Consider the following 57,671-nt stretch of genomic DNA (forward strand, 5'->3'; position numbering starts at 1 on the left):
GGCGTGAAGAACGGCCACTTCGACTGACCACCCAAGGAAACGCCACAGCGACGACCCCTTTTCGTCCCGCTGCGGACCGCTCCCCGTTCACAGCATGATCGAGAGCCCGGCGTTCGCCTGATGAAGCAAGAGAGCTCCTGGTAGACGGGTCCATCACCGTCACGACCAGGAGCTCTGGGTGTTGCCCTACCGTGCCACGGTCGTTTCGTCGCCTGTTCACAGGAGGTTTCGTGAAGGTCAGCGTCGTCATTCCCGCCTTCAACGTGCGGAACAAGTTACGCCTGTTGCTGTACACCCTCGCGCACAGCGTGCTCGATCCGGGAGACTCCTTCGAGATCGTCGTCGCCGACGACGGCTCCACCGACGGTACCGGCGAGATGGTCGCCGAGCTGGCGGGCCGTGACAACCTGACCTACCTCTACCTTCCGCGCACCGATCGGTCGAGCCGGGCGGCCGCCCGTAACGCGGGCATCGCCAAGGCCGACGGGGAACTCATCGTCATGGTCGACTCCGACACGGTGGTCGGGCCGACCTATCTCGCCGAACACGTCCGTTATCACCGGCTCAGGAATGATCTCGTGGTGATCGGCCCCCGCCCGGACCTCGGAGACGGAGACTTCGACGAGGAGCGCCTCAGCCGCGAATTCACCTTCGACGCCATGCCCGCCGTCGCCTGGGGCGATCCGCGCGAGCGGGTGCTAGCCGAATTCTCGGGCAACATGAACCGGCTCGCCATCTGCTGGCATTTCCTGTTCACCTGCAACGCCTCGGTACGCGTCGAGCACCTACGCCGGCTCGGTGGTTTCGACGAGGCGTTTCTCGGCTGGGGACTTGAGGACACCGACCTGGGATATCGGCTGCGGCAGGCGGGACTGGCCTTCGCCTTCAACGTCTCGGCCGTGGCCTACCACCAGCGGCGCCGGGAGATAGACGCCGCGATGTACGACGACTGGGTCCACAATCTCTCCTACATGATGGCCAAGCATCAGGCGCCGGAAGTGGCGATCCAGTCGATCGTCGGCCCGGCGATGAACCCCACTGACCGGCGGATCGGCTGGGTTGAGGCGATGCGCTGCTTCGAGTTCGCCGCGCGGGCCCTCGACGGCCGGCTACCGGTGTCCACCACCTACCGGCTCGTGGTGGTCGAGGAGGACACGGTCGACGCCGCGACGGCGGAGTTGGCGGCCCACGGCGCGACGAGCGATCTTCTCGTCATCGACGAGACCCCCGGCGCCGAGCTGTCCGGCCCGGTCCAGTGCGTGGACACCTCCGGCGAACTGCTCTACTTCCACCGGCCGTCGGCGACACAGCGAGCCGAGATCCTCAGCCGCTACCCGGTGGCCGACGGATGAGCTGAACGTATTTCACCCCGTTTCGCGGGCCTGAAGAACGACGACCTCGACTGATTTCACATGCACCTTCACCAAGAAACCCCCCGATCACATGGCGAATTCGGGGGGTTTCTCTGTTTGGCGAGAGAACTCAGTCACTCCGATCGACTGGATCGTCGACGCCCAGCACAATCAGCTCCAGTTTTCGGGCGGACCGTCCTGTAGGTCTTCGACGCTCACTCCCGGCAGGTCGTTGAGCAACCGCCCCCACACCTGCTTTCCTGCGAGCGTCAGTACAGTACGGTCAGTCCGATTACCCCAGTAGGCGGCCTCTGCCACGTCGATCGGCACCACATCGACCCCAAGGTCCGCCCAGGTGCCGGAGATCCCTCGCTGGGCATCACCGTCAAGATCGATTTTGACAGGGTCGTATCCAACGCCGAGTTTCACGACAATCTCATCGAGACCCAGTCGGGGATTACGGGCCAGAAGTTCCGCGTCCAGATATTCTCGCTGGTCCACGGTGAGGTGTGCTCGTGCGGTGATCACTGATATGGCAGGCAGAAGAAGACCGTCAGGGACACGACGTTTGATCGCATGCACCACGCCGACCGCTTGGTCGTGTCCTTGGGCATAAGCGGTGATGAGCGAGGTGTCGAGAATGAACTTGGCGCTCACGCCGTGGCCCGGCCGGCGTACTTGGCGATCAGTTCTTCGGCTCGACGCTCACCGGCGGCGAACCCCTCAGGGTTGGAGGTGCGGATCGCCTCGATGCGACGCGCTTCTCGCTCCTTGGCAGCCCGGTAATCCTGCTGCATCTGTCGGTGAACGGCCTGAGCGATGTACTCGGCAGGCGTGATGTCCTGGCCGGTCTCGGCAATCCACTGCCTGGCCTCGGCAAGCAGATCGGCGGGAAGTTCGTTGCTCATGTCCCGAGCGTAGTGCAGGCACCTCGCACAGGCGGGGAATCAATGGAGAGCTTCGCGGTATGGAACATCGACAACACCCACAGAGGTTCACAATGGCCCCGTCTGGAGGCATGGCCTCGCTGAAGGCTGAGGACTGTGCCACGGATCAGGGCCGGGGCGGGGTGGTGAGTTTCGCGACGTCGGCGGCGTAGACGGTCATCCAGTGCGGATGCAGCCGGTAGTAGACCACCTCGTTGGTCCAGTCGAAGGCGTCGTCGCCGTAGAAGTCCTTGAAGTACGCGAGCAGGTCCGGCCAGTCCGCGGCCGGCTCGCCGTCCTGGGGGTTGAGGATCTCCACGGTGCCGTGGGTGAACACGCCCAGTTCCTCACCGCGCATGTACGCGGCGCTGACGGCGGGCCTGGCGGCGAGGTGGCGGGCCTTGGCGGCGTTGAGCGCCGTGCCGAAGTGCCACTTTCCGTGCAGGAAGTGCCCGTCCACCCCGCTGATCCGCGGCTCACCCTTCGCCGTCACGGTGGACAGCGCGAGGGGGCACATACCGGCGAGGACCTGGGTGAGCTGCTCTGCGCCCAGGGTGCGCTCGCCGCTGATGACCGAGCGGAGGTACGAGTTGGAGCGGAAGAGAGAGGCGTCCAGGAGGGCCTGGAGCTCTTTGAGCTCTTCTGGCGTTTCGCGCATCGAAATCCTTGTCTATCCGTAGGGCCCGGTCCACGCCCACCATCGACGCCGACCGGGGAACCCATGCTCGACCCAAAACCCGACACCTTGTGTCATGTTTCTTCCCTGGTCTTTGAGGCGACGTCGTCGGTCGTGGTCACCTTGAGCGCCTTGAGCGTCTCCGTGAGCTGCTCATCCGTCGCGACGACCGCGCCACCCCCGGCACCCGGCTTCTGTTGTTCGGTGCCGCCGGCTTCATGCCCCAGCTGCGGGAAACCGCGCAGGAACGCGCGGACGTACAACTCGTCGACCTGACCCGCCTCTACGAGGGTTCCTGAGCAGCCGGTGCCCTGTCCCGCGATGCTGAGGGGCAGGGCACCGGATCTCGTGCGTCAGACGGTGAAGTCGCGGAGCAGGCCGGTGTACTTCTTGGAGCGGGGAGGGGCGAACTCGCCTCGGGTGCTCGTCCGCAGGCCGAGGGAGACGAGCGACTCGACGAGCTTGGTCGCCACGGTGACGCCGTCGATCACCGGGACGCCGACCGCGCGGGAGACGTCCGCGCAGAAGGAGGCCATGCCCGCGCAGCCGAGCACGATCGAGTCGCATCCGTCCCGTTCCACGGCCTCCGCGCACAGGGCGGTCACCACTTTGCGCGCGTCCGAGGAGGGGTCGTCCAGTTCGAGTACGGGGATGTCGCAGGCGTGCACCCCCCGGCACGCGCCCGCGAAGCCGTACCGGGTGGCGAGGTCCCACGCCCGGCCCGTGGTCCTGGCGAGGGTCGTCACGACGCTGAAGCTCCGGCCGACCAGGGTGGCGGCGTGCATGGCCGCCTCGGCGATCCCGACCACCGGCCCCGAGGCGAGCTCGCGGGCGGCGTCGAGGCCGGGGTCTCCGAAGCAGGCGATGACGTATCCGTCCGCCCCCGCCGCCTCGCCCGCCGCGATCTCCGCCAGCAGGCCGGGCACGGCGAGGGCCTCGTCGTAGTGACTCTCGATCGACTCCGGGCCCATCGCCGGGTTCACGGCCGTGACGACGGTGGACGGCGCCGCGACCGCCCGGGCGCATCGGCCGATGTTCTCGGTCATGGCCCGGGCGGTGTTGGGGTTGATCACCCGGAGGTCGACGCGGGTCATCAACCGACCAGGGTCGTGCCGTCCGACACCCGGTCGGTGTCACGGTCGAGACCGCCGATCCTCGGCGACATCCGCTCCAGCACGGTGAATGCCACGAACCCGAGCCCGCAGCCGACGAACCAGCTGTAGTCGGCGATCCAGGTCACGTCGATCGTGGTGAGCTCCAGGTCGAGCAGCATCTTCGGCACGAGCACCGACACGATCGCGGGGACCCCGCTGAGCACCGTCGCCCAGACCGCGTTCGGGTTGTAGCCGCCCTGGAAGAAGTAGCGGCCGGTCGCCTCCAGGGTGAACATGTCGTCCACCCAGATCCGCTGGCGGCTCACGATGTAGTAGCCGGAGATCAGGATCCCGAACAGCGGCCCGATCAGGGCGCCGAGGATGCCGAGCGTGTAGTGGATGGCGTCGGGGTTGCTGTACCAGTTCCACGGCGTGAGCAGCACGGAGCCGACCGCCGCGATCATGCCGCCGGTCCGCCAGCTGATCTTCTGCGGGTTCACGTTGGAGAAGTCGAACGCCGGGGAGATGAAGTTCGCGACGATGTTGATGCCGATCGTCGCGATGACGAAGGTGAGCCCGCCCAGCAGGATCGCGAACGGCGTGTCGATGCGCTCGACCGTGTGGATGGGGTCGGTGATGAGCTCGCCGAACACGGGCACGGTCGCCGACGCGGTGATCACCGTGAGCAGCGAGAAGAACAGGAAGTTGATCGGCAGCCCGAGGAAGTTGCCCTTCTTCACCGCCGCGAACGACTTCCCGTACCGGGAGAAGTCACCGAAGTTCAGCATCGGCCCCGAGAAGTACGAGACGACGAGGGCGATCGCGCTGAGCATGACCGGGATGGACGCGCCGAAGTCGAGGTTCTCGCCCTCGGAGAGGTCGAGGCTGATGTTCTCCCAGCCCGCCTGGCTGACCAGGTAGACGGCGAGCACGACCATGACGACGTAGACGGCGGGTCCCGCCCAGTCGATGAACCGCCTGATCGCCTCCATGCCCTTCCAGAACACGGCCGCCTGTGCCACCCAGAGGATGGCGTAGCAGATGTAGCCGAGCGCGGACAGGCCGAGGAAGCCGCCCTCGTTCAGCGACGCCGACGCGGGCCAGAACTTGAGGAAGATGATGATGAGCGACTGGGAGGCGAGGTAGGTCTGCACCCCATACCAGGCGATCGCGATGAGTCCGCGGATGATGGCGGGGATGTTCGCGCCGCGCACCCCGAAGATCGCCCGGTTGATGACCGGGTACGGCACACCGGTGACCTGGCTCGGCTTGGCGACCAGGTTGCAGAACACGTTCACGATGACGATGCCCACGATCAGGGCGAGGAGGACCTGCCAGCTCGCCAGCCCGAGGGCGAACAGGCTGCCCGCGGTGACGTAGCCGCCGACGCTGTGCACGTCGGACATCCAGAAGGCGAAGATGTTGTACGAGGACCATCTCTGCTCGCGGAGCGGGGCGAGGTCCTCGTTCGCGAGCCGGGGGTCGTAGTCGGGTTTGACGAGGCCGTCGCCGACGGGCATGCCCGCGGCCTCGACGACGTCGTGTAGTTTCGGCTGGGACGGTGCGCTGTGTTCGGTCATGTCGGCTTCCGTGGGGGGTACGGTGCGGGAGACCGGTGTGTCCCGCGCGCGGGTGTGCCAGGGCGGAAGGTGCTCGGGATTGACGCAGTTGCCCCCGCAGGGGCTGTGGCGTGGGCTGTTAAGTGGTCACTTAACAGCTGCCGTCAATGTATGCCTTGACACCCGACCCCTAATTTCGGCCGCGTAAAGGCCTTGTGACAATTGGCGTGGAGGCCGTGACAGCCATGACCCCGGAACCCGGCGCGGAGATCGAGGCGATCACGAACGAGCACCTCGGCCGCAGGCTCCGCGAGCTGCGGCTCCGGTCGGGGATGTCGCTGCGTGCCCTGGCGCGCGAGCTCGGCATCTCGCCCAGCGCCGTCTCCCAGATCGAGCTCGGCACGATGCGGCCGTCCGTCAGCAGGCTCATCGCCTTCGTCTCCGCGATCGGCGTGCCCCTCGCGGCCGTGTTCGACACCGCGGAGGCGGCCGACGCCGACCCGGCGGGGCCGAGCGCGCCTCCCGGGTTCGCCATCCGGCGCTCGTGGGAGGTCGCCCCCATCCGGCTCAGCGGCGGCATCACCTTCCGCAGGCTCTCGCCCGCCCCCTCACCCGACGTCGAGTTCTTCGAGTCGACCTATCCGCCGAACTCGATCTCCAACGCGCACGGCCACTTCCTCAAGCACGAGGGCTACGAGGTCGGGACCGTGACCAGGGGCGAGCTCACCATCGACTTCGAGTCCGAGGTCGTCACCCTCGCCGAGGGCGACTCCATCACCTTCCCGTGCAGCCGCCCCCACATCATCGGCAACCGCTCGGAGACCGTCACCGCCGTTGCGACCTGGCTCATCGTCCACCACTGACGGAGACGACGCGACCGTGTGAACGCCCGTGGCCCACCGGACCTTCGGCGAAGGGTCCGGTGGGCCACGGTTCGCGGGCGGCGGCTCGGTTGGGCGTCTCCTCGATCGTCGCGGCCGGATGAGCAGCCGAACGGCTCAGGCGTAGACGGACGCGAGCCACTCACCCCAGGTCCGCTCGGCGTCGGCCTGGTCGACCTCGGTGAAGAGGTGGTGGCCGGTCATGATGACGCCGTCGCCCCCGACGAACCGCAGCAGCGCGTCGTCGGTGCGCACGCCCAGGAAGCTGGGGGCGAGCACCGTGTCGACCACGCCGTCGACGCCCTGGCCCGCGACCGTGAGGTGCACCTTGTCACCCTCCCCGACCTGCTCGGACAGGCCGACGGCGCGGGTGAGACCGGCCCAGGCCAGGTCCTGGTCGGGCTGCTGCGGGGCGAACGCGGTGACCGGCACGGCGGTGCGGCCGCGGAAGTGCTCCAGATACTGGGCGAGGGTCCGCAGGTAGAGCGGGTTGCCCTTGCGGAGCGCGTCGTACTCCGCCTCCCAGTCGCCGGTCAGGACCCCGCTGTGCACGAACCGCAGCACGGTGCCACCGTTGTCACGGCCCTCGACGAGATATTCGAACGCCATGAACCCGCCGTCCTCGTCGGGCTCCGAGGCGTAGGCGAACCGGTGCGGCGGCTCCCAGGCGGTGACCGTGGAGTCACCGTTCACCCCGGGCATCGTCATCGACGCCCTGCCACCTTCGCGGGGCTCGATCTCGTTCTTGCCCATGAACCACGCGTCGACGCCGGGGCCGGTCGCGATCGCCTCCCAGACCTGCTCGGGGGTCGCCTGGAGGTCGACATCGTGGGTGAGGCGGAATTCGTGCGACATATCAGGACTCCTTGATGTCGTTGGTGTCGTTGCCCCGCCTCGCTCCTCGACGAACTTCACGAGGCCGTGGCACTGGAGGGTCTTCAGCTCTGCCGGGACGACCCGGTGACCGCCGCGCGACCGGTCGCCGGGTGCCGCTCGACCAGCGCCTCCGGCGGCCGCACCCGGATCGAATCGAGCGCCGCCTCGGCGACGCCGACCTCTTCGGCCGCCCCGCCTTCGAACATGTTCTCTACAATATCGACCGACGACTCACACCGTCAATACAAAAAAATTTGTCGGTATCGGGCGACCGCCCGAAAATGAAAACGATTCTTTACATGACCTTGAAAGTGACTGTATGTTGTCGAGCAATCACTCTACGAACTCAACGAATGTAGGTGAGCACCATGCCGGAAAACGGCACAGAGCGCCCCCCCGACCCCCGGGTGGCGTTCGTGGACGCGGAGTCGGCCCAGACGGGCGAGACGAGCGAGCGCCCCGGGACGGCCGACCGCGCCGCCGTCGCCGCGAAGACCGATGACCATCTGCCTCCCATCGCCGATCAGCCGATCGACGACAAACCTCTCGCCGCGCGATTCACCGAACCGGAAGAGGAGGAGTAGAGATGCAGCTGCACTTCCGCAACCGCTACACCTCCAAGGTGTGGGTCGCGATCATGTTCTACAGCCCCGTCGGCTGCCGCGACCACGGCCAGTGGGGCACCCGGGGCTGGTGGGCCATCGACCCGGGCGGTGAGGCGTTCGTCCTCAACACCGACAACCGGTACGCCGCCTTCTACGCCGAAGCCGCCAACGGAGCCGTCTGGACCGGTCCCTACGGCCCGATGTACGTCTACCAGAACGCCTTCGACTCCTGCATCAACATCGGCAGCACCGCCGCGAGGCGCGTCGGCACCCGACTCGTCGACATGAACGGTTATGCGCGCTACTACGTGAATCTCACCGCCTGACGCGCTCCCCTCACCTGACGCGCCGCCCGGCCCCGACCGGCCCCGCGCCACAGTGAGAGCGGACGCGGGTGAGCGCCTCCTGAGAGACGGATACCAAAATTCCCTTCTCAGGGTCCGTCCCCCCTACGCACAGGAGGCGCTCGATCCCAGCCGGGCGACCCGCGTCAAGATCAGGGCTCAGGTGTCGAGCATCCCGGCCCCGAGGATTCAGCGATGCGGGGTGAGCAGGAAACGATCCTTCGCATTGAGTTCCACGGCGGCGCGGCTGTAGAGCAGCGGGAAATACTCCCCCCTCTGCCAGGGTTCCGCCAGGTCGCGATAGTGCGGGCTCCGGGGGTCACCCGACTGACCGGGAGCGTTGATCGCCTGCGACCTGTCCCAGTCGCCGACGTCGAGCACCATCTTGAACGTGGGGCCCGACAGGGGAGCGTAACTGCCCGGCAGATAGTTCGACGCCTCCACGGTGTTCCAGGAGCCACCGCGCGGGAATGGGCCCACGTCCTTGCCCGTCGGATGCCCGAACGTGAGCCGCTGGATGTCGCCCCACTTCCAGGTGGCGGGATCGGGTCCGAGCCGACCGACCAGTTCGTCGTAGGCCGCCGCGAGCGAGGTCTTGAGAATGCGGTCCCGCACCGCCGTTCCCCCGGCGCCGAACCACCGGTCAGGGTTGTCCATCGCGTCGAAGAGCAGCAGCGGGTCGTGGATGAAGATCTGCCTCGCCACGTTCTCCGGCAGGACCTCGCGGGCGAACGCCGGTTCCAGGTGGCCGCTGAACCACGTCTCGAACAGGGCGGCCCGCCCCGAGTCCGCGCTCGTGACCGCGTCGTAGGTACGCAGCAGTTCGAGCGCCCGCGCCGTCGACGGCTGGTCGCTCGTGATGCCCGCGAGCAGCCGCACCAGCCTGCGGGCCGGGATGGAGACCTTGTCGCTCTGCAGCGCCGCCGAGTCGGCGGGCGAGGTGCGCGACCGGGAGGAGAGCACCTCGACGATGCGCTCGTGCCGGTACGGGGAGGCCCACGAGTCGAACCCGACCTTCAACGGGTGGTCCTTGGGCATGTTGAACTCGTTGGCGGAGGCGACGATCCCCTTGGCCGGGTTGTAGGAACGCGGCAGGCGGGCGCCGTCGTGGAAACCGGCCCAGTCGTAGCGGCCGTCCCCCGGCACGGGCAGCAGGCCGTCGTACCCGACCCTGTTGGGTGCCAGACCGCCCGGAACCCACCCGATGTTGCCCGAGACGTCGGCGTAGATCTGGTTCTCCGGCGGCCCGCCCCAGGTGCGCATCGCCGTCGTGAACTCGTTCCAGTTACGCGCCCGCATGTACTTCATGCTGCCGAAGTAGGGCGTCGTGCCCGGTTGCAGCCAGGTCGTACGCAGGGCGTAGGCGAGATTCCGCTCCCGATCCACCTTGATCACCGGACCGTGGCGGGTGAACGAGAGCTCGGTGCGCTGTGCCCGCTCACCTGCGACCGGCACGTTCTCCGTGACGGTCCTGAAGCGTTCCCACCCCTTGCCGTACCGGTAGCGTCCCGGGTCACCGGGGTCGAGCCGATAGACGTAGAGATCCTCCTGGTCGACGCCGAAGATGGTGAGCCCGAACGCCACGGTCCCGTTGTGCCCGATGGAGATGCCGGGCAGGGCGGGCTCCCCTGCCCCGATCACGTCGAGGCCGGGTGCCGACAGGTGGGTGATGTAGCGCAGCGCGGGCGCCTTCATCACCCGGTGCGGGTCGCTGGCCAGGATCGGACGACCCGTCGTGCTGCGCGCCGGCGCGACGGCCCAGGCGTTGCTGCCCTCGGAGAGGGCGGGCCCCGGCGGCTCGGGGACCGCGCGGACCTGGCCGTTCTGGAAGACGACGCTCTGGGTGGCGAGCTGGTAGGTGCCGAGCACGTCCGGAGGAATCGCACACGGGTCGAGCCCGTCGGGCACCACGGTCTTCCACTCGGGCTCAAGCCTGCGCATGAGCGGGTCGACACCGATGCCGCCCGCGCAGACCGCGCGGGCGCGGTCGACCTCGGAGGTCAGATTGATCGCCAGGCTGTGGCTGCGGATCCGCACGACGTCCTCGGGAGACCATCGCGCGGGCGCGTACCCCAGCTCGCGAAACTCCTGCGGCATCGCCTCCGGGGTGCGCTTCAGCCAGTCGACGTAGGCGTTGATCCCCTCGGCGAACCGGGTGGCCGCCTTCTTCGCGTCGGGACCGTAGCTCTGCCACTCCTTCTCCATGTCCCCGCGGTAGAGGAACAGCCTGGCCACCTGGTCCTGCCTGAGGTAGGCGGGGCCGAGCACCTCGGACAGAAGCCCGAGGCCGCGACGGCGCCACAGGTCGATCTGGAACAGACGGTCGCGGGCCGCGTTGAACCCCTGCGCGAGATACAGGTCGGCGGTGTTCTCCGCGTAGATGTGCGGCACACCCCACCGGTCCACCAGCATCCGCACCGGCCGCTCCAGCCCGGCGACCGAGAAGACCGAGTCCGCGCCCGTCCCCCCTTTCGCGCCCGCCGGTCCCGCCCGGCCCGCCGGACTCTCCGCCCCCGTCGGCCCCTCCGCGCCCGCCGCCTGCGGTAACAGGCCGGCGCCGAGGGCACCGCAGACGGCCAGCAACGAGGCCGTCCTCCTCCATCGCCGCATGTCGCTCCTCTCGTCGGCCGGCAGCACGAGGCATGCCGGCGATGTGGGGCTCGCCCAGGCCGCACATCGAGCGCGGACGCGCGTTCCCGCGTCCCATCGCCCCCGCGAAGGATCACGACGCCGTCATCACAGCCGCGGCTCCCCAGCCCCCGTCACCGCAACTGTGGCGCGCCCTCAGTGCCCCGTCAGCCCTTGTTCGCCCCCTTAGAGCCCCTTCAAGGGAGCTCTTTCACGAGAAAGCGCCATCCACGAGGAAGCCTCCGCGCAAGAGCGCACCGGATCACGACAAGCGTCATCAGAGCCGCCGTACGTCGACAGCCGAGGACCGTCCGCCACCCGTGGGCCCTGTCGGGACCGCCCGCCTACCCGCGGGCTCCGTCCCCGGCCACTGTGACCGCCTCGGTGAAGTGCCGATACCTGGTCAGCTCCTCTTCCACCGGCTCCAGCACCAGCTCGCGGCCGACCCGGTCGACGCTCGACCGCAGTGCCTTCGCCGCCTTGCGTGCCCTGCGCCGCCCGCCGAACCAGGCGGCCACCCGGGAGAGCAGCGCGATCAGCAGGCCGAGCAGCACGCCCCCGACCAGCAGCGTGGTGGGCCAGGGCAGTTCCCCTGCGGTCGGCAGGTAGAGCTGCGGGAGCCGGAGATAGTCGACGGCGACCAGGGCGAGCAGCCAGATCCCTCCGGCGACCACCGTCGCGAGCGCCAGCCACTGCGCCGCCCCGGCCAGCCGCCACCACAGGGGGCGCTTGGAGACTCCGAGCGAGGTGGTGGCCACCGCCCGGTCCAGGCCGTCCTCCAGCTCGTCCCCATGTGACCTCGCCGCCTGCCGCACGGCGGCGGCCCACGGCGCGGGAAGCCCGGCGGAGGCGGCCCCCGCGGCCTCGCGAATCGCGGTGTCCATCCGGGAACGCTGGACTACGGTCGCGACGGGGATGGACGTCCTCCCGACGACGCCCTGCGGCTCTCCCGGCTCCCCCATACCCCCGGCGGACCTGCTCGCGGTGTCCAGGCGGAGGCGGCGAAGCGGATCGGGCCGCAGGCGGCGGACCCATCGGGTGGGCGGCCATCCGGTGGCGGCGACCGAACGGTGCCGGTGGGACTTGGCCACCGCCTCGACGACGGCCGGCACCCCCGCGGCCTGCGACAGCGCGTCCCTCAACGGCCTCGCCAGGCCGTCAGGCCCGCCCGCGACGCCCGGAGGGGTCTCGCCGGGGGCGACGCCGGACGCCCGGAGGAGCGCGTCGGCCGCCATGCCCGCGTCGGCGGCGAGGCGGGCGGACCAGGACCGCCGGTCGGCGACCCGGGAGGTGAGCAGCGAGCGCAGCTCGGGGATGCCCGCCCCGGTGCGGGTGGACACCCCGACCACCGGGACACCGGTCAGGCCGTCCTCGTCGAGGAGCCGCCGGAGGTCCTTCAGGCAGCGCTCGGCGGCGGCCGGTGAGAGCCGGTCGATCTGGTTCAGGACGACGACCATCACCCCCCGGTGCCTGGCCAGCGGCCGGAGGTAGCGGTCGTGGACGGCCGCGTCGGCGTACTTCTGCGGGTCGAGCACCCACACCAGCAGGTCGACCAGCTCGACGAGCCTGTCGACCTCCAGCCGGTGCGACGGCTCGATCGAGTCGTGGTCGGGCAGGTCGAGCAGGATCAGCCCGGCGGCAGCCTCGTCCATCCTCGCCACCTGCCCCGAGCCGTCCGACGGCCGGTCGGCGGAGGGCGAGGAAGCACCGGATGCGTCGAGGAGCTCGTGGCGGCGGGGGATCTCCAGCCAGTCGAGCAGCGGCCCCGCCCCGGCGCCCTCCCAGAGGGCGGCCTGGGCGGTCGAGGTGGTCGGGCGGGTGACGCCGACCGTGGCGAGCGAGGTGCCGGACAGCAGGTTGAACAGCGAGGACTTGCCGCTGCCGGTGGCACCGGCCAGCGCGACCGCGGTGTGGTCGACCGACAGGCTCGCCCGTACCCCGGCACGGGAGATCACCGAACGGGCCGCGCTCACCGCCTCCGCGTCCAGCCTCCCGTCGGCCAGGTCGGCGGCGCGCGCCAGCGCCGTCAACCGGTCGTCCAACGAGACGGCCTTCTCCCTTCGCAGCAGCTTCACGTCTGGCCCGCCTCTCCCTTACCGGTGGTTCGCGGAACACCGCCGGGCGCGCGAGGGGCCTCGCCGTGCGCACGGGGGACATCGCCGGGCCTGCCGGACGCGTTCGGGGCATCGTCAGGCGCGCGCGGGACGTCGCCGTGGACGCGGGGGACCTCGCCGGGCGCGCGGGGAAGACCGCCGGGCGCGTGCGGGAATGCGTCGGACGGCCTGCGTGATTCCTCCACGGTCCTCGGGACGGAGCCGGCGGGCAGGGCGGCACGGCGGTCCGCGACGGGGAGCTCGCGCAGGTGCTCGCGTACGGCGTCGGAGGCGGCACGCAGGGCGGGGGCGGTGCCTTCGGGAGGCTGGGCGGCGTCCAGCAGGTCGGTGAAGCGGTCGGCGTCCTCGCTGAGGAGGATCGCGACGCGGGCACGCAGGTCGGTGCGGGCCTTGACGGTGAGGTCACGGACGGCCTGGTCGCCGAAGACGGCCTCCAGGACCTTCTGGCTGAGCACGCCGGTGCCTCCGGCGATGCCGACCTCGATGCCGGTCAGGCCGCCGGTCGAGGCGAACACCGCGATCATCAGCAGCAGCCCGGCCCCGTTGAGCCCGAAGGAGGTGATGCGGGCGGTCGTGCGCTTGTCCGCCCCCTCCTCGCGGACCAGGTCGAGCACGTACGACTGCCAGCCCCGCACGGCCTCCTCCGCCTTCGCGGGCAGGTCGGCGGCGGCCCGGCCGAGACGTCCGGCCACGGCGACCCCCTCGCGTTCGAGGAGTGCCCGCCCCGAGGGGTGCGACGACCAGGACTCCAGGAGGCGCTCGGCGGCGCCGTCGGCCGAGGCCCTGATCAGTGCCTCCACGCCGCTCTCCAGCGCGGTCCGCAGCTCGCTCTCCGGCGCGGGCCGCCCGGTGACGAAGGCGACCACCCGGTCTCTGAACCTGCCGACCCGGCTCTCCAGGGAGCGCATCAGGTCGCCGGTACCGACGAAGTCCTGCCAGCGGGCCAGAACCTCGCCGCGCAGCAGCGACCCGTCCCGCATGCCCTCGTCGAAGGAGGCGAGGCCCACCGCGTAGGCGGCGTCCGCCATCGAGCGGAGCTCCTCGGCCTCGGTGTGCTGACGGTCGACCGCGGCCGCGAGCGCGGGCACCCGGGTGGAGAGGCTCTCCAGCGCGCCGGACAGGGTCTGGCGTACGACCTCGGCGCGGGAACGGGAGTCGGCGGCGATGGTGGTGAGCCAGTCGGCGATCGGCTGGACCGCCTGGCGCGGCAGGCGGGCGTTCTCGTCGGGCAGTGTCAGCTCGGGCACCTCGAAAAGGCGCGTTCCGCCCAGGCCGTTCGCCTCGAGCAGCCGGTTCAGGTCCTTGCGCACCACGCCCATCGCCTCGGGGGGAACCCTGGACAGGACGACGGCGAGGGCCGTGCTGCGCTCCCTGGCCGAGCGCAGGAAGCCCCAGGGAACCTCGTCCGCGTACCGGGCGGCGGTCGTGGTGAACAGCCACAGGTCGGCGGCGGCGAGCAGTTGGGCGGCCAGTTCGCGGTTCGCGGCGACGATCGAGTCGATGTCGGGGGCGTCGAGCAGGGCGAGGCCGGGCGGGACGGTGGCGGCGGTGACGATCCGGAGCGTGCCGGGCTCGCCCCTGCCGCTCCCGGTGACGCGCGGCAGGCCGGGCAGGACGTTCTGGGCGGTGAACCACTCGCGGTCGACGGGGCTGGTGACGAGGGTGGGTGCCATCGTCGTGGGCCGCAGCACCCCCGGCTCGGAGACGTCCTCGGCGACCAGGGAGTTCACCAGCGTGGACTTCCCCGCCCCGGTGGATCCGCCGACGACGGCGAGCAGCGGAGCGTCGATCGCGCTCAGCCGGGGGATCAGGTAGTCGTCGAGCTGGCCGGTCAGCTCGCGCAGCGCCCGGCGGTCGGCCTCCACGTCGCCGATCGCGAGGGGGAACAGCTCGCGGTCGAGGTGCCGCCGCAGCTCCCGCAGCGTCTCCAGAAGACCGTCGTTGTCACCCATACGGTCGATCCTGCCCTGCCGAGGCCCCTCTAGACGTGTTTGGCCCCACCGCTGGACCGGGTTACGGGGGCGAACTCGGTAAAGCGGTGGGGCCCAGCCCTCGGATCTCACCCGGGGGTCATGCCGAGCTCGTCTCCCCCGCAGCTGGAGGCGAGCTCGAACCCGTTCGGATGCTTCCGAGGTGATCGGGGGTCGTGCAATGCCTATTTGAACACACAAACCTCAGAAACGGGTCATGTAGAGCTGAATATCAGCTGAAAATTCAATCACTGTGGGGCGGTCGCAGCACATAGCCGACCCCGCGAAGGGTGTGGATGAGCCGGGGCTCGGCCGTGTCGACCTTCCGGCGCAGGTAGGAGACGTAGGACTCGACGACCCCCGCGTCACCGCCGAAGTCGTAGTTCCAGACGTGGTCGAGGATCTGCGCCTTGGACAGCACCCTGCCGGTGTTGACCATGAAGTAGTGCAGGAGCTTGAACTCGGTCGGCGACAGCCGCACCGGGACGCCGGAGCGCCAGACCTGGTGCGCCTCCTCGTCCAGCTCCAGGTCGCCGACCTGGAGGCGTACCGGCAGGTCGAGATCCCCCCTGGTACGGCGGAGCACGGCCCGGATACGGGCCAGGACCTCCTCCAGGCTGAAAGGCTTGGTCACGTAGTCGTCGGCCAGCCGCAGCCCCGCCACCTTGTCGTCGGTGCCGTCCCGCGCGGTCAGGAAGAGCACCGGCATCTGCCCGCTCATCTCCCGCAGCCGTCCCGCCACGGCGAAACCATCCATGTCGGGCAGCATCACATCCAGCACGACCAGGTCGGGACGGATGCGCTCGGCGAAGTGCACGGCCTCCCTGCCGTCCACCGCGGTCACCACCTCGAACCCCGACAGGCGCAGGCTGGCCGAGAGCAACTCCCTGATGTTCGGTTCGTCGTCCACGACCAGCAATCGGGCTTCCACTCTGTCCAGCACACTCCGAGACTCGCCCACCTCTCTGGAACGCAGCTCAGCCGGGGCTGAACGTTTCCTGAGAGACCTCTCAGTACCTTTCCCGGAGAAACGCGGCCGTCACGACCGGGCTCACCTACGCCCGGCGCCCTCGTTGATGTCGGTCGCGGTCACCGAGCCGTCATCGGCCGGCGTCCCCCGCACGACGACCGTGCCTCCGGGCTTGAGGTCGGCGACCTTCCCTTCCTTCGTGACGCGTACGGACGTCTCGTCGGTGGTGTTCACGGTCACGACCGAGCCGTCGACCGTCTGGACGTAGACCTTGCCACCCTCGACCCGCTGCACCGTACCGACGGTCATGCCGCCCCGGCCACCGCCCTGACCCCCTTGGCCGCCCTGCCCCCCTTGGCGCCCCTGGCCCTCTTGGCGCCCCTGGCCGCCACCGAAGCCACCGGGGCCACCGAAGCCACCGGGGCCGCCGGGGCCGCCGGGGCCCGCCTGCCGCATCACCGCCTCGGCGATACCGGACGGGCCGCCCATCGCCTTCTGCGCCTGGATGCCCACGATCACCCCCGCCACGAGCATCACCCCGGCGCCCAGCACGAGGGTGAGCGTCGACAGGCGGCGCCGCGGCCGGGCCGCCAGTTCACCGTCCAGGTCTCCCCGGAACGGGGAACTCTCCAGACCCCTGCCCGCCGGGACCGTCTCGTCGGCGTTGCCGCCCATGTGTCTCTCCTTCCTAAGTCGCGTGAGCCGTGCGGGTCATTCGTGACGCAGGGCCTCGATGGGCCGGAGCTTGGCGGCCCGGTTCGCCGGGTAGCCGCCGAAGAACAGTCCGATGCCCACGGAGACGCCGAGGGCGAGCGCGATCGAGGACGGTACGAGCACCGGTGAGATCCCCGCGATCGTGAAACGGGTGCCGACGAACGCGACCGCGACGCCCGACAGACCGCCCACCAGGCTCAACACCGTCGCCTCCACCAGGAACTGGCCGAGAATGGCGCTCCTGGGCGCGCCGATGGCCTTCCTGATGCCGATCTCCCTCGTCCGTTCCGTCACGGTGACGAGCATGATGTTGGTGATGCCGATGCCGCCCACCAGCAGGGAGATGGCGGCGACCGCGCCGAGCAGGGCGGTGAAGATCCCGATGGTCGAACCGATCGTCTCCTGCAGGGTGGCCTGGTTGAGGATCCGGTAGTCCGCGACGCCCGCCGGGGTGATGCCGTGCCGCTGGTCGAGTACGGCGGTCACCTCGGCCTGCGCGGAGTCGGTCGTGTCGGCACCGGTCGCCTGCACGATGATCGAGCCGAGCGCGCCGAAGCCGGTCAGGCTCTGCTGCATGGCGGGCAGCGGCACGACGGCCACGTCGTCGGCGTCCTGCATGCCCGACGAGCCCGACTCCTTGAGCACCCCGACCACCGTGAACGGCACCCCGGAGACGCCGACCTGCCTGCCGACCGGGTCGGCGGCGCCGAACAACTCCTCGGCCACGGTCCGCCCGATGACCATGATCTTCCTCGCGGCGAGCACGTCGTCGTTGACGAAGTAGGTGCCGCTTTCCACCGGCCTGTTCGTGGCCTCGAAGTAACTGGGGTAGGTGCCCACGAGCTGCGCGATCGTGTGACTCGCGCCCTCGTGGACGGCGGTGGCCGCGTTCGCGGTCACCACGGGCGACACGCTCCGCACCGAGGGAGCCCGCTCGCGGTCGGTGAGCGCCCTCGCGTCCTCCAGGGTGAGCGGCCTGGCCTGGGTACGCGGTCCGTCGTTCTGGCCCCCGGCCACCCGGTTCCCACCGCCTCCCCCTCCCCCGAAGGCACCGCCACCGGCGAAGGACGCCGAGACGGTGAGGGTGTTGGCGCCGAGCCGCTGGATGGACTGCTGGATGCTCTGCGAGGCCCCCTCGCCGAAGGCGACCAGCAGGATCACGGCCGCCACCCCGATGAGGATGCCGAGGGTGGTGAGGAAGCTGCGCAGTTTGTTGGCGGCCAGTCCCCGGAGCGCGAACCTCAGGATTTCGAGCCGGCTCACGCGGTGACCTCCGGCACGCGGGGCGGAGGGCCGTCGACGGGGGCCTGGCGGCGGTCCTCGACGACGCGACCGTCCACCAGGCGGATGACCCGCTTGGCGTGGGCGGCCACGTCGTCCTCGTGGGTGATGATCACGATCGTCCTGCCCGCCACGCTCAGGCGGTCGAAGATGCCCAGTACGTCCCCGGTGGAGGCGGTGTCGAGGTTGCCCGTCGGTTCGTCGGCGAGCAGGAGGGCGGGCGCGGTGACCAGCGCCCTCGCCACGGCCACCCGCTGCTGCTGGCCGCCGGAGAGCTCGTTCGGCTCGTGGCCGACCCGGTCGGACAGGCCCACCTGCTCCAGGGCCGCCAGGGCGCGGGCCCGCCGGTCGGCGGCGCCGACCCCGCCGTACGCCATGGGCAGCTCGACGTTGGCGAGCGCGCTCATCCGGGGGATGAGGTTGAACGACTGGAAGACGAATCCGATCTTCCGGTTGCGGAGTACCGCGAGCCTGCGCTCGTCCAGCGAGCCGACGTCGGTGCCGTCGATGCGGTAGTCACCGGAGGTGGGCACGTCCAGGCAGCCCAGGATGTTCATGAGCGTCGACTTGCCGGAGCCCGAGGCGCCCATGATCGCCACGTAGTCGCCCCGGTCGACGCCGAGCGACACCCCGCGCAACGCCCGGACCTCGGCGTCTCCCCTGCCGTACACCTTGGTGATGTCCGTGAGGGACAGGACGGGAACGGTCATCGGCCGATACCTCCCCCACCGTTACGAACGCCACCGCCGCCACCGCCACCGAAGCCGGGGAAACCGCCGCCCTGCCGGGTCTCCGTGGCCGTCGGGCGGACCACCTGCTCGCCTTCCGCGAGCCCCGATCTGATCTCGGTGAGCGTGTCGCCCTTGATCCCGGTCTCCACCTGCACGGGCACCTGCCGGCCGTCCCGCAGTACGGTCACCGTGCTTCGCCCGCCCGTCGTGGAGATCACCGTGGAGGAGACGGCGAGCACGTCCTCCGCGCGCTCGACGACGATCTCGACCGTGGCCGTCTGGCCGAGCCTCACCTCCTTCGGCACCTCGGTGAAGGAGATCGTCACCGGGTATCTGACCACGTTGTTGCCGATGGTCGCGGTCGGCTGGATCTGGGTGACCTTCCCCGAGGCGGTGACGCCGCTGAGCGCGTCGAACCCGATGGAGGCCGCCTGGCCGACCTTCAGCCTGGTGACGTCGGTCTCGGTGAAGGTGCCGACGAGTTCGAGTCTGCGGGTGTCGGCGAGGTCGATGAACCCGCCCGAGGCGTTCGCCGCCCCGTCCGCGTTCGCGGAGGCCCCGGAACCGGCCGCGGTGGTCGCGGTCGTCCCGGTGGTCCCGGCCCTGGAGGCGCCGCCCGAGGATCCGCCGACCGTGCCGTTGACGGCGGTGACCGTACCGGCGAACGGCGCCTTGATGACGGTGCCGTCCACCGCGCGCTTCGCGGCCCGGTAGGTGTTCCTCGCCGTGACGTACTGGGCGTAGGTTTCGGCGGTCGAGGTGTCGTCGTCCGCGGTGTCGAGGGCGGCGGCGGCCGCGTCCAGGCTCTCCTGCGCCGACTCGTCGTCCAGCCTGGCGAGGATCTGTCCGGCGGTGACCTTGTCCCCGGCCTTGACGTAGATCTTCTCGACGGTGCCGTTCGTCCCGAAGGACAGCGATCGCGCACGGGCACTGGACACGGTCCCCGACGCGGATACGGAGGCGGAGACCGTGGCCCGGGTCACCGGAACGGTCCGCACCGCGACGTCCGCGGACGAGGTCTCACCGCCGAGAGAGGAGTAGGCGATCACCACTCCGCCCAGCAACAGGACCCCCAGGGTCCCGTTCACGATCAGCGCTCCGCGCTTGGTCGACAGCTTCACAGCGCCTGACCCTGGCGCACCAGGCTTGGACCCAGCCCGGCGAAGGCTGAAGGTTTCCTGCGGACTTCGTCGTACCGCCGGTGATGCACAGCAAACCTTCAGGGACCTGTGAGCATGCTGTGAATCAGACGGTCCAGGATGTCGGCCATGAGACCGACCCATCTCCCGAAGCGCCTGCGCGCGGGAGGACTCGCCCTGGCCGCCCTCGTCCTCGTGGGTGCGGGAGCGCTCGTCGCACTGGACGGCGGCTCCGACGAGGCCCCCCGGACAGAGCCGGTGTCCGCCAGGCGCGGGACGGTGACCGCCGCGGTGTCGGCCGCGGGCAACACCGTGGACGACGGCACCCGCGAGCTGGCGTTCGGCGGATCGGGGACGGTCACGAAGGTCTACGTCAAGGCCGGGGACAGGGTCGGCAAAGGGGACGTACTCGCCAGGATCGGTCCCGAACCCGCGCGCGAGCGACACGCCGCCGCGAAGGCGCGGCTCGCGGCGGCCGAGGAGGCACTGGACACGGCGGGAAGCACGCCGGAGAGCACGGGCACGACCGGGACCGGGACCGGGACCGGGCAGCAGAGCGGAGGGCAGGACGGGGAGCGGACCGGAGGCCGGGCAGGGGCCGAGCAGCCGGGTGATCAGACGAGCGATCAGGCAGGGGCCGACCGCTCGGGCGGTCAGACGGGAACCGACCGCTCGGGGGATCGGGCAGGGGCCGACCGCTCGGGGGATCGAACCGGTTCCGACCGGTCGGGGCCCGCCACGCGGACCGGCTGCGAACCCACGGCGACGCGCCCCCCTGGAGCGGGCGCCACCGCCACCCCTTCCGCCCCCGCCGAGGCCCCGGAGCCCGTACGCACGCTCTCGCCACCCCCGGCACCCGCGCCGACCGAATCGGCGCGGACCGTACAGATCGCTCCCGCGGGCGGGATCGTCCCCGCCGGGTACCGCCTCACGACGGCACCCACTCCCACCCCCGTTCCCGTACAGGACTCCATGTCCGTACCGGCGCGATCCTCGGCCGCGACGCCCGCGCCCACCTCGGCACCGACGGCGACGGCGACCGCGCGTCCGGATGACGGCTCTCCCTGGCCCGCCCCGACGGTCACCGTCACCGTGACGGCCGCCCCGACGGTGACCGTGACGGCCACCGCCACGGTCACCGTGACCGCGAGGCCCGAAGGGAACGGACCGCCCACGATCCCCACCGGCCCCTCAGCCGGTCCCGGCGAGCACCCCGGGCCGACGGCGAGCCCCACCCGCCCCACCGGTACGGCCGTACCGACCGCCAGGCCCACCGCCACCACGTGCCCCACCCCGAGGCCGAGCGCGAGCACGGGAACGGGAACCGACCGGGGCACGTCCCCGAACAGGAACACCGGACAGGACACCCGGCAGGGTCCTCAGCAGAGCGGCGGAACCGGGCGGGGGGCGCTCACCGTGGAGCAGGCAGAGGCTCGTGTGAAGGAGGCGCGGGCGGAGCTGACCGACGCCACGAAGGAACTCGCGGGCGTGCGGATCGTCGCCCCCGTCGACGGCACCGTCATGTCCGTCGCCGGAGCGGTCGGTGACCGCGTGGGCACCGGCACCTTCCTCACCCTCGGGAACCTGGACGAACTCCAGGTGGAGGCGCTGTTCACCGAGTCGGACATCGGCAGCCTGAAGCCGGGACAGCAGGCGGCGATCACCCTCGCCACGCGACAGGGCGAGAAGTACACGGGCACCGTGACAGGCATCGCCCCCACCCCGACCACGAGCGACCGGCTGGTGCGGTACGGCGTCACGATCGCGTTCGACGCCCCTCCGCCGAACCTCCTCGTGGGCCAGACCGCCTCGGTCACCGTGACCGTCGCCGAGTCCGCGGAGACGCTCTACGTCCCCGCACAGGCCGTACGGACCAGAGACGGAGTCTCCAGGGTCACTGTGCGGGGCGGCGCCGAGCGGGTCGTGGAGACGGGGGTCCGCAGCGACCGCTACGTCGAGATCACCTCCGGGCTGTCCGAGAACGACCAGGTGATACTGCCCGGCGCGGCCGAGGGGGAGTTCCCCGACAGCGGCTGGCCGGAGGCCGACGTCCCCCGGTAGGGGCTGACCGGAGCCGTCACGCATCGGCAAGGCTCCGGGCACTCCTCGGCCACCGGCCAGATCTCAGGACTGATCAGAGCCGTCAGGCGTCGACAAGGAGGTCATTCGGCGGGGCAGGTCGTGCCCGGCTTGGGAAGCCTCAGATCGGTCAGGTACGTGGTGGCGTGTCGGATCGGGCACTTCTTGCCCATCAGGTACAGGGCATGGCCGGGTCCCTCGTAGGCGACGGTGACCGATCCCGGGATCATCCTGGTGAAGCTCTCCGTCCACACGTGGTCGCCCCACGTGCTGCCGACCCCCAGGAACGGCGGCAGTCCGCGAGTCGGCAGCGGGCGGGGCGGGTTGGCGATCCGGAGCGGCCAGCCGGCGCACCCCAGGGCGTCGAACGAGGCTCCCCCGCCGAAGTTCGGCGAGATCTTCCGCGTCTGTCGGCGGAACTCCTGGAGCTGGGCATAGCTGCTGTAACCACGGTCGTCCGCGCAGGTCATCGCGAGCCCCCCTGGCATGGCCCACACCCGCGCGTTACCGAGGGCGGAATCGGCGAAACCGGACCCGTCGCCGCCCCGGGCCTTGTCGACCGCTTCGGCGAAGGCCAGCCAGCGAGAGTGTCCTTCTCCCGGGTCTCCGATGAACCCGAAGCTTCTCAAATGCCATCCGGTCAGCTCCTTGCCGAACTCGGACGTGACCGGGATCGGCCGGCGATCGGCGTCCCGGGTGAGCTCGCGCCAGACCGCCCCGGCGTCCTCTCCGTGCAGCGCGCAGGCGGGGGTGTCCGCGCACCAGGTGGTGAACCTGGTGAACGCCTGCTCTTGGAGGGGCAGGAGTCGCATCAACTGGTCGGGCCAGCCGTCGACCTGATTGATCACTCCGTCGAGGTACATCGCTCGGATGCGCTGCGGGAACAGCCGGGCGTAGGCGGCGGCGGGCACTCCTCCGTAGGAGTTGGCCATGAAGCTCAGTCGTTCCTCGCCCAGGCTCTTGCGGACCGCCTCCATGTCTCTGGCCACCGACAGGGAGTCCATCCGGGAGAACAGTCCGCTTTTATCCGCTTTCTGGCACGCGGTGAACGCCTTGGTCATCGCCACGGTCAGCGCCTTGTACGCCTTCTCGTCGCGGGGGTCGGACAGGGACGCCGCCGGCTGCATGCATGACTGCGGCAACCGGTCGCGCCACACGGCGTTGCGGGGGTTGTAGGCGACGAGGTCGAACCTGCGTCCCAACTCGGTGAGATCGGCCGCGGCCCGCTGCAGGTCCTCGATCCCCCTGGTCCCGGGGCCGCCGGGGATACCGAGCACGCTGCCGATCCTGCGCGCGGGCTCGGTGGCCGGCAGCCGGGCCAGGTCCAACGTGATCTTCGATCCGTTCGGCCTGGCCCAGTCCACCGGCACCTCGATCGCGGCGCACCGCATGCCCGCCGGCATGTCCTGCCCCGCGCAGTCCCGCCACACCGGCTTCCCGGCTTGAGCCTGCCCGCCTTGGGCGGCGGACGCCGCCGGGATCATTCCTGTCAGTGCCGCCACGGTCATACCGGCGACCAGCCATGTGGTCCTGCCGCGCAGACTCCGTTTCTTCGTCGTCATCATGCTGATCACCCTGACGAAAGCGGATGACACACCACCACCGGGACATCCTCCACGTTGGCTCGGGATATCCCCCACGAACTTTTCTGCTGTCCTCGCCGGCGAACGTCCCTCAAGCTGTATGGCGGACCACCGGCAGGCTGTCCGTCAGGGGGAAGGGCGTGGGCAAGCAAGTAGGGGGAGGTTCCGGCCTGCGGCGTGCGCCGATGAATGCTCCGGCGCGAGGGCGGACCTGGCGCGAGCTCGTTCACGCGCCGATGACCACGGCGCGGACGTGGCGCGAGCTCGTTCACGCGCTGATCACCGCTCCGGTGCGGGGACGGACATGGCGCGAGCTCGTTTACGCGCTGATGATGCCGTTGATGGCGGGAATCGGCCTCGTCCATCTCGTTCTCGTACTGCTCAGCGTCGCCATGACGGTCAACCTCGTCGGAATACCGATGCTGGCCCTGAGCGTGTTCGCGGCCAGAGGGCTCGGCACGGCCAATCGAGGGCTGGCCCGGGTGCTGGCCGGAGTGCGGGTGACCGCCCCTGCCCCGTTCCGTACCGGGCCCGGCCTGTTGAACCGGCTCGGAGCGGCGCTCGGTGACGTGACGGGATGGCGTGCCGTCATCCACGGGCTGGTCCGGCTGCCGGCGGCCGTCGTCGCCTTCGCCGTCACCGCCGGATTGTGGGGAGGTGGCCTGCTTCTGCTCTGCTGTCCCCTGTGGTGGCGATCCCCCGCCTTCGCGCACCTGTCTCCCAGCGGTTGGCCGGGAGCGGTGCTGATGAGCGCGGCCGGGCTGGCGCTGCTGCTTCTCGCCCCCTGGGGCGTCCACCACGCGCTGGCCCCCGAGCGGACGCTCGCCAGGACGCTGCTCGGGCCGGATCCCGGCGCCGCGCGAATCCGCAGGCTGGAGCAGGCTCGCGCGATGGCCGTGGACGACGCGGCCGCGAGACTTCGTCAGGTCGAGCGCGACCTGCACGACGGGACGGCCGCGCAGTTGGTGACGCTCGCCCTGAACCTGGGCATGGTCCAGGAAGATCTTGAGCACGCCCATCGTCCCGAACGGCTGGAGCGCGCCCGCGCCCTCGTCGACAGCGCGCACCGCGGTGCCAAGGAGGCGGTGGCCGAACTTCGTGACCTGATCCGCGGCCTCCACCCGCCCGCGCTCGACAAAGGGCTGGAGACGGCGCTGGCCACGCTCGCCGCACGGAGCCCGGTCCCCGTCAGGCTCGAAACCGATCTGCCGGAGCGGCCCGCTCCGGCCATCGAGGCCATCTCCTACTTCTGCACGGCGGAACTCCTCGCCAACGTGGCCAAGCACAGCGGCGCCGGACACGCCTCGGTCGACGTACGGGCGGGTGACGGCCTGCTGACGCTGATCGTGCGGGACGACGGCGTCGGCGGCGCGGCGACGAACACCGGAACCGGGTTGCGCGGCCTGGCCGCGCGGACCGGGATGGTGGACGGCACGATCGACGTCCGCAGTCCAGCGGGAGGACCTACGGTGATCACCGTCGAACTTCCCCTGCACATCTGAACGGAGAAGCGCATGCGCATCGTGATCGCCGAAGACGCCGTGATGCTCAGGGACGGCCTCCACATGCTGCTCACCTCGCGCGGCCGGCAGGTGGTGGCCGCGGTGGGCGACGGCGACGCGCTCAGGGCGGCGGTGGCGGAACACCACCCCGACATCGCCGTGGTCGACGTGCGCATGCCGCCCTCGCACACGGACGAGGGCCTGCGGGCCGCGATCGAGATCCGCCGTGATCATCCGGGTGTGGGCGTGCTGGTGTTCTCCCAGTACGTCGAGACGCGTTACGCCGCCCAGTTGCTCGCCGACGGCGCCCACGGGGTGGGATACCTGCTGAAGGAGCGGGTGGCCGACGTCAGGGACTTCCTGACCGCGCTCGACCGGATCGCGGCCGGGGAGACCGTCCTCGACCCCGAGGTCGTCACCCAGATCATGGGCGCGAGCAGACGCATCGAGACCCTGGGCACGCTCACGCCCAGGGAGCGCGAGGTGCTGGCCATGATGGCGGAGGGGCGCTCCAACAACGCCATCGCCAACGCGCTGTTCCTCTCCTACGGCTCGGTGGAGAAGAACGTGACGCAGATCTTCACCAAACTCGGCCTGTCTCCGTCGGAGAACGACCACCGCCGGGTTCTCGCCGTACTGCGCTACCTACAGGCCTGACCCCGAGACACCGTCCGCGGCCCGGCCCCGGCAGGACACCGGCCGCCCCCACCCCGAACAGGGGGACATCCGCGAACCGGAACCCGGCAGGTGGCCCTCCGTACAACCGGGCCAGAAGCCGACGGCGTCGTACCGGAGGGAGATCAGTCGGATTCCGAGGCGAGGGGGAGGACCACCCGGAACGTCGCCCCCTTGCCCGGGTCGGACTCCACGGCGACGCGGCCGCCGTGGGCCTCGACCATCGCGGCCACGATGGCGAGGCCGAGACCGCTTCCGCCGTCCTCGGGAGCGCGCCGCCCCCGGGCGGAGTCGGCGCGGTAGAACCGTTCGAAGACGCGCTCGCGCTGCTCGGTGGTGAGGCCCGGCCCCTCGTCCGCGACCTCGATGACGGCCATGTCGCCGTCGCCGGAGCCGTCGCTGGAGAGGAGCACCCGTACGGGGGTGCCCTCGGGGGTGTGGGTGAGCGCGTTGGTCATGAGGTTGCCCACGACCTGGCGGAGCCGTACCTCGTCGCCGGAGACGATGAGCGCGGAGCCGTCCACCGAGAGCGTGACATCGCGCTCCGGAGCGAGGATACGGGCGTCGTGGACGGCGTCGGCGGCGATGGCGAGCAGGTCGACCGGGCGCATGACCATCGGGCGCTGCTGGTCGAGCCTGGCCAGCATGAGCAGGTCGTCGACGAGCAGGCCCATCCTGACCGCCTCGGACTCGACCCTGCGCATCAGCGGCGCGGCGTCGATGCCGGGCGCCTGCCGGTAGAACTCGGCGAAGCCCCTGATGGAGGTGAGCGGCGTGCGGAGTTCGTGCGAGGCGTCCGCGACGAACCGGCGCATGCGCTCCTCCGAGCTGCGGGCCGAGGACTCCGACTCGGAACGGGCACGGAAGGCCGCCTCGATCTGGGCGAGCATGCCGTTCAGCGACCGGCCGAGGCGGCCCACCTCGGTGCGCGGGTCGGCGTCGGGGACGCGGCGGCCCAGGTCTCCGGCGGCGATCGCCTCGGCGGTGCGCTCGATCTCCTCCAGCGGGCGCAGGCTCCTGCGGATGATCACTACACCGGCTCCGGCGAGCATCAGCACCAGGCCGCCTCCGCCGAGGAGCTCCACCAGCGCGAGCTGGCCGACGATCTGCCGCACCTCGCTCATGTCCACGGCCACGATGAGGCTCTCACCGGTGTCCAGCGAGGTCACCCGGACCCGCCAGTCACCGTTCTCGAACAGCTCGCCGACCCTGCCGTGGGAGATGTCCGGCCCCGGCTTGCCCTCCACGTCGATGCCGCTGAGCAGGACGAGGGTCCTGTTGTTCCCGTCGCGGAGCTCCAGCCTGGCGTCGGAGGGCATCAACTTGCCCCCCAGCGCGATGATGCCCCGGTTGTTCATGCGGCGCAGCGCGGAGTCGGTGGTGATGTCGATCTGGCTGTCGACGCGGTCGATCAGGTAGCCGCGCATGATCGAGACGCTGCCGACACCGATGAGGGCGAGCGCGACCGTGAGCAGGAGCAGGATGACGCCGATCAGCTTCACCCGCAGCGGGGTCGCGTTGAGCATCACGGGGCCGGTGGCAGGCGCAGCACGTATCCGACACCGCGCAGGGTGTGGATCAGCCTCGGGTCGACATTGTCGATCTTGCGGCGGAGCACGGAGACGTAGGACTCCACGATCCCGACGTCGCCCCTGAAGTCGTAGTCCCATACGTGGTCGAGGATCTGGACCTTGGACAGCACCCGCCCCGCGTTCGCCATGAAGTAGCGCAGCAGCTTGAACTCCGTCGGCGACAGCGCCACCGCCCGGCCCTTGCGCCACACCTCGTGGCTCTCCTCGTCGAGCTCGATGTCGGCGAAGGTGAGCCGGGGCGGCCTGGGGCTGAGCTCGCCGGAGTTGGTACGGCGCAGCACGGCCCGGATGCGGGCCACGACCTCCTCCAGGCTGAACGGCTTGGTCACGTAGTCGTCCCCGCCCATGGTCAGCCCTCGGATCTTGTCCTCGGTGGCGTCACGCGCGGTGAGGAAGACGATGGGGGTGTCGCTGCCGCCGCCGCGCAGGCGCCGTACGACGTCGAAGCCGTCCATGTCGGGGAGCATCACGTCGAGGACGATGAGGTCGGGCCGGTGCCGCTGGACGGCGGCGACGGCCTCCGTGCCGTTACCCGCCGTGTTGACGCCGAACCCGGCGAACCGCAGGCTCGCGGCCAGGAGTTCGAGAATGTTGGGCTCGTCCTCGACGATCAGCAGACGTGCCTCGGGTGAGTCGGTCACTGGTCTATTTTCACCGGCCCACATGAGAAAGCAGTTAACTGGTCAAGACAGAGGCTAACCCCACAATATGCCTGGCTATCGCCAAACTCGATGTGGCCGCCGGTGAGGGGGCGTTGCGCACGAGGGCGACGCGGCCGTGCACGTCGATCGCGAAGTCGTCCAGCATGCCGCCCTGCCTGTCCACAGCCTGTGCGCGGACGCCTCCCGAGGTCCTCACCAGGTCGGCGGCGGTGAGGGCCGGGACGTAACGGCGCGCGGCCCTCAGGAACGATCCTTTACCCATCGAACCGGCCACCTCCCGCACCCCGGTCCTCCAGTGCCTCGCCGCCAGCCGCCGGGTGCCCCGCCAGGCGAGGGTCCGGCCCAGGTCGGCGAGGTCGACGTTTCGCCAGGAGTAGCCTTCCAGCGCCAGCGCCATGACCGCGTTGGGGCCGACCAGCACCTCGCCGTCGATCCTGCGGGTCAGGTGCACGCCGAGGAACGGGTACCGGGGGTCGGGAACCGGATAGATGAGCCCGCGGACCAGGTCTTTCGCCTCCCCGGCCAGCGCGTAGTACTCGCCGCGGAACGGGACGATCCGCACGTCGCCGGGGACCCCCGCCATCCGCGCGACGGTGTCGGTGCCGAGCCCGGCGCAGACGATCACCCGGTCGAAGTCCAGCGTCCGCTCCCCCGCCACGACGCTCACCCCGCTCGCGGTCTCCCGTACGGCACGCACCGGATGGGAGAGCAGCACCGAGCCACCGCTCTCCTCCACGTCCAGGGCGAGGCGCCGGGCCACGGCGGGGAAGTCGGCGATCGCGGTGTGCGGGGAGTGCACGGCGCCCACGCCGACGGCGTGCGGCTCGATCTCGCGCAGGGCGAGCGCGTCGAGCTCGGCGATGCCGGGAACCCCGTTCGCGCGGGCCCGCTCGGCGATGCTCCGCAGTTCGGGGCGCTCGGAGCCGGTGGAGGCGACGACGAGCTTGCCGACCTCGTCGTACGGGATGCGGTGCTCGGCGCAGTACTGCCGAAGCAGCGCGACGCCCTCCCTGCAGAGCCTGGCCTTGAGCGAGCCGGGGCGGTAGTAGATCCCGGCGTGGACGACTCCGCTGTTGTGCCCGGTCTGGTGGGCCCCGACGCGGTCCTCCTTGTCGAGGACGGTCACGGTGGCCCCGTAGGTCAGCGCCGTCTCCCTGGCCACGGCCAGCCCGACGATTCCCGCACCGACGATCCCGACCTTCATCGCCGGTTCCTCCCCTCTCCTTACGGGTCCCTACGGATTTCCCCCGGGGTCCCCTGTGGAGCGATCATGCGGTGATCCGAGGTGATCCGGGTGGCCCGAGCGATCTGGGTGATCTGAGGTGATCGCGCCCGTTGGGACGAAAGACGCGTCATCGCGTGACACTACCCGCCAGCCTCCCGACCTTGTCGACGGTGAGATGTCCTTCCTGGGCCAGCCAGCGCAGCGAGTCGGCGACGGTCTCCTGGACCGGCCGCAGGCTCACGCCGAGCGCCTCCAGGGTCGGGGTGTCGTACGTGCGGACCATCGTGACCATCATCTCGACGGCGTCCCTGGTCAGCGGGTAGTCGATCTCCTTGATCAGCTTCATCACGTCACCCACGGCCGCCGCGCCGCGCAGCACCGAGCGGTGGATACGGAACCTCCTGCAGCGGTTCCCCGTCACCTCGTCGCAGACGTCGGCGAGCTGCGCCCAGGTGAGGTAGTGCCCGCCCAGCATGAACCGGCGCGGCCCCCGCCCCGGTTCGAGGCAGCGGGCGAGCACGACGGCCAGATCCCGTACGTCGACGATGTTGGCGCCGCCCGCGGTGATCGGCCAGCCCTGTTCCAGCCCGGCGCGCAGGCCCTCCACCATCGCGTCCAGTGAGGGCTGGTACGGCCCCACGACCCCGGCCGGGTAGACGATCGTGATCGGCATCCCCTGGTCCTGGAGCCTCCTCGCGTAGCGTTCGGCGGAGATCTTGCTCCTGCCGTACTCGTTCCTCGGCGTGGAGAGCGGGCTCTCGGTCGTGATGACCGGCCCGGCCGGGGGCACGAAGACGCCAATGGTGGAAATATGCACGATCGGGTCGAGACCGAGTTCCACGGCCTGTCCAAGGACGTTCTTCGCCCCGGTCACATTCGTACCGCCCAGATCTCCGGCCTGGCCGATGATCCCGATTTCCGCGGCGGCGTGAATGACCGCGTCGCACCGTTCGAGCCCGTCCCGTACGGCCGCCGCGTCGCGGATATCGGCCGTGTGCAGGGGGACCTCCTCCGTCACCCCGACGGCGGCGAGCACCTCGCGTGTTTTCCGGGGATCGCGTATGAGAAGAAGCGGTTCATGCCCGTCGGCGAGGAGCGCGGCGACCGCATGCGAGCCGACGAAACCTGACGCTCCGGTCACCAAAACGCGCATGCCTGAAAGTTATCGGCAACCATCACCGCAGGAGAAGGGATAACCGGCCTGGTTCTTAACCGTCATTGCCAATGCGGGAAACAAGCCCAGGCCGGTCAAGGAATACGCGAATATGTCGGGGCAATAAATCGTTATGCGGTCATTCATTTTCGCCACGAGATCACGACCCGCACCACCTCCCGAGCCGTGAGATCACATCTCGTGCCGCCTCCCAGGGGCGGCACGAGACCACGAGCCCACCGATTTCCGAGGTCGGCGCGAGATCCCCGGACCGGCTCCTGGAGGGAAGGGCGGCCGGCGGGTTCCCACAGCCGTTACGCACATGTCTCCCGACCGTCGCCCACCCCGGTGGCACGGAGGGGTATACCTTGATCAGGCCGGATGGCGGCCAGAACCGACCGCGTCACCGGGTGGAGATACGAGGCGATGAGCAGAGAACTCTCCATCGACGTCGATCGCCAAGAACACGCGGACTGCGCCGTGATCACGGTCGTGGGTGACATCGACCACAACTCCAGCGAGTTGCTCAGGGAGACGATCGAACGACTGGTCGCCGACCACCGACCGCGGATCGTCATCGACGCGGAAGGCATCACCTTCTGCGACTCCACCGGGCTGCGGGTGCTCCTGAGCGGTGCGCGGCTGGCCTCGGAGGCGGGCGGGTGGCTGCGTCTCGCCGGAATCTCGGACGTCCTCAGCCGCCTCCTGCGGATGACCGACCTCTCCACCTGGTTTCCCGTCGATCCCGATGTGACGACCGCCCTCGACCGCGCCGCCCGCCGCGACACCCAGTCCCCCGGCTGAGTGAGCCTCCGAGGTCCCTCAGCGGGTCTTGCGGGCGATCAGGGTGATGGTGCCGATCGCGCCCGTCGCGATGACCAGCCAGAGGAGCACGGCCAGGACCGGCACCCCGGCCTCCGCGCCGTCACCCGCTGTTCTCGTGCTCTCACCGTCCTCACCGGTCCTCGCCCCGGCGACCGGGGTGGGCACCGGCTCGCCGGAGGTGTCGGAGGTCGGTGTGGGGGCCGCCTGGCGTAGGGCGGAGGCGGGTTCGGAGGTGCCGAGGGCCGCCGCGGGCAGCGGCACCCGGTAGACCGGGCTGCGGCTTCCCTCGCTGCCGGTCAGCAGGTATCTGCCGTCGCGGGTGTAGGTGATCGACTCGGCCTGTCGCAACTCCGGCATCGTCACCCGGGCGATCTGCTCTCCCGGGGCGCGGTAGACCGTGGCCGAGAAGTAGGTGCGGATCACGAAGCTCGATCCGTCGGGTGCGTAGGCGGCGTCGGTGGCCATGATGGGCGCGGGCCCGACCTTGCGGAGGATGTTGACCCTGTCGGTGCGCAATCGCTTCGGTGCCTGGTAGACGGCACCGGCGAACTGCTTGGTCACGATGTAGAGGCGGCCGGTACGGGGGTGCACCATGATTCCCTCGGCGTTGCGTCCGCCGTCCTCGTACCGGAACCGGTAGCGCACCGCGGGGACGACGGCGTCCCTCATCACGGCGGGCTCCGCCACCTTGTATACGGAAATATCAGGCCATGCTCCTTCCAGGTTGTCGCCGATATCGGCGAACCAGAGCACCCCCTGACCGGTCCGCGGGTCGGTGGACGCCGCCATGCCCTCCCAGTCGCGGGACTCCGCCCCTCGCAGGGTGAAGGTCGCGCGGGTCCGCCCGTCGGGGCCGACCGCGTAGAACACCGGGCCCGCGGAGCTGTCGTTGTGGGTGTAGTAGATGTCCTTGCCGGTCGGCGAGACCGCCAGCCCGCTCGACTCGGTGATCCGGCTGTCCTTGAAACGGAAGAGGATCCGCGCCCCGTCGTCCGCCCCCGCCTCCCGTTCGTCGCCGGCCCGCGCGACGTCCCCACCCGCGTCCTCCCGCGCATCCGCCCGTACGCCGTCCCCCGCGTCCGCCCGTACGCCGTGTCCCGCGTCCTCCCGAACGCCCTCACCGTCGCCGGCCCGCGCGCCCTGGCCCGCGAGGACCGTGGCCACGGTCAGGCAGGCCACCGCGAACACGCGAACCACGACTTCCCCCCGCTTACTCAGCATTCAGCCATCATGCCCCGGCCGTGCGTACGGGCGGCACAGACGTGGCGGGTCCGACCGGCGCCGATTTCTCACGCAATCCACTCGCCTGGAGTGCACTCCAGGTACCTAGGGTGGACACATGGACTATACGCAGCTTGGCCGTACCGGCCTGAAGGTCAGCCGCCTCTGCCTGGGCACGATGAACTTCGGCCCCCTGACCACGGAGGACGACTCCTTCGCGATCATGGACCACGCCCACGAGCTGGGGATCAACTTTTTCGACACGGCCAACGTCTACGGCTGGAAGAAGGGCGAGGGCGTCACCGAGCAGATCATCGGCCGCTGGTTCGCGAAGGGTGGCGGGCGCCGCGAGAAGACGGTGATCGCCACGAAGCTCTACGGCTCGATGGGCGACTGGCCCAACGAGGGCCAGCTGTCCGCGCTCAACATCCGCCGTGCCGCCGACGCGTCGCTGAAGCGGATGCAGACCGACTACATCGACCTCTACCAGGCGCACCACGTCGACCGGAACACCTCGTTCGACGAGTTCTGGGAGGCGATGGACATCCTCAAGCAGCAGGGCAAGATCCTGTACGTGGGGTCGTCCAACTTCGCGGGCTGGCACATCACCAAGGCCCAGGAGAGCGCGCGGCGCCGCAACAGCCTCGGCCTGGTCTCCGAGCAGTCCCACTACAACCTGATCGTCCGTGAGCCCGAGCTTGAGGTGATCCCGGCGTCCGAGGACTACGGGGTGGGCCTGATCCCGTGGAGCCCGCTCGCGGGCGGCCTGCTCGGCGGCATCCTGCGGAAGATCGACAAGGGACGTTCGGCCTCGGAGCAGATCACCAAGCAGCTGGACAAGCACCGCGACAAGATCGAGCGCTACGAGGAGTTCTGCGACGAGCTGGGCGAGGATCCGGCGAACGTCGGCCTGGCGTGGCTGCTCCACCAGAAGGTCGTCACCGCGCCGATCATCGGGCCGCGCACACTCGACCAGCTCGACGGCACCACCAGGGCGCTGGAGATCGTGCTGGACGAGAAGGCCCTCGCCCGCCTGGACGAGATCTTCCCCGGCTTCAAGACGGCGCCCGAGCACTACGCCTGGTAGCGCCGGGAGGCTAGGACACCAGGGCGCCGATCACCACGAGGAGCACGAGCAGTGCGAGCACCGTGGGCAGCAGCCAGCGACGGGGACGATCCACGCCCTGGAGCCTAGCTCTGCCCACGGGGTGCGCGCGCCCCGGGCGCCGTTCCTCGACCGTCTCGTGGCGGTCCCCGGCCCCGCAGCGGGTCCGGCCCTCGCGTTCGACGGCGAGAACGGGCTCGTCACGCACCGGTGGCGGCGGGGATTCCACGGACGGCCGCACGCGACCTCCTGCCGATCACCCTCGTCAGCATTATGGCCACACCGCAACCGATCAGGGTGAGCGCACCGCCCACCATGACCCCCGCGCGCGGGCCGCCCAGCTCGGAGATCCAGCCGAGCAGCGGCGCGCCGATCGGGGCTCCGCCGGTGAACACGAGCACGTAGATCCCCATCACCCGTCCGCGCATCTCCGGCGAGGTGGCGAGCTGCACGCTGGCGTTGGCCGCGGTGTTCACCGAGATCAACGCGATGCCCGCGGGCACGAGGGAGACCAGGTACAGCGGGTACCAGGGGGCCAGGCCGCTCGCGATCTGGAACAGGCCGAACGCGACCGCGCCGCCGACCAGCAGTCTCCGGCTGGGCCGTACCCGCCGTGCCGCCATGAGCGCACCCGCGAGAGCACCGACCGCGAACATGCTGGAGGCGAGCCCGAACGAGGCCGCGCCCGCCCCGAAGACCTCGCGGGCCATGAGCGCGATCGACATCGAGAACGACTGCGTGAACAGCGAGACGAAGGCGACCAGCAGTATCGGCATGAGCAGCTCGGGCCGCGCCATCACGTACCGCAGGCCCTCGCGGAGCTGCCCCTTCGCCCTCGGCACCGGTTCTGGGGTGGTCAGCTCGGAGGTGCGCATGAGCAGCAGACCGGCGAGCACGCCCGCGAAGGACAGGGCGTTGATCAGGAAGATCGGACCGGTGCCGCCGAACGCGTAGATCAGGACACCCGCGACGGCCGGGCCGACCACGCGGGCCAGGTTGAAGCTCGACGCGTTCAGCGCGATCGCGTTGGACAGGTCCTTGCGGCCGACCATCTCCACGACGAACGACTGCCGGGTCGGCACCTCGACGCAGGCGATGAGGCCGAGCAGGAACGCCATCGCGAACACCTGCCAGACCTGGGCCGAGCCGGTCACGACGAGCACGCCCATGGTGAGCGCCAGCAGGCCCATGAACGACTGGGCGACGATCAGCAGCAGCCGCTTGGAGTAGCGGTCGGCGAGCATGCCGCCCCACAGGCCGAAGAGCAGCAACGGCAGGAACTGCAGCATGACGGTCACGCCCAGCGCGAAGGCGCTGCCGTTGGTCAGGTCGAGCACGAGCAGGTCCTGCGCGGTGCGCTGCATCCACGAGCCGACGTTGGAGACCACGCCTCCGGCCGCGAACAGCCGGTAGTTGTAGACGCGCAGGGAGCGGAACATCCCGCCCCGCGTCTCGGGCACGGGCTGGGCCGTCCCGCTCTCCGTGGCCTGCAACTCGCTCGCGGCGGCGGCCCGCGCGGCCCGCCGCCGCCTCATCCTCGCCCTCAGTCCGATCTTCTTGCGTGGGCTCCCGCTCGGCGCACCCGGCTCGCCCGCCGGATGCGCACCGGATTCGCCGCCCGGCTCACCCGCCGGATTCGCGCCGGTTCCCCCGCTCGACTCTCCGGCCGGACTCGCGCCGGGCTCCCGGCCCGGCGCGTCGTCCCGCTCCCCCCGCGACCGCGTTCCCGCCTCGCCCCCAGGCGCGGCAGAGACCTCGGCGTCGTCTGAGACCCCGGTGTCGTCTGAGACCCCGGTGTCACGTGAGACCCGGGCGTCGTGTGGAACCCCGAGTTGCTCGGGTTCTTCCGGTTCTTCGGGTTCGGCTAGATCCGGCTGAGCTTCTCCAGTATCGGAGCCGCCTGCCGGAGCGTCGCCCTCTCCTCGGGTGTCAGCTCCTTCAGCCGCTGTGTCAGCCACGCCTCCTTGAGGCGCCGCTCCTCCCTCAGCAGCGTTGAGCCCTGCTCTGTCACGCTCACGGTCACCTGGCGCCGATCGGTCGGGTGCGGTGTGCGTGACACCAGCTCCCGCTCGGCCAGCACGGCGATCACGCGTGTCATCGAGGGCGGCTGCACCTTCTCCAACTCGGCCAATTCGCCGGGGGTTATCGCGGAATGCCGTTCTACGGCGGCGAGCGTCGCGAGCTGGGTGGGCGTCAACGAGTGCACCGCGGCCTGCCTGCGCAGGCGTCTGTTCAGTCGTGCCAGCGACACGCGCAGAGCCGAAGCGAGACCGGCGTCGCTGCGCAGGCTCGCGACGTGGTCCTTCCTGGGGTGGTTCATTAGCGTAAGTCATTACCTTTGCTAACTATATACGGATGCACGTGATTCCCTCCAGAGGGGTTTTCTTCTCGGCGCGGGGCCGTACAGCGTGCCAGACGGACGGGAGATCGCCAACCCGCCCGGAGCACCCGGGGTTCCTCGCCGGGAACCCCGGGGAGAGCTCGACACCCAGTGGAAACGCCGGAGGGTCCGGCCGTACTCCCCCTGCGGAAGCCGAGGTCTCTCGAAGGAGCGACCTCTCATACCAGGATCTCACCGCCCGCCTCGCCCCTCGAAGCCGCCGTCGCGCATCCCGAAACGCCGGCGGAGGGGCAGCGGGGTGCCACCCGGCTTCTCGTCCTCACGCGGCGCCGGATCTCATGGAATTCTCAGTTCGGGATGAGGGAGGTCTCAGACGGTCGGCCGACCATCGGTCCGGTAAGTGCCATGCCCTTCATCGGACAAGGAGTCACATGAACCGCACCAAGCGCATGATCATAATCGCCGGTGCCGGCACCACTCTCGCCGCCGGGCTGACCGTCCCCGTGGCGGCCTGGGCGACCAGCCCCACCCCCGCGCCGTCGTCCTCCTCCTCGGAGACCCCCGGCACCGCCCCCGACGGCCCGCGCGGCCCGCACGGCGGTCCCGGCCGTCACGGTGGTCTCCATGGCCCCGGCCATCACGAGGAGATGGCCGCCAAGCTCGCCGAGATCCTCGGGGTCGACAAGGACAAGGTCACCACGGCCCTGGAGGAGATCAGAAAGGAAGGCGGTCCCGGCCGGCCTCCCAAGGCCCCCGAGCAGGACGAGACGGAGAAGACCGCCCCGCAGGACGAGCCGAACGCCACGCAGGACGAGCCGAAGAAGGCCGCCCCTCAGGAACGACTGGCCGAGGCCCTGGCCGGCAAGCTCGGGATCAGCGCGGACAAGGTCGTCGCAGCGCTGGAGACGCTCGACCAGCAGCGCCGCGCCGAGGTCGAGACGGCCTTCGCCGAACGACTGAAGGAGGCCGTCACCGCGGGCACGCTCACCCAGGCCGAATCCGACGCCGTCCTCAAGGCGTACCGCGCGGGTCTGATCCCCGCCGGCCCCCGGGGACGCTGAGCACAACCGCACGGGAGCACGTACGGCCGTCACGGTGCATCATCACCGTGACGGCCGTACCTCGTTCTCAGGGGTTCGGCGCGGCGTACGGGACAGCGCTCACGAGCAAGGCGAGGCGAGCGATCCATACCCGGCTGCTACCTGATTTGCATGCTCGCGAGCATGCAAATCAGGTAGCAGCCGTCCTACCGTCATGATCTGAGGCCGGGAAATCGCAGATCTTGGGCCGCGGACGCCACTCCTGGTGCGCCGGTGGCCGCTCTCGGCCCGCCATGGCGTACGAGAACGCGGAAGGCCGTCGCGGTGACCACCTTCTCGGATCACCGTGACGGCCTTCCGCGCGTCGCTCAGCCGAGGCCGAGCATGGTCTTGATCGGACCGAGTGCGAAGTAGACGACGAACAGGCCCGCGACCGTCCACATCAGCGGGTGGACCTCACGGGTCTTGCCCTTGATGGCCTTGATCAGCACGAAGGTGACGAAGCCCGCGCCGATGCCGTTCGCGATCGAGTACGTGAACGGCATCAGGACGATGGTGAGGAACGCCGGGATCGAGATCTCGTAGTCGGTGAAGTCGATCTCGCGGATGGCGGTCATCATCAGGAAGCCGACCACGACCAGGGCGGGAGCCGCGGCCTCGTAGGGGACGACGGCGACGAGCGGCGAGACGAAGATGGCCAGCAGGAACAGCACGCCGGTGACGACGCTGGCGAGGCCGGTGCGTGCGCCCTCGCCGACACCCGCGGCCGACTCGATGTAGGTGGTGTTGGAGGAGACGGAGGCCGCGCCTCCGGCCGCCGCGCCGATCGAGTCGACGAGGAGGATCTCGCGGGTCCTGGGCAGGGTGCCGTCCTCCTTGATCAGCCCGGCCTGCCCGCCGACGCCCACGATCGTGCCCATGGTGTCGAAGAAGTCGGTGATGAGGAGGGTGAAGATGAGCAGCAGGGCGAGGACGACCGAGACCGAGCCGAAGGCGCCGAGCGGGTCGAACTCCCTGAAGAGCACCAGCGGGTTGTTGAAGCCGAAGATCTGCTCGGGCAGCTGGGGGACGACGAGCTGCCAGCCCGCGGGGTTCGGCTGCTGGCCGGGCGTCACCGAGGCCCCGACGTTGGTGACGGCCTCGACGATCACCGCGAGGACGGTGGTGGCGATGATGCCGATCAGGATGGCGCCCTTGGTCTGACGCGCCACCAGCAGCACGATCAGCAGCAGGCCGACCACGAAGACCAGGATCGGCCAGCTGGTCAGCGAGCCCCCGATGCCGAGTTCCAGCGGCGGCCCGGCGGCCACGCGGCGGACGAAGCCGGCGTCCACGAAACCGATCAGCGCGATGAACAGGCCGATGCCGACGCTGATCGCCGTCTTCAGCTGGGGCGGGATGGCGTTGAACACCGCGGTACGGAACCCGGTCAGCACCAGGAGCCCGATGATCACGCCCTCCAGGAACACCAGGCCCATCGCCGACTCCCAGGACATCTGCGAGGCGATGCCGTAGGTGACGAAGGCGTTCAGGCCGAGGCCCGCGGCCATCGCGAAGGGGACCCTGCCGACGATCCCCATCAGGATGCTGAGCAGTCCGGCCACCAGGGCGGTGCCCGCCGCGACGAGCGGGACGTTGGGCGAGCTCCCGTCTCCGATGAACTGGCCTTCGACGTCCGGGACGGTGGCGATGATCAAGGGGTTGAGCACGACGATGTAGGCCATCGTGAAGAACGTGGCGAACCCACCGCGCACCTCCCTGCCCACGGACGAGCCACGGTCGGAGATGAAGAAGAAGCGGTCAACTTTACTTAATTCAGGATTTTTAACATCGCTCACTCGCGCAGAGTGACAGCGAGCTTTCCTTCTCGGAAGGCCCGGCCGTCGATGGTGATGGTTTCGAGATGGATTCGCGCCTTCACGTGACCCGTTTTGCGAATAGTGAGAGGTCGTCACCTAGTCTGGAGCGCGTGAACCAGCCACGACCTCCGGATCTGCAGCCGTTGAAGACCAACGACACGCTCACGATCCTCACGGGTACCGGCCTGTGGGCCGTCGCCCTGGTCGTCCTTCTCGTCGCGCAGCCGGGCCCCGAGCACCGCTGGTGGATCTGGACCTGTGTCTCGGGCATCTGCGGCGGCCTTTTCGGCCTCTGGTACGTGCGCCGCCGCAACCGCCGCCCGCCGCCCGAGGCCGAAGGGCCGATCGAGCCGACCACCACGATCACGTAAACCCCCGGGCCGCGCCCGGGGGTCCGCCCGCCCGTGGTTTCCCCACCCCGTCGTCGCCGTACTTCACCGTGGGACGCCCCCGAGCGCGCCCAGGGATCATCCCCACGGTTCCGCCTCGCGGCGCCGTCGGCGTCCCCCGAGCGCCCAGGTGATCGTCTAGGTCGAGGCGGTCCAGCTGTCCAGGTCGGCCTCGGCGAGCAGCAGCGGCACCGCCGCCGGGTCGCGCAGCAGCGCCGCCACCGCGAGCCGGTCGCCCCACTGGCCGGACGCCCAGGCGAGCCCGCGCGCCAGCCCCTCCACACCCGAGGCGTGCACCGTGCCCTCGAAGAACCTCCAGGCCGCCGGGACACCGTCCACCAGCAGCCTCTCGTGCTCCACGTAGCCGCTGGGCGCGGTCGGCAGCAGCGACCGCACGGCGGGCGGGACGTCGCGCTTCTCGCCGGAGGACGTCACCTCACCCGCGGCCTCCTCACCGGCGAGCGGCAGGTCGAGCAGCTCCGACAGCGCCTCGGCCAGGTCGAACGGGGCCAGGATCAGCGGCCGGCCCGCGACGAGCGGCAGCAGGTCCGGCGCCTCGACCACGACCGGCTCACCCGCCGCCTCCGCGTCGCCCCCGGAGTCGGCGCCGACGGACAGCACGCGGCCGTCCTCGGCGTCGACGGCGACGATCGCGTCACCGAGGACGGCGCGTACGGCGCGCGGGGGCCCGACACGGGCGGGGTCGACGCCGGCGAGCGCCACCCACAGGGAGCGGAGCTGGGCGCGATCGACCTCCACGGAGGGGTCGCCCAGCAGGTCGAGCAGCTCGTCGGGACCACCGTGGGAGGCGAGCAGGTCGGCCAGCGTACTCCGGACCCCGATCATCGCCAGCGCGGCCTCGTCGACGACGGCGGGGGCGTCCCCGTACAGGCCGAACAGCAGCGGGTCACCCGCGGGGAGCCGCAGCTCCGTGGGGCGCCTGCCGGCGAGCACCGGGTGCGTGGAGAGCCACCAGGCGGTGTAAGAGGGCACCTCCACGACCTCCCCCGCCACCAGGACCCGCAGCGGGTGCAGGACCGAACGGAGCGGCGGGCGCGACAGCAGGGCGAGGGCGGCGGGCCAGTCGGCGACGTACTCCAGGTCGCGTACGGCGGAGAACTCCCTCGCGACCGGCGGTACGGCCGTCTCGGGCAGCAGGTCGAGGACGACCTCCAGCCACTCGTCCTCGCGGTCCAGGTCGTGGTCGCACTCGTCGGGATCGATCATGACGTCGGAGTCGTTGACCACGGCGAAGCCGTCGAGCACCCCGGCCGCCGCGAGCACCCGGGGGCCGTACCGCTCCACCAGCTCCGGCGCGGCCGTGCCGAAGTGCGTCTCGCGGTCGAGCAGCCCGGCGAGCGCCCCGTCGGCGAGGAGCAGCTCGCCCGCCGGGTACAGCTCGCCGTCGGCGCCGCGCAGCGCCAGCTCTGACAGCCAGGGGGCGTCGCCCGCGGTCAGCCCGGCGGCGTCGACCAGCGCGAGCACCGCCTTGGCCACCGGTTCGGAGTCGGGGCTGTCCAGCGACTCCGAGACGGCGGAGCGGGTCAGCGGGTCCTCCAGGACGGTACGGGGCGTGGCCTCGCCCGCGCCGAGCCTGAGCAGGAGGGGATGGGCCGCGTCCGGGTGCACGACACGCAACCCGAGCGGCGCGAGGACCGCCGGGTCCAGCCTGGAACCGTCGGTGAGCAGCAGCGTGCCGCGCGGCCCCCTGACCAGGCGGCCGTCGGCCAGCGGCACCGGCAGCGCGCCGAGGGCCTCGGGGTCGTCGGCGGGCAGCACCTCGTACAGCGACCGCCACCAGGCCGGGTCCCTGTCCTTGACGGCGTCGCCGGAGAGCATGTCCACGATGTCGGAGAGCTGCACCCGGTTCACGCCGAGTGCGGTGATCGCCGGATGCCGGGACGGCCATCCCGCGGGCAGCAGTCCGGGGATCATGGGGGCGACCCTCTCCAGCAGCTCGGCCGGGGCCGCGACGACGGACGCCTGCCGCCCGGAGACGACCGGCTCCGCACCGGCGGAGAGCGCGTCCGGGGAGGCGTCGCCCGCCGCGCCGGAGCCGACCCCTGCCGCGCCGATACCGGCTCCGGCGTCGAGTGGACCGGCGTCGGCGGGACCGTCGGCGGGGTCGGGGAGCAGGAGCGAGGCACCGGAACCGCCCGGCCTGCCCGACGAGGCCGGGTCGGCGGGCGGCGAGAGGGCGGGAAGCAGCGGGGCGTCGGGGAGCCTGCGCAGGATCGCCCGGCGGATGCGGGCGTCCAGCTCGCCCTTGCCCATCATGCCCGGGACGAGGTCGAGGAGCCGGGGAGTGCGAGGCAGCCCGGCGAGCAGTTCCAGGTAGGTGTCGGCGGCACGCTCGACCAGGAAGTCGGTGAGCGGGCCCGGCGCGACATGCCGCCGGTCGGTGGCCATCGGGAACGAGGCGATCAGCAACGCGGGCAGATCCAGCGGCTCGTCGCTCGGCGTGGGCGCGTGCACCACGGGCGGTACCAGCGCGGGCAGCGGCCGGGGCTCCCCGCCCGCCCCGGCGAACCCGGAGGACCCGGAAGACCCGGACCTGACAGAGCCGCCCTCGACAGAACCGGCCCCGGTCCCGGCGGTCTCGGACCCGGTGGCGGGCACGGGAGCGGTGACGGGCACCGCCCAGCGGACCAGCCAGTGCGGCCGGGAGCGCTCCTCCGTCGGGCGGTCGGCGAAGAGCTCGGCCACCTGCTCGGGAGTGAACCGCCCGGAGTCCGAGACGACCTTCCAGCCCTCGGAGGTGACGGTCCGCGTCTCGCCGTCCACGTCGATCTCGATCGACTCCAGGGCGGGCAGGCCGAGCAGCAGGGCGGGGCTGGTCTCCCGCAGCATCGCCCGTACGGCCTCCTCGGCCGCCTCGTCACGAAGCGGCAGCCGCACGAGCGTGTCGAACCCCGCGGGGATCTCCACCGGGCCCGCGGGGAAGGGGAGACGCAGCAGCGGTACGTGCCCGCCGCGCTCGGCGAGCTCCTTGGCCAGCTCGGGCTCCGCGGCCACCAGGGCGGCGGTCTGGTCACGGGACCAGCGGACGACCCCGGAGCCGAGCGAGCCGATCACCGGCTCGTCACAGACCGACACCACGGCCGCGAACCCGACGCCGAACCGGCCGGCGGCGTGGGCGTCGTCGCGCTTGGCGGAGACACGCAGCGTGGACAGACCCTCGATCCCGGACCTGTCGACGGGGGCGCCGACGTTGGCGGCCGACAGCACGCCCTCGCGCAGCGAGAGGCGGAGCCGTCCGGGCACCCCTGCGCGGAGCGCGGCGTCCGCGGCGTTCTGGGCGAGCTCGACGATCAGCCGGTCGCGGTAGCCGCCGAGTGCGAAGTCCTCCTCCGCGTTGGCGTCCTCACGGAAACGGGCGGGCGAGGCCGTCCAGGCGGCCAGGACGGCGGAACGCAGTCGTTCGGTGCCGAAGATGTCAGTCAAGGCGATGCTTCCAAAGGTCGAAGCCCCGCGCGACCAGGTGCCCCGGCCGCGACGGCCAGGACGACCAGTACGGCCAGGACGCCACGGAAGCGGCTCCCGGCCGCGACGGCCGGGTGTGCCGCGGGGGCGGGCGGCGGGGCGGGATGGACCCGGTGGTGCCCCGGGTTGGGAGCGGCCCGGCGACGCCGGGTCAGGAGTGACCGAGCGGCTCGGAGGCGGTGTCGTCCACCGATCCGGCCAGGTCTGGTTCCGAGACGTGCTCGGCGGTGTCGTAGGAGAGGTCGTCGAGGATCGGCGAGGTCGGCTCGACCTGGTGCGGCAGCACGGCGGCCTCGGAGTGGGCGCCGCAACCGTGGTCGGCGGCGACGACCCGCCCGTCGTCGGGAGCGTACTCGTTCGCGCAGACCCCGAAGCCGGTGCGCAGCGCGCCCGCGAGCGGCCAGTAGAAGCCGCAGGTGGAGCACTGGGCGGGCGCGGCGTGCGCGAGCGGGGTGTGCGGTCCCGACTCGCCGGAGTGCCAGCGCCGCACGGCGCGGTCGCGGCCGATCGGGGAGAGCACCCTGGCCCGGCCGAGACCGTACTCGAAGATCATCTGATGGTCGGAGTCGTCGTCGGTCTCGGTGAAACCGGGCGCGAGCCTGTCGTCGTCGTCGGAGGTGGGCAGCAGGTCGCCCACGCCGAGATCGCCGGGACGCAGCCTCTCGCTCCACGGCACCCACTGCGGCGGCATCAGGGCCCCCGAGCCGGGCAGGAGCACGACCTCGCTCACCGTCACGTTGCGCGCCCGCGAGGCGCGGGCGACCGTGACGGCCCAGCGCCAGCCCCGGTAGGCGCGGTCGAGACAGGCGAAGTAATGGGTGACGACGCGGTCGCCCTCACCCTCGACCCCGAGGTGCTCGCCCACCTCTCCGGGCCTGACATTCTCCTCGACCGCGGCTCTGGCCAGGTCGACGGCCGCGACGCACGCCTGGTCAAGGACCACGGCGCGGGATCGAGTCCGACTCATGAGTCGCCTCCCGTCAGCCTCGCAGCACGACGGCTGCCGTCCCTACCGGCTGGCTCGCTCACTGCGCTCACAGTTCATTCTCGCCCATGCCCGGAGCGAACGGCACCGTGGACATCTAATCACCCGGGAAGTGATCCGGCGCACCGGAGACCGGCCGTCATGGCGAGCCCGGGCGAGGTGGCGGACTCCGATCGCCCTGGGAGTGATCTGACGCACCCCGGATCCCCACGAGCAGAAAGGCCCGCGGATCCTCTCCGATCATCCCTGGAGTGACCTGACGCACCCCGGAAGAGAAGCCGGCCAGGCAGGTGGAGCCCGATCCCCCGGAGTGACCAGCCACCCCCTGAGAGCGCCCCGGCCGAGGCGGTGGCTTCGATCGCCAGGGGAGTGACCAGGCGCACCGGACAACTCACCCGCCCTTCGGGTATGACTGGATACGTGGCAGCTGGGTGGGAACGGGCGCGGAAGACGGTGGGCGATGCCTCCCGGTGGGTCGGCGAGGCCGCCTCCGCCGCGGGCAGGACCGCCGCGCGCGCGGGCCGCGGCACCGGCCGGGTGACGGCCAAGGCGGGCAGGGGGGCGGTCAGCGGCACTCAGCGGGCGGGCAGGGCCGCGCGGCGGCTGACCCACGCGCAGGGCGCGGGCCGTACCGGGCTGGGCCAGCTGATCGAGTTGACCGCCGCGCACAGCGTGGGCGACGCCCTGGTCACCGCGGCCCTGGCCGGGACGCTCTTCAAGCTCCCGGTGAACGAGGCACGCGGCCAGGTCGCCCTCTACCTGCTGATCACGATGATCCCGTTCGTGGTGGTCGCGCCGTTCGTCGGCCCGGTCCTCGACCGGTTCCGCTCCGGGCGGCGTTTCGTGATGGCCGGGACCCTCTTCGGCCGCGGGCTGCTCTGCTTCGCGATGGCGGCGGCGATCGTCCCCGGCGACGTGTTCACGATCTTCCCCGCGGCGCTCGCCGTGCTGGTGCTGTCGAAGGCGTACAACGTCTCCCGCGCGGCGATCATGCCGAGCGTGCTGCCCGCCGACATCGCACTCGTCACGGCGAACGCGAGGGTCGCCCTGTTCGCGCTGGTCGCGGCGGGCGTCGCGGTGCCGATCGGCGCGGGCGCCAGCGCCTGGCTGGGCGCCGAGTGGGTGCTGCGCGGGGCGACGGTGCTCTTCCTGTTCCAGGGTGTGCTCGCCGTACGGCTCCCGCGCCACATCGACTCCCCCGACCTGGACGAGCTGGACGACGAGGGCGAGGAGCGGCCACCCCGCTGGCGCACGATGCTGAACGTGGGTCCCGTGGTGACCGAGGCGATGCACGCCAACGTCGCCATCCGCCTCTACTCCGGGTTTCTGCTCTTCTACCTGCTGTTCCTCGTCCAGGACAAGAACCTGCCCGGCCTGCCGCCGGTGGTCGCCATCGGCGTGCTGGGAGCGGCCGCCGGGATCGGCGGGCTGGCGGGCACGGCCGTGGCCTCGTGGGTGCGCAACCACTCCCCGCAGGTCATCGTGCTCGGAACGCTCGCCCTGACGACCGCGATCACGATACTGGCGGCCGTCGTCTTCCAGTTGTGGAGCGCGGTGGCGGTCGCGCTCGCGGCCGCGTTCGCCCAGGGCCTGGGCAAGCTCGCGCTGGACGCGATCGTGCAACGGGAGATCGGCGAGGAGGTGCGCTCGTCCACGTTCGGGGTGGTGGAGGCCTTCCTCCAGATCGCGTGGGTGCTGGGCGGCCTGGTCGGGCTCTGGCTCTCGCTGTTCGCGAGCGGGACGGCGGGACTGGCCGTGATGTCCGTGGTGCTGGCGGGTTCGCTCGGCTGGCTGCTGGTACGCCGCCGAGGACGGGTCAAGGAGGTGGACGCCAGGGTCGAGGCCGCGAGAGGTCCGCGCCGCCCCCCGTCAGGGCCGCACCCCACGGCGAACGGAGAGCGGCCCTCATCGGACGGCACGCCGGAGGAGCGGGTCGGGTCGCGGCCCGCCGGGACGACCACCGCGGTCGTACACCACGGGGATCCACCGACGGAGAAGCGGACCAGACCGCTCACCAACCCGCACGGCTGAGCCGCGAGGGTCTTCCGGCGGGTTCGAATCAGTCGTCGAGGTCGTCGGCGACGGCTCGGAGCACGGCGGCGATCTTCTTCGCGTGCGCGGCCTCCGGCTGCTTGCCCCTCTGGTACGACATGGAGACCGTGTCCAGGAGCTTGATCAGATCCTCCACGATGACGACCATCTCGTCGGGCTTCTTGCGCTTGCCCTTGGGCTTGGCGGTCTTGGCGAGTGTGGGCGGCTGATCGATCACTCGGACCGAGAGCGCCTGCTGGCCGCGGCGCCCCTCGGCCACACCGAATTCGACCTTCTGTCCCGGCTTGAGGGAATCCACGCCGGACGGCAGCGCGGAAGAATGCACGAAGACCTCACCGCCGTCGTCGCGGGTGAGGAAGCCGAATCCCTTGTCGGCGTCGTACCACTTGACCTTGCCACTCGGCACAGGGGTGACCTCGTTCAGACTGTCGTGAAAAGGAATGGATGTAGGTTATGCCCCGCAGGCGCCGGGAGCGACCGCATATTGAGACCCGAATTACACGAGAACGGGGGTTCGCCAGTCGTCGAACCATTCGACGAACTCGGTCAGGTCACCCAAGATCACATCGGCTCCGTGATCACGCAGTTCTCCCGCCGGATAGACACCTGTCGCCACCGCCACGCTGACGACTCCCCCCGCTCGTGCCGCGTCGATGTCCGCGACATGATCCCCAACATATGCGGCGGCGCCGAAAGCCGCGAGGGCCGGACCCTTGGCCGCCCCGAAAACCGATCCGGCGACCTCGTCCACCTCCAGCCCGAGGAACTCGACCGTCCTCGCCGCGTCGCGGGCGTTCTTGCCCGTGACCACGGCGACCCTGCCTCCCACCCGCCGTACGGCCTCGACGGCCTCGCGCGCGCCGGGCATGAGGGTGGTGACCGGGACGGCGATCGACGGATACAGCTCCCGGTAGACGTCGGCGGCGGCGGGGACCTCCTCGACGGGCATCCAGTTGGCCAGTTCCCACTCCAGCGGCGGCCCCAGTCTGCCCAGCACGGTGACGGTGTCGATGAAGATGCCGGTACGCAGCGCCACCTCCTCGTAAACGGCGGCGATGCCCGCACGCGTGTCGGCGAGCGTCAGATCGAGGTCGAATCCCACAGAGTTCACCAGGTCACTCACCGCTCCTTGTCCGCTCCGCGAAGAGATTCACGGAGAATCCCTCAAAGAATGCCAAATACCCCCAAACATTGCTAATCCAGAGCGTTGTCCGTGACGCACCCCACCCCGGAAGCCTTCACGAAAAGATTCGCCTATCCGGAAGACGCGCCGACGCCTCCCCATCGGTTCTCCGGTGTTCGCGGAGACCGTGGGCGAGCCCTCGGGGCCGCGTGGAGCGCGACCACTTCTCCACCTCCCTGATGTGCCTCACCCTCGGCCCGCCGCCCCGGCGGATGGTCCGGACCATCCGCCGACAGACCCGGCGGCCGACGCGCCACCGGACGGTCACCCCGCGAGAGCGGAGGCCGTGACCACCCCGTGCGAGGCCGGAAGCCGTGAGGACTCCGATGGCGTCACCCAGGTCGGCGGGCTCCCCTTCCCACCGGCATCGGAGGATTGAGCAGGCGGTAGGCGAGCCAGAAGACGGCCCACGCCGTACCCAGCATGAACATGAGCCCGCTGATGGTGAAGAACTCGTCCACCACCGTGCCGAGGTCGTTCCTGGCCCGTACGAGGGCGACCAGGGCACCGCCGAAGGTGTAGCTCACGAGCGGAGCGGCCAGTCCCAGCGCCTTGTCGGAGGTGTGCCAGTTCTCGCAGGCGACCACGACGAGAGCCGCGACGGCCCAGACCAGCACCGGGATCGTGAAGATCGCGATCGGGGCGAACGGGAAGGGGATCAGCAGACCGGCCAGGGCGAGCAGGACCATGCCGGCCGTCTCGCGCCGATGGCTCAGCAGGATCGTCCGAGTGTCCTGGGTGCCCGGGACGACGTCCTCCCTGGAACGGACCGGACGCCGTCGGCGCAGCCAGTCGGGACGGTTGCGCGCCCGCCTCCTGGCCAGCCGCTCCTCGGCCTCCCGCATGCCCCTGGCCACCCCGGGCGGAAGCTCCGGACGGCCCTCCGCGTCTCCCCGGACACGCGTCTCTTTTCGGACTCCGGTGTCTTCCTGAGGTCCCGTGTCGTTCTGAGGTTCCGTGTCCTCCTGAGCCTTCGTGTCTTTCTGGGGCCCCTGGGCTCCTTGAGGTACCGGTTCCCCTCGCGACGCCTCCGAGCGCTCTCCCTCCCGCTGCTCTCCCCGGACTTCCCCGTCTTCCTGCTCTTCCCCCGACTCCTGTGGCGCGTCCGGTGTCGACCGCCGTGCCGCCGGCGGCGGGAAAGGATCCCGCACGGCTGGGATCTCCTCGGTCGGCGGGTCGTTCTCCACCGCGTCCTCCCACTCGTCGACCCGATCCGGCTCGGGCCGACCCCGCGTGGGCCGGTCCGACTCGGGGCGATCCGACGCGGGCCGGTCCGACTCAGGGCGATCCGACTCAGGGCGATCCGGCTCGGGGCGATCCGGCTCCGGGTAATCCGACACAGGAGCGGCCGATTCTGGACGGTCCGCCTGGGAGTAATCCGAGGCGAGGCTATCCGGCTCCGGGCGGTCCGACGCGGACCGGTTCGACTCAGGGCGATCCGGCTCGGGGTGATCCGAAACGGAGCGATCCGACTGAGGTTCATCGGCATCGGGATGAGCCCCCATCACGGCGTACGGATGCCCTCGCACGGGTCGGCGGGGAGAAGGGGAGGCCGGGGGATCCCCGGAAACGGGCTCCTTCGATGTGGGAGCGAATCCCTCGGGGGAGGTGGGAACGGAGCTCTGGGGAACGTCCCCCTCCGAAGGCCCTTCGGGAACGGCCCCTTTCGAAGGATCCTTGGGCGCCCCGCCCTCCGGGGCGGGGGCCGGGTCATCGGGGGTGGGGGCGGCGAGAGGCACAAGTGCCACGGAAGAGACGGGGGCGACACCGCCGGCGCCGCGATCAGCGTGGTCAGAGCGATCGGTGCCGTCAACATGGTCAGCGCGGTCAGCCCGGCCTGGGCGATCAGCGTGATCGGAGCGATCGGCGCCGTCAGCATGGTCAGGATGTGCGGTGTCGAAGCGATCGACATGATCAGCACGGTCGGTACGTGCGGTGTCGGGACGATCGACATGATCAGCACGGGCGGCATCGGGGAGCCCGGCAGTCCCCTCCCCCCGCGGCCTGGGGACCGCACCGGAGTCATCACGCCGGGATCTCCACAGATCCCGCAAGCCCCGCAGACTCGGAAAGCCCTCCTCGGAGCCCCGTGGCTCGGGACGCCCCGGTGAAGTCTCCGGAGACGGGGACGGGGACGGCACCTCCCCGCTCAGACGGCGTAGCTCGTGCTGGACCAGTGCGGCGGGGTCGCCGAACCGGGCCAGGATCCTCTCCACGGCGGCCGGGTCGTCCGTCCCCGCGCGCTCGGCGTCGATCCGCCTGCGCAACACCGCCACGAAGTCGATCCGCTGCCTGGGCCTCATCACACCGTGCGCCGCGTCGGCCGCCTTGCTGACATAGTCCAGCACGAGCTGGTCCGCACGCTCGATCACACTGACCATCCTCTCTCGGCATCGCCTCGCTCGTGAGCTTCTTCCCTTATTCGCTGCCCTTCACGTGATCTGTTCGCCGCCCTTCACATGATCGTTTTCCCTCTTCGATCGATCACGGAATTCCCCCAGGCCGCGCGATGTCGGTCAAGCCTCCTACCATTGGCGGAATGAGCACGGAGTTCACCGAGTGGTTGCGCGGCCGGAGCGATGACCGGCTGCGGGCTCTCGTCTCCGTACGTCCCGAGCTCATCACCCCCGTGCCCGCCCATCTGGAAGGGCTCGCCGGGCGGGCGAGTAGCCCGTCGGCGGTGGGCAGGGCGCTCGACAGGCTCGACCGGTTCACGCTCGCGGTCGTGGAGACGCTGGCCGTGCTTCCCGGCCCGATCGCCTACAGGTCACTGCGCGCCCAGATGGCCCGTTCCCTTGCGGGGACGGCCGATCCACAGTTCCAGAGCGCCCTCAAGGAGACGGTCGAGCGGCTGCGCACCATGGCCCTCGTCTACGGCCCCGACCGCGCCCTGGCTCCGGCGCCCGGCGTGCGGGAGGTGCTCGACACTCCCGCGGGGCTCGGTCCGCCCGCCGTGGAGGCGTTCAGGCACCATCCCGCCGAGCGGCTGGCCGAGCTGGTCCAGGACGTCGCGGGCGAGGGCGGCGAGACGGGGAGCGCGACCAAGGAGACGCTCGCCGCGCTGCTCGGCGACGCGGAAATCGTCGGACGGCTGATCGACGAGGTCTCGCCGCAGGCGCGGTCCGCGCTCAACGAGCTGGTCTGGGGTCCGGCCAGCGGCCGGGTGCCCAATGCCCGCCGTGAGGTGCGGGCCGCCACCGCCCGGTCGCCGATCGACCAGCTCCTGTCCCGGGCACTGCTCGCCGCCACCGGCGAGGAGACCGTGGTGCTGCCCCGTGAGGTCGCCCTGTTCCTGCGCGGCGGCCGCGTCCACCGGGACCTGTCTCCTCTCCCTCCCGCCGCGGAGGGCACCGAGCGCGACCGCGGGCTCGCCGACCGCACGGCGGCCGGGCAGGCGTTCACGTTCACCCGCGCGGTGGAGGAGTTGTGCGAGCGCTGGAGTGTCGACCCGCCCGGCGTGCTCCGCAGCGGCGGCCTGGCCGTGCGCGACCTCAAGCGGACGGCGGGCCTGCTCGACCTGCCCGAGTGGGTGACGGGGCTGATCATCGAGGTGTCGTACGCGGCGGGGCTGATCGCGGCGAGCGGCACGGTCGACGGCGACTGGATGCCCACCCCCGGCTACGACGGCTGGAGGGTGAAGGCCACCGAGGACCGCTGGGTGGTGCTGGCCACGGCCTGGCTCACCATGGACCGGGTTCCGGGGATCATCGGCGAGCGCGACGAGCGCGACCGGCTGCTCAACGCCCTCCATCCCGACCTGCGCCGTCCGGCCGCCGCGGAGGTCCGCGCCACGACCCTGGGCGTGCTCGCCTCGACGCCGGGGGTGGCGCCCACCCTCGACGCGGTACGCGAGCGCCTGGCCTGGGAGCAGCCCCGCCGTCGCGGTGGCTACCGCGACCAGCTGGTGGAGTTCACGCTGCGCGAGGCCGAGCAGATCGGCGTCACCGGGCTCGGGGCGCTCGCGGGTCACGGTCGTGCCCTGCTCCCCGACTCCTCCGGCGGCTCCGGCACCCCGGCCGGTTCCGCCGGCGGCCGCGCGATGCCCGCCGCCCACCTGCTGCTCCCGCTGCTGCCCGAGCCGCTCGACCACGTCCTCCTCCAGGCGGACCTGACCGCGGTCGCGCCGGGGCCGCTCACCGGCGACCTGAGGCGGTGGCTCGCGCTGACGGCGGAGGTGGAGTCGACCGGCGGCGCGACGGTCTACCGCTTCGACGAGCGCTCGATCCGGCGGGCACTGGACGCGGGTCAGGGCGCCGACGAGCTGCTGGCCATGCTGGAGCGCCACTCGACCACGCCCGTGCCGCAGCCGCTCAGTTACCTGGTCACCGACGTGGCCAGGCGCCACGGCCGGATGCGCGTCGGATCGGCGAGCGCGTACGTGCGGTGCGACGACTCCTCCCTGCTCGACGAGGTGATGGCCGACAAACGGGCGATCCCGCTGCGGCTGCGGCGGCTCGCCCCCACGGTGATCGCCTCCAAGTCCTCCCGTCCGACGCTCGTCGACGCGCTGCGCGCGATGGGGTACGCACCGGCGGCGGAGTCGCTCGACGGTGACGTGATCATCGCCCAGATCGACGTCCGCAGGACCGAGGGCACGTCCGCGGGTCGTTCCCCGGTCACGTTCAACGGCCACGAGGCCGACGTGGTGGCCGCCGCGGTGCGCGCGGTGCGCGCGGGTGACGCCGCGCTCCAGGCCCGTCGTGCCCCGGTCGCCGTCCCCGGCGGCGAGGTGCCGCGCTCCCCCGCCACCGCCACGATCACCGCCCTGCGCGAGGCCATCCGGCAGGGGTCGCAGGTCTGGATCGGCTACCTCGACTCCCAGGGCAACGCCACCAGCCGGATCCTCGAACCCGCCCGGATGGAGGGCGGTTATCTCACCGCCTACGACGAGACGCGAGCGGCGGTGCACCGCTTCGCCCTGCACCGCATCACCGGCATAGCCGACATCGTCTGAGATGCCTCCCGCCGGTCTCACGAGGGGCGGAAAGGCCGCGCCGGCCCGGCGTGCCGTAAGAGGCCAGGAGGTAGTCTCGGTTGCGGGACGGGCCCGCCGCGAACTCGGCCGGCGGTCGGCGTTCGGCGGTCCGATGATCCGGCGACGGCGCGTCGTTCGCCGCGCCGCTCACCGGGGTGCGAGGGTCCCTTTCCGGGTCCCCTCCGGGCTCCGCCCCCGGGAAGCGACCGAGTCCATCCGCCCATGGCCCACGACCTACGCCCCATATCGTGTCAGTTGACGTTCTGAGCTCCACAGAAGCGAGAGATCCCCATTGAGCAGCGGTCACTCAGAAGGCCCCAGCACCAACCCGGACGACTGGAAGAGCCCCTACACCACAGGCCCCGGCCAGACTCCGGGCCACGAGCGGCAGCCGTACGGCTACGAGCAGACCCGGCAGGATCACCAGCCCGGCTACGCCCAGCCCGATTACGCCCAGCCGGATTACGGTCAGCCTGACTACGGTCAGCCTGACTACGGTCAGCCTGACTACGGTCAGCCCGGCTACAACCAGGTCCCGGCCTACGGCGAGCCCTCCGGTTACACCGACCCCGGATACGGACAGGGCTACGGACAGGGTTACGGCGAGCAGCCCTACGGGCAGGGTTACGGACAGGGCTACGGGGGTTACGGATCCCCGCCGCCTCGCAACGTCGAAGGTGTCAGGACGCACGGGATCGTCGCCCTGGTCATCAGTATCACCCTCGCGCTGAGCTGCTTCGTGAGCCCCGGCGGCATCGTCGGCACCATCCTGTCGGGCATCGCGCTGGGCAAGGTCGACGCCGATCCGCAGGGCGCGAGAAACCTGCTCAAGTGGACCTGGATCAGCGTCGGCGTCAACATCGCGCTGCTCGCCCTGGGCATGACCTTCTTCATCGTCGCCGGCGTCAACGGCGCCTTCGACTCCTGAGCGGGCCGGGGCCGTACACGACGAACCGGTGGGCGTTCACGGGTGCGACCATGAGCCGAACCGCCGTAGCCTGTGGTAACCGAGGGAGAAGGCCGCTGTGACTGACGGACCATTGATCGTCCAATCGGACAAGACCCTGCTCCTTGAAGTCGATCACGAGCGGGCCGGGGAGTGCCGCAAGGCGATCGCGCCGTTCGCGGAGCTGGAGCGCGCCCCCGAGCACGTGCACACCTACCGGATCACCCCCCTGGCGCTGTGGAACGCGCGGGCCGCCGGGCACGACGCCGAGCAGGTGATCGACGCGCTGATCGCGCACAGCCGTTACCCCGTGCCGCACGCGCTGCTGGTCGACGTCGCCGAGACGATGTCGCGCTACGGCAGGCTCCGCCTGGAAAAACACCCCGTCCACGGCCTCACCCTGACCAGCACCGACAAGGCCGTGCTGGAGGAGGTCCTGCGCGCCAAGAAGATCCAGCCGCTGCTGGGCGAGCGCCTGGGCGACGACGGCGTGGTGGTCCACCCGAGCGAGCGCGGCAACATCAAGCAGCACCTGCTCAAGCTGGGCTGGCCCGCCGAGGACCTGGCCGGATACGTCGACGGCGAGCACCACCCGATCGTGCTCACCGAGGAGGGCTGGGAGCTGCGCACCTACCAGCGGGAGGCCGCCGAGGCGTTCTGGCACGGCGGCTCCGGCGTGGTCGTGCTCCCCTGCGGGGCGGGCAAGACGATCGTGGGCGCGGCGGCGATGGCCCAGGCGAAGGCGACGACGCTGATCCTGGTGACCAACACGGTCTCCGCGCACCAGTGGAAGCAGGAGCTGCTCAGGCGGACCTCGCTGACCGAGGACGAGATCGGCGAGTACACCGGCACGAAGAAGGAGATCAGGCCCGTCACCATCGCCACGTACCAGGTGATGACGACCCGCAGGCAGGGCGTCTACCGGCACCTGGAGCTCTTCGACGCCCGTGACTGGGGTCTGGTCGTCTACGACGAGGTGCACCTGCTGCCCGCGCCGATCTTCCGGATGACCGCCGACCTGCAGGCGAGGCGGCGGGTGGGCCTGACCGCGACGCTCGTGCGCGAGGACGGCAGGGAGGGTGACGTGTTCTCCCTGATCGGCCCCAAGCGGTACGACGCGCCGTGGAAGGAGATGGAGAACCAGGGCTGGATCGCCCCGGCCGACTGTGTCGAGGTGCGGGTGACGCTCACCGACGAGGAGCGGCTGGCCTACGCGATGGCCGAGTCCGAGGAGCGCTACCGGTTCTGCGCGACCACGCCGTCCAAGACGCGGGTGACCGAGGCGCTGGTCCGGCGGCACCCGGACGACCAGGTCCTGGTCATCGGTCAGTACATCGACCAGCTCGACGAGCTCGGCGAGCACCTGAACGCACCGGTGATCAAGGGGGAGACGAAGGTCAAGGAGCGGGAGCGCCTCTTCCAGGCGTTCCGCGACAGGGAGATCCAGGTCCTCGTCGTCTCCAAGGTCGCCAACTTCTCCATCGACCTGCCGGAGGCGGCGGTGGCCATCCAGGTGTCGGGCACCTTCGGGTCCCGGCAGGAGGAGGCTCAGCGGCTGGGCCGGGTGCTGCGGCCGAAGGCGGGCGGGGGCGGGGCGCGCTTCTACTCGGTGGTGAGCCGTGACACCGTGGACCAGGATTTCGCCGCCCATCGACAGCGGTTCCTCGCCGAGCAGGGGTACGCGTATCAGATCATCGACGCGGACGACGTGCTCGCCGGAGATTGATCTCACACAGCGAACACGTCGTCGATTTGTGTCAGGTCCACGAAATCCCGCGGGCTTTCGACAAACAAACCACCCCCTCGCTAGGCCTCAGGGCCACTGGCGACATACCCCCATGATCTGCGGGACTCACCGGGTTCGCCTCGCTTTTTCGCCATTTCCATGGAGAATTACAGAGAGTGTCAGGGCGATTACGGAACGATCGGATCGCCGACGAAGAGAACGCTCTCTTCGATCATCAGACGCCCACCTCAGCGGCCGTTGGAACGGTAAAACGATTTTTGTCTCCGCGCGCCACCGGCACCGGAGCAGCGCCCGCCGTGTTTTGTCGCCGCGTGTCCCCGGCGCCCGCGCGGCATCCGCCGTATCCTCGTTCACCGTTAATCCTTTTGAGACTCCGCGGGGCCGTCGCTAAGCTGGTCGATTCGCTGCCCGATGACCACCACCTCCGTTTATCGAATGGGAGGCGCTTCAGCGTGCCCGCACATCAATTGGCCCCCGACATAACCGACGACTCCGCCCGGATCCTCGCCGCCGAACGCGAGCATCTGGCCGTCTCCAGAGCGGCGCTGCGCGCGATGCGCGAGCACGCCCGGTCCCTCTCCTCCGACGCCGCCGGAGACTGGGTCTCCCAGCAGATCCTGCAGGCGCTGCTCGACCAGCGCGTCGAGGCGCTCGCCGACCACTCCGGCACGCCCCTGTTCTTCGGCCGCCTCGACCGCGAGGCCGGAGACGACCTTCCCAGCACGGTCTACGTCGGGCGCAGGCACGTCCACGACGACAGCAGCCGTCCCCTGGTCATCGACTGGCGGGCACCGGTCTCGCGGGCCTTCTACCAGGCGAGCCCGTCCGACCCGATGCGCGTCGCCCTGCGCCGCAGGTTCGGCTACCGGGGCGGCGACCTGACCGCGTACGAGGACGAGCACCTCGACCAGGGCGGCGCCGCCCTCGCCCAGAGCAGGATCCTCACCGAGGAGATCGAGCGCCCCCGCTCGGGGCCGATGCGCGACATCGTCGCGACGATCCAGCCCGACCAGGACGAGATCGTCCGCTCGGACCTGGGGCGGACGGTGTGCGTCCAGGGTGCCCCCGGCACGGGGAAGACCGCGGTGGGTCTGCACCGGGCCGCCTACCTGCTCTTCACCCACCGCGAGCGGCTCGCGAGGTCGGGCGTGATGATCGTCGGCCCGAACCGGGCGTTCCTCTCCTACATCTCCTCCGTCCTGCCCGCCCTGGGCGAGGTCAAGGTCGACCAGACCACGGTCTCCGGGATCCTCGGCGACCACTCCGCCCCCGAGGACCCCGCGGTCGGCACCGTCAAGGGCGACGCGAGGATCGTCCCGGTGCTCCGACGCGCCCTGTGGGCGCACGTCGTCAAGCCCACCGAGGGCGTGCTGTTCACCAAGGGGATCAACCGCTACCGGGTGGCCGACCACGAGGTCCGCGAGATCGTCGCCTCGCTGCGTGGCACCGTCCGCTACGGCCCGGGGCGCGCCACGCTCGCCCAGCGCCTCGCCCACCTGGTGCTCGTCCGGATGGAGCAGCGCGGTGAGTCTCCCGACGACCGGGTGCAGGACGCGGTGGCCAGGTCCAAGCCGGTCAGGGCGCTCGTGGACGCGGTCTGGCCCAAGCTGACCCCGCAGCAGGTGCTCCACCGGCTGTTCAGCGACCCCGCCTTCCTCGCCGCCGCCGCCAAGGACGACCTCACGGCCTCCGAGCAGTCGCTGCTGCTGTGGGCGAAGCCTCCCAAGTCCTTCCGCTCGGCGAAGTGGTCGGCGTCCGACGGCGCGCTGATGGACGAGCTGGCCGACATGATCGAGCGGACCGTCCCGCTGGGCCACCTGGTCGTGGACGAGGCCCAGGACCTGTCGGCGATGCAGTTGCGCGCCCTCGGCCGGCGCTGCCGCACCGGCTCGGCCACCGTGCTGGGCGACCTCGCGCAGGGCACCACCCCCTGGTCGGCCCGCTCCTGGACCGAGGTCCTCACCCATCTCGGCTTCGAGGACGGTGCGGTCACCGAGCTCACCCTCGGCTTCCGTGTGCCCCGCGAGGTCCTCGACTACGCGGCCAGGCTGCTGCCCTCCGTCGCCCCTGACCTGGCCGCCCCCCGGTCACTGCGTCCCGGCGCGGGCTCCCTGTCGGTGCGGCCGACACCCGACCTCGCCGAGGCGCTGGCCCGTGCCGCCGAGGAGGCGCTCGCCCGCGAGGGGTCGATCGGCGTCATCGTCCCCGACGCCTCGGTGGGGGCCGCGTCCGAGGCCCTGTCCCACCTGGATCACCGGGTGCTGAGCCCCGACACGGTCGAGGACCACCGTCTCCTGGTCGTCCCGGCGTCCCTGGCCAAGGGCCTGGAGTACGACCACGTGATCGTGGCCGAGCCCGCCGAGATCGTCGAGGCGGAACCGCGAGGGCTGGCCCGGCTGTACGTCGTCCTGACCCGGGCCGTCACCTCACTCACCGTCCTGCACACCGGGGAGCTTCCCTCCCAGCTCGCCGGGTGACGTTGTCTGTCCGGTCGGCGCCAGACGGTACGAACTCCTGGGCCGGGGCACCCGGTTCGCTGCTCTGATCCCGAAAGGACTCTTGCCGACCGGGATGACACCGACGACCTTTCTGGTCCTGGTGCTGATCACCGACACGCTGTCCGCCTCCAGGTCGGTCACATAGAGCCAGGTGCCGTCCGGGGAGATCGTGATCCCGAAATGAGCCCCCTCGACAGAGATGGTGTCGATGACCTCGTTGGTCCTGGCGTCGATCACCGCCACGCCCTCCGGGATCAGCGTGGTCACGTAGACAAGGGCGCTGTCGGCGGAGACCACGATCCTGGAAGGAGCGCTACTGACGGGGATCGTGGCGACGACCTTGTTGGTCCTGGTGCTGATCACCGACACGGTGTCGGAGCCCTGGTTGGCCACGTAGACGTAGAGGCCATTGGGGGCGAACCTGATTCCGAACGGGTTCTTGCCGACCAGGACGGTGGCGATGACCCTGTTGGTCAGCGTGCTGATCACCGACACGGTGTCGGAGCCCTGGTTGGCCACGTAGACACGGCGGTAGGGAATGGCGGTGATCCTGAACGGGTTCTTGCCGACCGGGACGGTGGCGATGACCCTGTTGGTCAGCGTGCTGATCACCGACACGGTGTCCTTTCGCACATCGGTCACGTAGACACGGGTGCCGCCGTAGGAGACGTCGATCCCGATGGGGCTGCCG

The 57,671-nt window shown here is 70.6% G+C and carries 48 protein-coding genes (1 of these 48 running past the window's edge); 16 read left to right on the plus strand and 32 right to left on the minus strand.

The genetic code is table 11. The features are described from left to right. Positions 1-230 precede the first annotated feature (230 nt). Positions 231-1,352 carry a glycosyltransferase family 2 protein gene (locus ABT352_RS16880; RefSeq protein ID WP_350945748.1) on the plus strand — a complete coding sequence of 374 codons (1,122 nt, stop codon included), beginning with the start codon at positions 231-233 and terminating at the stop codon, positions 1,350-1,352. A 171-nt stretch (positions 1,353-1,523) separates the two neighbouring features. Here the strand turns inward: ABT352_RS16880 and ABT352_RS16885 are convergent, their stop codons facing one another. The 6 genes from ABT352_RS16885 to ABT352_RS16910 form a co-directional block, all read right to left on the minus strand. Beyond that, positions 1,524-2,009, minus strand: coding sequence for a hypothetical protein (locus ABT352_RS16885; RefSeq protein ID WP_350945749.1), 486 nt, complete (start codon positions 2,007-2,009; stop codon positions 1,524-1,526). Continuing rightward, on the minus strand, positions 2,006-2,260 hold the full coding sequence (locus ABT352_RS16890) for a hypothetical protein (protein WP_343974952.1): 255 nt from the start codon (positions 2,258-2,260) through the stop codon (positions 2,006-2,008). The genes ABT352_RS16885 and ABT352_RS16890 overlap by 4 nt, the downstream gene beginning before the upstream one ends. 145 nt (positions 2,261-2,405) lie before the next feature. Further along, positions 2,406-2,936, minus strand: a complete 531-nt coding sequence (locus tag ABT352_RS16895; protein ID WP_350945750.1) for a pyridoxamine 5'-phosphate oxidase family protein — start codon at positions 2,934-2,936, stop codon at positions 2,406-2,408. 92 nt (positions 2,937-3,028) lie between these two features. Further along, positions 3,029-3,217, minus strand: coding sequence for a hypothetical protein (locus ABT352_RS16900; RefSeq protein WP_350945751.1), 189 nt, complete (start codon positions 3,215-3,217; stop codon positions 3,029-3,031). Positions 3,218-3,307: 90 nt separating this feature from the next. Further along, positions 3,308-4,048, minus strand: a complete 741-nt coding sequence (locus ABT352_RS16905; protein ID WP_350945752.1) for an aspartate/glutamate racemase family protein — start codon at positions 4,046-4,048, stop codon at positions 3,308-3,310. Continuing rightward, positions 4,048-5,628 carry an NCS1 family nucleobase:cation symporter-1 gene (locus tag ABT352_RS16910; RefSeq protein ID WP_350945753.1) on the minus strand — a complete coding sequence of 527 codons (1,581 nt, stop codon included), beginning with the start codon at positions 5,626-5,628 and terminating at the stop codon, positions 4,048-4,050. Before ABT352_RS16910 ends, ABT352_RS16905 begins: the two co-directional genes overlap by 1 nt. Positions 5,629-5,852: 224 nt before the next feature. Between ABT352_RS16910 and ABT352_RS16915 the strand changes: the two genes are divergently transcribed. Beyond that, positions 5,853-6,470 (plus strand): helix-turn-helix domain-containing protein, encoded by a 618-nt coding sequence (locus tag ABT352_RS16915; RefSeq protein ID WP_350945803.1) that lies wholly within the window; start codon positions 5,853-5,855, stop codon positions 6,468-6,470. 135 nt (positions 6,471-6,605) lie between these two features. Here ABT352_RS16915 and ABT352_RS16920 read toward each other — a convergent pair whose 3' ends face one another. Then, entirely contained in the window at positions 6,606-7,343 is a 738-nt protein-coding gene (locus tag ABT352_RS16920; RefSeq protein ID WP_350945754.1) for an SRPBCC family protein, read from the minus strand. A gap of 83 nt (positions 7,344-7,426) precedes the next feature. Further along, positions 7,427-7,570, minus strand: coding sequence for a hypothetical protein (locus ABT352_RS16925; RefSeq protein ID WP_350945755.1), 144 nt, complete (start codon positions 7,568-7,570; stop codon positions 7,427-7,429). Positions 7,571-7,723: 153 nt separating this feature from the next. Here ABT352_RS16925 and ABT352_RS16930 point away from each other — a divergent pair, with 153 nt between their 5' ends. Together ABT352_RS16930 and ABT352_RS16935 are read left to right on the plus strand one after the other, a co-directional pair. Beyond that, a complete protein-coding gene (locus tag ABT352_RS16930) occupies positions 7,724-7,948 on the plus strand; it encodes a hypothetical protein (protein ID WP_350945756.1) in 225 nt (74 codons plus the stop codon). 2 nt (positions 7,949-7,950) lie between these two features. After that, positions 7,951-8,295, plus strand: a complete 345-nt coding sequence (locus ABT352_RS16935; RefSeq protein ID WP_350945757.1) for a DUF1036 domain-containing protein — start codon at positions 7,951-7,953, stop codon at positions 8,293-8,295. 207 nt (positions 8,296-8,502) lie between these two features. On the opposite strand, the gene ABT352_RS16940 is transcribed toward ABT352_RS16935, so the two are convergent. The 8 genes from ABT352_RS16940 to ABT352_RS16975 form a co-directional block, all read right to left on the minus strand. Next, the gene (locus ABT352_RS16940) at positions 8,503-10,923 is read right to left on the minus strand and encodes a penicillin acylase family protein (RefSeq protein WP_350945758.1); all 2,421 of its coding nucleotides are present in this window, start codon (positions 10,921-10,923) and stop codon (positions 8,503-8,505) included. Between the two features lie 362 nt (positions 10,924-11,285). Continuing rightward, positions 11,286-13,016, minus strand: a complete 1,731-nt coding sequence (locus ABT352_RS16945; protein WP_350945759.1) for a GTPase family protein — start codon at positions 13,014-13,016, stop codon at positions 11,286-11,288. Continuing rightward, positions 13,013-15,007, minus strand: coding sequence for an ABC transporter (locus tag ABT352_RS16950; RefSeq protein WP_350945760.1), 1,995 nt, complete (start codon positions 15,005-15,007; stop codon positions 13,013-13,015). Before ABT352_RS16950 ends, ABT352_RS16945 begins: the two co-directional genes overlap by 4 nt. A gap of 262 nt (positions 15,008-15,269) precedes the next feature. After that, positions 15,270-15,968, minus strand: a complete 699-nt coding sequence (locus tag ABT352_RS16955; protein WP_329086815.1) for a response regulator transcription factor — start codon at positions 15,966-15,968, stop codon at positions 15,270-15,272. A 108-nt stretch (positions 15,969-16,076) separates the two neighbouring features. Next, entirely contained in the window at positions 16,077-16,670 is a 594-nt protein-coding gene (locus ABT352_RS16960) for a hypothetical protein (RefSeq protein ID WP_350945761.1), read from the minus strand. A gap of 36 nt (positions 16,671-16,706) precedes the next feature. Further along, entirely contained in the window at positions 16,707-17,972 is a 1,266-nt protein-coding gene (locus ABT352_RS16965) for an ABC transporter permease (RefSeq protein ID WP_350945762.1), read from the minus strand. Further along, positions 17,969-18,700, minus strand: a complete 732-nt coding sequence (locus tag ABT352_RS16970) for an ABC transporter ATP-binding protein (protein WP_350945763.1) — start codon at positions 18,698-18,700, stop codon at positions 17,969-17,971. Before ABT352_RS16970 ends, ABT352_RS16965 begins: the two co-directional genes overlap by 4 nt. After that, complete coding sequence (locus tag ABT352_RS16975; protein WP_350945764.1) at positions 18,697-19,842, minus strand: efflux RND transporter periplasmic adaptor subunit; 1,146 nt, start codon at positions 19,840-19,842, stop codon at positions 18,697-18,699. The genes ABT352_RS16970 and ABT352_RS16975 overlap by 4 nt, the downstream gene beginning before the upstream one ends. A gap of 147 nt (positions 19,843-19,989) precedes the next feature. Here ABT352_RS16975 and ABT352_RS16980 point away from each other — a divergent pair, with 147 nt between their 5' ends. Further along, entirely contained in the window at positions 19,990-21,921 is a 1,932-nt protein-coding gene (locus tag ABT352_RS16980) for an efflux RND transporter periplasmic adaptor subunit (RefSeq protein ID WP_350945765.1), read from the plus strand. A 101-nt stretch (positions 21,922-22,022) separates the two neighbouring features. Here ABT352_RS16980 and ABT352_RS16985 read toward each other — a convergent pair whose 3' ends face one another. After that, complete coding sequence (locus ABT352_RS16985; RefSeq protein WP_350945766.1) at positions 22,023-23,504, minus strand: alpha/beta fold hydrolase; 1,482 nt, start codon at positions 23,502-23,504, stop codon at positions 22,023-22,025. Positions 23,505-23,662: 158 nt separating this feature from the next. On the opposite strand from ABT352_RS16985, the gene ABT352_RS16990 reads away from it, so the two are divergent. Together ABT352_RS16990 and ABT352_RS16995 are read left to right on the plus strand one after the other, a co-directional pair. Continuing rightward, positions 23,663-25,024: a sensor histidine kinase gene (locus tag ABT352_RS16990; RefSeq protein WP_350945767.1), complete on the plus strand. Its 1,362-nt coding sequence runs from the start codon at positions 23,663-23,665 to the stop codon at positions 25,022-25,024. Positions 25,025-25,036: 12 nt separating this feature from the next. Next, positions 25,037-25,681, plus strand: coding sequence for a response regulator transcription factor (locus ABT352_RS16995; protein ID WP_350945768.1), 645 nt, complete (start codon positions 25,037-25,039; stop codon positions 25,679-25,681). A 143-nt stretch (positions 25,682-25,824) separates the two neighbouring features. Here the strand turns inward: ABT352_RS16995 and ABT352_RS17000 are convergent, their stop codons facing one another. The 4 genes from ABT352_RS17000 to ABT352_RS17015 form a co-directional block, all read right to left on the minus strand. Continuing rightward, positions 25,825-27,225 carry a HAMP domain-containing sensor histidine kinase gene (locus tag ABT352_RS17000; protein ID WP_350945769.1) on the minus strand — a complete coding sequence of 467 codons (1,401 nt, stop codon included), beginning with the start codon at positions 27,223-27,225 and terminating at the stop codon, positions 25,825-25,827. After that, complete coding sequence (locus ABT352_RS17005) at positions 27,225-27,932, minus strand: response regulator transcription factor (protein ID WP_350945770.1); 708 nt, start codon at positions 27,930-27,932, stop codon at positions 27,225-27,227. The genes ABT352_RS17000 and ABT352_RS17005 overlap by 1 nt, the downstream gene beginning before the upstream one ends. Before the next feature lie 34 nt (positions 27,933-27,966). Further along, entirely contained in the window at positions 27,967-29,157 is a 1,191-nt protein-coding gene (lhgD, locus tag ABT352_RS17010) for an L-2-hydroxyglutarate dehydrogenase (RefSeq protein ID WP_350945771.1), read from the minus strand. Between the two features lie 148 nt (positions 29,158-29,305). Then, entirely contained in the window at positions 29,306-30,331 is a 1,026-nt protein-coding gene (locus tag ABT352_RS17015; protein ID WP_350945772.1) for an NAD-dependent epimerase/dehydratase family protein, read from the minus strand. A gap of 426 nt (positions 30,332-30,757) precedes the next feature. On the opposite strand from ABT352_RS17015, the gene ABT352_RS17020 reads away from it, so the two are divergent. Continuing rightward, positions 30,758-31,135 carry an STAS domain-containing protein gene (locus ABT352_RS17020; protein ID WP_350945773.1) on the plus strand — a complete coding sequence of 126 codons (378 nt, stop codon included), beginning with the start codon at positions 30,758-30,760 and terminating at the stop codon, positions 31,133-31,135. A gap of 18 nt (positions 31,136-31,153) precedes the next feature. On the opposite strand, the gene ABT352_RS17025 is transcribed toward ABT352_RS17020, so the two are convergent. Continuing rightward, positions 31,154-32,377, minus strand: a complete 1,224-nt coding sequence (locus ABT352_RS17025; protein ID WP_350945774.1) for a hypothetical protein — start codon at positions 32,375-32,377, stop codon at positions 31,154-31,156. Between the two features lie 118 nt (positions 32,378-32,495). On the opposite strand from ABT352_RS17025, the gene ABT352_RS17030 reads away from it, so the two are divergent. Further along, entirely contained in the window at positions 32,496-33,464 is a 969-nt protein-coding gene (locus ABT352_RS17030; RefSeq protein ID WP_350945775.1) for an aldo/keto reductase, read from the plus strand. Between the two features lie 10 nt (positions 33,465-33,474). Here ABT352_RS17030 and ABT352_RS17035 read toward each other — a convergent pair whose 3' ends face one another. The 3 genes from ABT352_RS17035 to ABT352_RS17045 all read right to left on the minus strand — a co-directional run bounded on the left by ABT352_RS17035 (position 33,475) and on the right by ABT352_RS17045 (position 35,802). Beyond that, on the minus strand, positions 33,475-33,723 hold the full coding sequence (locus tag ABT352_RS17035; protein WP_350945776.1) for a hypothetical protein: 249 nt from the start codon (positions 33,721-33,723) through the stop codon (positions 33,475-33,477). Continuing rightward, a complete protein-coding gene (locus ABT352_RS17040) occupies positions 33,683-35,017 on the minus strand; it encodes an MFS transporter (protein ID WP_350945777.1) in 1,335 nt (444 codons plus the stop codon). The genes ABT352_RS17035 and ABT352_RS17040 overlap by 41 nt, the downstream gene beginning before the upstream one ends. A gap of 329 nt (positions 35,018-35,346) precedes the next feature. Beyond that, a complete protein-coding gene (locus ABT352_RS17045; protein ID WP_350945778.1) occupies positions 35,347-35,802 on the minus strand; it encodes a MarR family winged helix-turn-helix transcriptional regulator in 456 nt (151 codons plus the stop codon). A gap of 452 nt (positions 35,803-36,254) precedes the next feature. On the opposite strand from ABT352_RS17045, the gene ABT352_RS17050 reads away from it, so the two are divergent. Beyond that, positions 36,255-36,884 carry a hypothetical protein gene (locus ABT352_RS17050; RefSeq protein ID WP_350945779.1) on the plus strand — a complete coding sequence of 210 codons (630 nt, stop codon included), beginning with the start codon at positions 36,255-36,257 and terminating at the stop codon, positions 36,882-36,884. A 347-nt stretch (positions 36,885-37,231) separates the two neighbouring features. On the opposite strand, the gene ABT352_RS17055 is transcribed toward ABT352_RS17050, so the two are convergent. Then, on the minus strand, positions 37,232-38,701 hold the full coding sequence (locus ABT352_RS17055; RefSeq protein ID WP_350945780.1) for an NCS2 family permease: 1,470 nt from the start codon (positions 38,699-38,701) through the stop codon (positions 37,232-37,234). Between the two features lie 131 nt (positions 38,702-38,832). Here ABT352_RS17055 and ABT352_RS17060 point away from each other — a divergent pair, with 131 nt between their 5' ends. Further along, positions 38,833-39,093, plus strand: coding sequence for a DUF2530 domain-containing protein (locus ABT352_RS17060; RefSeq protein WP_350945781.1), 261 nt, complete (start codon positions 38,833-38,835; stop codon positions 39,091-39,093). Positions 39,094-39,249: 156 nt separating this feature from the next. Here the strand turns inward: ABT352_RS17060 and ABT352_RS17065 are convergent, their stop codons facing one another. Together ABT352_RS17065 and ABT352_RS17070 are read right to left on the minus strand one after the other, a co-directional pair. Continuing rightward, on the minus strand, positions 39,250-42,555 hold the full coding sequence (locus ABT352_RS17065; RefSeq protein WP_350945782.1) for a sacsin N-terminal ATP-binding-like domain-containing protein: 3,306 nt from the start codon (positions 42,553-42,555) through the stop codon (positions 39,250-39,252). Positions 42,556-42,745: 190 nt separating this feature from the next. Next, a complete protein-coding gene (locus tag ABT352_RS17070; protein ID WP_350945783.1) occupies positions 42,746-43,561 on the minus strand; it encodes a DUF3027 domain-containing protein in 816 nt (271 codons plus the stop codon). Positions 43,562-43,999: 438 nt separating this feature from the next. Between ABT352_RS17070 and ABT352_RS17075 the strand changes: the two genes are divergently transcribed. Next, positions 44,000-45,610, plus strand: coding sequence for an MFS transporter (locus ABT352_RS17075; RefSeq protein ID WP_350945784.1), 1,611 nt, complete (start codon positions 44,000-44,002; stop codon positions 45,608-45,610). Between the two features lie 28 nt (positions 45,611-45,638). Here ABT352_RS17075 and ABT352_RS17080 read toward each other — a convergent pair whose 3' ends face one another. The 3 genes from ABT352_RS17080 to ABT352_RS17090 form a co-directional block, all read right to left on the minus strand. Next, on the minus strand, positions 45,639-46,037 hold the full coding sequence (locus ABT352_RS17080; protein ID WP_350945785.1) for a cold-shock protein: 399 nt from the start codon (positions 46,035-46,037) through the stop codon (positions 45,639-45,641). 90 nt (positions 46,038-46,127) lie between these two features. Continuing rightward, positions 46,128-46,754 carry an HAD family hydrolase gene (locus tag ABT352_RS17085; protein ID WP_350945786.1) on the minus strand — a complete coding sequence of 209 codons (627 nt, stop codon included), beginning with the start codon at positions 46,752-46,754 and terminating at the stop codon, positions 46,128-46,130. Positions 46,755-47,146: 392 nt separating this feature from the next. Next, a complete protein-coding gene (locus tag ABT352_RS17090) occupies positions 47,147-47,659 on the minus strand; it encodes a hypothetical protein (protein ID WP_350945787.1) in 513 nt (170 codons plus the stop codon). Positions 47,660-49,353: 1,694 nt separating this feature from the next. Here ABT352_RS17090 and ABT352_RS17095 point away from each other — a divergent pair. The 4 genes from ABT352_RS17095 (at position 49,354) to ABT352_RS17110 (ending at position 56,959) form a co-directional block, all read left to right on the plus strand. After that, the gene (locus ABT352_RS17095) at positions 49,354-51,768 is read left to right on the plus strand and encodes a helicase-associated domain-containing protein (RefSeq protein WP_350945788.1); all 2,415 of its coding nucleotides are present in this window, start codon (positions 49,354-49,356) and stop codon (positions 51,766-51,768) included. A 313-nt stretch (positions 51,769-52,081) separates the two neighbouring features. Beyond that, entirely contained in the window at positions 52,082-52,717 is a 636-nt protein-coding gene (locus ABT352_RS17100) for a hypothetical protein (protein ID WP_350945789.1), read from the plus strand. Positions 52,718-52,814: 97 nt separating this feature from the next. Continuing rightward, positions 52,815-54,461, plus strand: a complete 1,647-nt coding sequence (locus tag ABT352_RS17105) for a DNA repair helicase XPB (RefSeq protein ID WP_350945790.1) — start codon at positions 52,815-52,817, stop codon at positions 54,459-54,461. A 473-nt stretch (positions 54,462-54,934) separates the two neighbouring features. Then, on the plus strand, positions 54,935-56,959 hold the full coding sequence (locus ABT352_RS17110) for a HelD family protein (RefSeq protein ID WP_350945791.1): 2,025 nt from the start codon (positions 54,935-54,937) through the stop codon (positions 56,957-56,959). Here the strand turns inward: ABT352_RS17110 and ABT352_RS17115 are convergent. Then, on the minus strand, positions 56,909-57,671 hold the 3' portion of the coding sequence (locus ABT352_RS17115) for a YVTN family beta-propeller repeat protein (RefSeq protein WP_350945792.1). 305 nt of this gene lie beyond the right edge of the window; only the last 763 of its 1,068 coding nucleotides appear in the window; the start codon falls outside the window, past its right edge; the stop codon is at positions 56,909-56,911. The two genes, ABT352_RS17110 and ABT352_RS17115, sit on opposite strands and share 51 nt — an antisense overlap.

It is taken from the genome of Streptosporangium sp. NPDC000563 (assembly GCF_040299985.1).
Lineage (GTDB): Bacteria > Actinomycetota > Actinomycetes > Streptosporangiales > Streptosporangiaceae > Streptosporangium.

Excerpts from the sequence above, each read along its gene's own strand:
- ABT352_RS16890 (WP_343974952.1), bottom strand. The coding sequence starts at position 2,260 with ATGAGCAACGAACTTCCCGCCGATCTGCTTGCCGAGGCCAGGCAGTGG.
- ABT352_RS16895 (WP_350945750.1), bottom strand. The coding sequence starts at position 2,936 with ATGCGCGAAACGCCAGAAGAGCTCAAAGAGCTCCAGGCCCTCCTGGAC.
- ABT352_RS16905 (WP_350945752.1), bottom strand. The coding sequence starts at position 4,048 with ATGACCCGCGTCGACCTCCGGGTGATCAACCCCAACACCGCCCGGGCC.
- ABT352_RS16910 (WP_350945753.1), bottom strand. The coding sequence starts at position 5,628 with ATGACCGAACACAGCGCACCGTCCCAGCCGAAACTACACGACGTCGTC.
- ABT352_RS16915 (WP_350945803.1), top strand. The coding sequence starts at position 5,853 with ATGACCCCGGAACCCGGCGCGGAGATCGAGGCGATCACGAACGAGCAC.
- ABT352_RS16920 (WP_350945754.1), bottom strand. The coding sequence starts at position 7,343 with ATGTCGCACGAATTCCGCCTCACCCACGATGTCGACCTCCAGGCGACC.
- ABT352_RS16925 (WP_350945755.1), bottom strand. The coding sequence starts at position 7,570 with ATGTTCGAAGGCGGGGCGGCCGAAGAGGTCGGCGTCGCCGAGGCGGCG.
- ABT352_RS16935 (WP_350945757.1), top strand. The coding sequence starts at position 7,951 with ATGCAGCTGCACTTCCGCAACCGCTACACCTCCAAGGTGTGGGTCGCG.
- ABT352_RS16940 (WP_350945758.1), bottom strand. The coding sequence starts at position 10,923 with ATGCGGCGATGGAGGAGGACGGCCTCGTTGCTGGCCGTCTGCGGTGCC.
- ABT352_RS16950 (WP_350945760.1), bottom strand. The coding sequence starts at position 15,007 with ATGGGTGACAACGACGGTCTTCTGGAGACGCTGCGGGAGCTGCGGCGG.
- ABT352_RS16960 (WP_350945761.1), bottom strand. The coding sequence starts at position 16,670 with ATGGGCGGCAACGCCGACGAGACGGTCCCGGCGGGCAGGGGTCTGGAG.
- ABT352_RS16970 (WP_350945763.1), bottom strand. The coding sequence starts at position 18,700 with ATGACCGTTCCCGTCCTGTCCCTCACGGACATCACCAAGGTGTACGGC.
- ABT352_RS16980 (WP_350945765.1), top strand. The coding sequence starts at position 19,990 with ATGAGACCGACCCATCTCCCGAAGCGCCTGCGCGCGGGAGGACTCGCC.
- ABT352_RS16985 (WP_350945766.1), bottom strand. The coding sequence starts at position 23,504 with ATGATGACGACGAAGAAACGGAGTCTGCGCGGCAGGACCACATGGCTG.
- ABT352_RS16995 (WP_350945768.1), top strand. The coding sequence starts at position 25,037 with ATGCGCATCGTGATCGCCGAAGACGCCGTGATGCTCAGGGACGGCCTC.
- ABT352_RS17000 (WP_350945769.1), bottom strand. The coding sequence starts at position 27,225 with ATGCTCAACGCGACCCCGCTGCGGGTGAAGCTGATCGGCGTCATCCTG.
- lhgD (WP_350945771.1), bottom strand. The coding sequence starts at position 29,157 with ATGAAGGTCGGGATCGTCGGTGCGGGAATCGTCGGGCTGGCCGTGGCC.
- ABT352_RS17015 (WP_350945772.1), bottom strand. The coding sequence starts at position 30,331 with ATGCGCGTTTTGGTGACCGGAGCGTCAGGTTTCGTCGGCTCGCATGCG.
- ABT352_RS17020 (WP_350945773.1), top strand. The coding sequence starts at position 30,758 with ATGAGCAGAGAACTCTCCATCGACGTCGATCGCCAAGAACACGCGGAC.
- ABT352_RS17025 (WP_350945774.1), bottom strand. The coding sequence starts at position 32,377 with ATGCTGAGTAAGCGGGGGGAAGTCGTGGTTCGCGTGTTCGCGGTGGCC.
- ABT352_RS17030 (WP_350945775.1), top strand. The coding sequence starts at position 32,496 with ATGGACTATACGCAGCTTGGCCGTACCGGCCTGAAGGTCAGCCGCCTC.
- ABT352_RS17040 (WP_350945777.1), bottom strand. The coding sequence starts at position 35,017 with ATGAGGCGGCGGCGGGCCGCGCGGGCCGCCGCCGCGAGCGAGTTGCAG.
- ABT352_RS17045 (WP_350945778.1), bottom strand. The coding sequence starts at position 35,802 with ATGAACCACCCCAGGAAGGACCACGTCGCGAGCCTGCGCAGCGACGCC.
- ABT352_RS17050 (WP_350945779.1), top strand. The coding sequence starts at position 36,255 with ATGAACCGCACCAAGCGCATGATCATAATCGCCGGTGCCGGCACCACT.
- ABT352_RS17070 (WP_350945783.1), bottom strand. The coding sequence starts at position 43,561 with ATGAGTCGGACTCGATCCCGCGCCGTGGTCCTTGACCAGGCGTGCGTC.
- ABT352_RS17090 (WP_350945787.1), bottom strand. The coding sequence starts at position 47,659 with ATGCGGGAGGCCGAGGAGCGGCTGGCCAGGAGGCGGGCGCGCAACCGT.
- ABT352_RS17095 (WP_350945788.1), top strand. The coding sequence starts at position 49,354 with ATGAGCACGGAGTTCACCGAGTGGTTGCGCGGCCGGAGCGATGACCGG.